Source organism: Streptomyces sp. NPDC001970 (genome assembly GCF_053594115.1).
Window position 1 is genome coordinate 1 of record NZ_JBSFDW010000013.1, and the last position, 56,141, is coordinate 56,141.

Annotated in this window: 48 protein-coding genes and 8 pseudogenes (1 of these 56 running past the window's edge); 25 read left to right on the top strand and 31 right to left on the bottom strand. The window is 70.2% G+C overall.

The features are described 5' to 3' along the window. Positions 1–529 precede the first annotated feature (529 nt). The 4 genes from ACWCP0_RS17645 to ACWCP0_RS17660 form a co-directional block, all read right to left on the bottom strand. Positions 530–982 (bottom strand): VOC family protein, encoded by a 453-nt coding sequence (locus ACWCP0_RS17645; protein WP_451079851.1) that lies wholly within the window; start codon positions 980–982, stop codon positions 530–532. Positions 983–1,435: 453 nt separating this feature from the next. Beyond that, positions 1,436–1,831, bottom strand: coding sequence for a DUF6281 family protein (locus ACWCP0_RS17650; protein WP_451079709.1), 396 nt, complete (start codon positions 1,829–1,831; stop codon positions 1,436–1,438). A 1,676-nt stretch (positions 1,832–3,507) separates the two neighbouring features. Next, positions 3,508–4,386 carry a nitrilase family protein gene (locus ACWCP0_RS17655; protein ID WP_451079710.1) on the bottom strand — a complete coding sequence of 293 codons (879 nt, stop codon included), beginning with the start codon at positions 4,384–4,386 and terminating at the stop codon, positions 3,508–3,510. Between the two features lies 1 nt (position 4,387). Then, positions 4,388–5,842 carry a purine-cytosine permease family protein gene (locus tag ACWCP0_RS17660; RefSeq protein WP_451079711.1) on the bottom strand — a complete coding sequence of 485 codons (1,455 nt, stop codon included), beginning with the start codon at positions 5,840–5,842 and terminating at the stop codon, positions 4,388–4,390. A 112-nt stretch (positions 5,843–5,954) separates the two neighbouring features. On the opposite strand from ACWCP0_RS17660, the gene ACWCP0_RS17665 reads away from it, so the two are divergent. Further along, positions 5,955–7,493: a PucR family transcriptional regulator gene (locus tag ACWCP0_RS17665; protein WP_451079712.1), complete on the top strand. Its 1,539-nt coding sequence runs from the start codon at positions 5,955–5,957 to the stop codon at positions 7,491–7,493. A 185-nt stretch (positions 7,494–7,678) separates the two neighbouring features. Here ACWCP0_RS17665 and ACWCP0_RS17670 read toward each other — a convergent pair. Further along, positions 7,679–7,783, bottom strand: a pseudogene (locus tag ACWCP0_RS17670) (tyrosine-type recombinase/integrase); the annotation flags it as partial. 480 nt (positions 7,784–8,263) lie between these two features. On the opposite strand from ACWCP0_RS17670, the gene ACWCP0_RS17675 reads away from it, so the two are divergent. Together ACWCP0_RS17675 and ACWCP0_RS17680 are read left to right on the top strand one after the other, a co-directional pair. Next, on the top strand, positions 8,264–9,154 hold the full coding sequence (locus ACWCP0_RS17675) for a CorA family divalent cation transporter (RefSeq protein ID WP_451079713.1): 891 nt from the start codon (positions 8,264–8,266) through the stop codon (positions 9,152–9,154). A 767-nt stretch (positions 9,155–9,921) separates the two neighbouring features. Then, positions 9,922–10,922, top strand: a pseudogene (locus ACWCP0_RS17680) (site-specific integrase); the annotation flags it as partial. 429 nt (positions 10,923–11,351) lie between these two features. Here the strand turns inward: ACWCP0_RS17680 and ACWCP0_RS17685 are convergent. From ACWCP0_RS17685 to ACWCP0_RS17700, 4 genes and pseudogenes are all read right to left on the bottom strand, one after another. Next, positions 11,352–12,365, bottom strand: a complete 1,014-nt coding sequence (locus ACWCP0_RS17685; RefSeq protein WP_451079714.1) for a zinc-dependent alcohol dehydrogenase — start codon at positions 12,363–12,365, stop codon at positions 11,352–11,354. A 239-nt stretch (positions 12,366–12,604) separates the two neighbouring features. Next, positions 12,605–12,898 (bottom strand): annotated as a pseudogene (locus ACWCP0_RS17690) (SDR family oxidoreductase); the annotation flags it as partial. A 167-nt stretch (positions 12,899–13,065) separates the two neighbouring features. Next, on the bottom strand, positions 13,066–14,058 hold the full coding sequence (locus ACWCP0_RS17695) for a quinone oxidoreductase family protein (protein WP_451079715.1): 993 nt from the start codon (positions 14,056–14,058) through the stop codon (positions 13,066–13,068). A 51-nt stretch (positions 14,059–14,109) separates the two neighbouring features. Next, positions 14,110–14,415 carry an NAD(P)H-binding protein gene (locus ACWCP0_RS17700; protein ID WP_451079716.1) on the bottom strand — a complete coding sequence of 102 codons (306 nt, stop codon included), beginning with the start codon at positions 14,413–14,415 and terminating at the stop codon, positions 14,110–14,112. Positions 14,416–14,765: 350 nt separating this feature from the next. Here ACWCP0_RS17700 and ACWCP0_RS17705 point away from each other — a divergent pair, with 350 nt between their 5' ends. Next, entirely contained in the window at positions 14,766–15,161 is a 396-nt protein-coding gene (locus tag ACWCP0_RS17705) for a MarR family winged helix-turn-helix transcriptional regulator (RefSeq protein WP_451079852.1), read from the top strand. Positions 15,162–15,261: 100 nt separating this feature from the next. Here the strand turns inward: ACWCP0_RS17705 and ACWCP0_RS17710 are convergent. After that, a pseudogene (locus tag ACWCP0_RS17710) lies at positions 15,262–15,689 on the bottom strand (site-specific integrase); the annotation flags it as partial. A 464-nt stretch (positions 15,690–16,153) separates the two neighbouring features. On the opposite strand from ACWCP0_RS17710, the gene ACWCP0_RS17715 reads away from it, so the two are divergent. The 5 genes from ACWCP0_RS17715 (at position 16,154) to ACWCP0_RS17735 (ending at position 21,931) form a co-directional block, all read left to right on the top strand. After that, complete coding sequence (locus ACWCP0_RS17715; protein ID WP_451079717.1) at positions 16,154–16,624, top strand: GNAT family N-acetyltransferase; 471 nt, start codon at positions 16,154–16,156, stop codon at positions 16,622–16,624. A 182-nt stretch (positions 16,625–16,806) separates the two neighbouring features. Further along, the gene (locus ACWCP0_RS17720) at positions 16,807–17,292 is read left to right on the top strand and encodes a sigma-70 family RNA polymerase sigma factor (RefSeq protein WP_451079718.1); all 486 of its coding nucleotides are present in this window, start codon (positions 16,807–16,809) and stop codon (positions 17,290–17,292) included. Positions 17,293–17,666: 374 nt separating this feature from the next. Continuing rightward, positions 17,667–18,218 carry a tellurite resistance TerB family protein gene (locus ACWCP0_RS17725; protein ID WP_451079719.1) on the top strand — a complete coding sequence of 184 codons (552 nt, stop codon included), beginning with the start codon at positions 17,667–17,669 and terminating at the stop codon, positions 18,216–18,218. 750 nt (positions 18,219–18,968) lie between these two features. Next, entirely contained in the window at positions 18,969–19,895 is a 927-nt protein-coding gene (locus ACWCP0_RS17730; RefSeq protein WP_451079720.1) for a hypothetical protein, read from the top strand. 1,007 nt (positions 19,896–20,902) lie between these two features. After that, on the top strand, positions 20,903–21,931 hold the full coding sequence (locus ACWCP0_RS17735) for a CPBP family intramembrane glutamic endopeptidase (RefSeq protein ID WP_451079721.1): 1,029 nt from the start codon (positions 20,903–20,905) through the stop codon (positions 21,929–21,931). A 68-nt stretch (positions 21,932–21,999) separates the two neighbouring features. On the opposite strand, the gene ACWCP0_RS17740 is transcribed toward ACWCP0_RS17735, so the two are convergent. Further along, positions 22,000–23,301 carry an MFS transporter gene (locus tag ACWCP0_RS17740; protein ID WP_451079722.1) on the bottom strand — a complete coding sequence of 434 codons (1,302 nt, stop codon included), beginning with the start codon at positions 23,299–23,301 and terminating at the stop codon, positions 22,000–22,002. A 349-nt stretch (positions 23,302–23,650) separates the two neighbouring features. Between ACWCP0_RS17740 and ACWCP0_RS17745 the strand changes: the two genes are divergently transcribed. Further along, complete coding sequence (locus tag ACWCP0_RS17745; protein WP_451079723.1) at positions 23,651–24,028, top strand: hypothetical protein; 378 nt, start codon at positions 23,651–23,653, stop codon at positions 24,026–24,028. A gap of 66 nt (positions 24,029–24,094) precedes the next feature. Here ACWCP0_RS17745 and ACWCP0_RS17750 read toward each other — a convergent pair whose 3' ends face one another. The 3 genes from ACWCP0_RS17750 to ACWCP0_RS17760 all read right to left on the bottom strand — a co-directional run bounded on the left by ACWCP0_RS17750 (position 24,095) and on the right by ACWCP0_RS17760 (position 26,003). After that, on the bottom strand, positions 24,095–24,472 hold the full coding sequence (locus ACWCP0_RS17750) for a nuclear transport factor 2 family protein (protein ID WP_451079724.1): 378 nt from the start codon (positions 24,470–24,472) through the stop codon (positions 24,095–24,097). A 366-nt stretch (positions 24,473–24,838) separates the two neighbouring features. Beyond that, positions 24,839–25,291, bottom strand: coding sequence for a protein-tyrosine phosphatase family protein (locus ACWCP0_RS17755; RefSeq protein WP_451079725.1), 453 nt, complete (start codon positions 25,289–25,291; stop codon positions 24,839–24,841). A gap of 73 nt (positions 25,292–25,364) precedes the next feature. After that, the gene (locus ACWCP0_RS17760) at positions 25,365–26,003 is read right to left on the bottom strand and encodes an HAD family hydrolase (RefSeq protein ID WP_451079726.1); all 639 of its coding nucleotides are present in this window, start codon (positions 26,001–26,003) and stop codon (positions 25,365–25,367) included. A gap of 53 nt (positions 26,004–26,056) precedes the next feature. Between ACWCP0_RS17760 and ACWCP0_RS17765 the strand changes: the two genes are divergently transcribed. Continuing rightward, entirely contained in the window at positions 26,057–26,269 is a 213-nt protein-coding gene (locus tag ACWCP0_RS17765) for a hypothetical protein (RefSeq protein WP_451079727.1), read from the top strand. 186 nt (positions 26,270–26,455) lie between these two features. Beyond that, positions 26,456–26,707 (top strand): DUF2277 domain-containing protein, encoded by a 252-nt coding sequence (locus tag ACWCP0_RS17770; protein ID WP_451079728.1) that lies wholly within the window; start codon positions 26,456–26,458, stop codon positions 26,705–26,707. Here ACWCP0_RS17770 and ACWCP0_RS17775 read toward each other — a convergent pair. The 5 genes from ACWCP0_RS17775 to ACWCP0_RS17795 all read right to left on the bottom strand — a co-directional run bounded on the left by ACWCP0_RS17775 (position 26,673) and on the right by ACWCP0_RS17795 (position 33,009). Continuing rightward, positions 26,673–27,329 (bottom strand): DedA family protein, encoded by a 657-nt coding sequence (locus ACWCP0_RS17775; RefSeq protein ID WP_451079729.1) that lies wholly within the window; start codon positions 27,327–27,329, stop codon positions 26,673–26,675. The two genes, ACWCP0_RS17770 and ACWCP0_RS17775, sit on opposite strands and share 35 nt — an antisense overlap. 486 nt (positions 27,330–27,815) lie before the next feature. Then, positions 27,816–28,289, bottom strand: a complete 474-nt coding sequence (locus tag ACWCP0_RS17780; protein WP_451079730.1) for a DoxX family protein — start codon at positions 28,287–28,289, stop codon at positions 27,816–27,818. A gap of 55 nt (positions 28,290–28,344) precedes the next feature. After that, positions 28,345–30,300, bottom strand: coding sequence for an FAD/NAD(P)-binding protein (locus ACWCP0_RS17785; protein ID WP_451079731.1), 1,956 nt, complete (start codon positions 30,298–30,300; stop codon positions 28,345–28,347). 126 nt (positions 30,301–30,426) lie between these two features. Then, entirely contained in the window at positions 30,427–32,265 is a 1,839-nt protein-coding gene (locus ACWCP0_RS17790) for an alkaline phosphatase D family protein (RefSeq protein WP_451079732.1), read from the bottom strand. 90 nt (positions 32,266–32,355) lie between these two features. Next, the gene (locus tag ACWCP0_RS17795; protein WP_451079733.1) at positions 32,356–33,009 is read right to left on the bottom strand and encodes an HNH endonuclease family protein; all 654 of its coding nucleotides are present in this window, start codon (positions 33,007–33,009) and stop codon (positions 32,356–32,358) included. Positions 33,010–33,272: 263 nt separating this feature from the next. Between ACWCP0_RS17795 and ACWCP0_RS17800 the strand changes: the two genes are divergently transcribed. Both ACWCP0_RS17800 and ACWCP0_RS17805 read left to right on the top strand, forming a co-directional pair. After that, positions 33,273–34,013 carry an ABC transporter permease gene (locus ACWCP0_RS17800; RefSeq protein ID WP_451079734.1) on the top strand — a complete coding sequence of 247 codons (741 nt, stop codon included), beginning with the start codon at positions 33,273–33,275 and terminating at the stop codon, positions 34,011–34,013. Between the two features lie 366 nt (positions 34,014–34,379). Then, a complete protein-coding gene (locus tag ACWCP0_RS17805; RefSeq protein ID WP_351232064.1) occupies positions 34,380–34,964 on the top strand; it encodes a TMEM165/GDT1 family protein in 585 nt (194 codons plus the stop codon). Between the two features lie 95 nt (positions 34,965–35,059). On the opposite strand, the gene ACWCP0_RS17810 is transcribed toward ACWCP0_RS17805, so the two are convergent. Both ACWCP0_RS17810 and ACWCP0_RS17815 read right to left on the bottom strand, forming a co-directional pair. Next, positions 35,060–35,731: an HAD-IA family hydrolase gene (locus ACWCP0_RS17810; protein WP_451079735.1), complete on the bottom strand. Its 672-nt coding sequence runs from the start codon at positions 35,729–35,731 to the stop codon at positions 35,060–35,062. Positions 35,732–36,558: 827 nt separating this feature from the next. Beyond that, entirely contained in the window at positions 36,559–37,536 is a 978-nt protein-coding gene (locus tag ACWCP0_RS17815) for a peptidoglycan-binding domain-containing protein (protein ID WP_451079736.1), read from the bottom strand. Between the two features lie 218 nt (positions 37,537–37,754). On the opposite strand from ACWCP0_RS17815, the gene ACWCP0_RS17820 reads away from it, so the two are divergent. Further along, positions 37,755–39,842, top strand: a complete 2,088-nt coding sequence (locus ACWCP0_RS17820; RefSeq protein WP_451079737.1) for a DHA2 family efflux MFS transporter permease subunit — start codon at positions 37,755–37,757, stop codon at positions 39,840–39,842. A 291-nt stretch (positions 39,843–40,133) separates the two neighbouring features. Next, positions 40,134–41,447, top strand: coding sequence for a phytase (locus ACWCP0_RS17825; RefSeq protein ID WP_451079738.1), 1,314 nt, complete (start codon positions 40,134–40,136; stop codon positions 41,445–41,447). Positions 41,448–41,506: 59 nt separating this feature from the next. Here ACWCP0_RS17825 and ACWCP0_RS17830 read toward each other — a convergent pair whose 3' ends face one another. The 3 genes from ACWCP0_RS17830 to ACWCP0_RS17840 all read right to left on the bottom strand — a co-directional run bounded on the left by ACWCP0_RS17830 (position 41,507) and on the right by ACWCP0_RS17840 (position 44,115). After that, on the bottom strand, positions 41,507–41,986 hold the full coding sequence (locus tag ACWCP0_RS17830) for a GNAT family N-acetyltransferase (protein WP_451079739.1): 480 nt from the start codon (positions 41,984–41,986) through the stop codon (positions 41,507–41,509). Between the two features lie 41 nt (positions 41,987–42,027). Beyond that, complete coding sequence (locus tag ACWCP0_RS17835; RefSeq protein ID WP_451079740.1) at positions 42,028–43,407, bottom strand: hypothetical protein; 1,380 nt, start codon at positions 43,405–43,407, stop codon at positions 42,028–42,030. A 378-nt stretch (positions 43,408–43,785) separates the two neighbouring features. After that, positions 43,786–44,115 (bottom strand): antibiotic biosynthesis monooxygenase family protein, encoded by a 330-nt coding sequence (locus ACWCP0_RS17840; RefSeq protein WP_451079741.1) that lies wholly within the window; start codon positions 44,113–44,115, stop codon positions 43,786–43,788. A gap of 26 nt (positions 44,116–44,141) precedes the next feature. Between ACWCP0_RS17840 and ACWCP0_RS17845 the strand changes: the two genes are divergently transcribed. Then, positions 44,142–44,513, top strand: coding sequence for a hypothetical protein (locus tag ACWCP0_RS17845; protein ID WP_451079742.1), 372 nt, complete (start codon positions 44,142–44,144; stop codon positions 44,511–44,513). A gap of 15 nt (positions 44,514–44,528) precedes the next feature. Next, positions 44,529–45,020 (top strand): annotated as a pseudogene (locus ACWCP0_RS17850) (serpin family protein); the annotation flags it as partial. 149 nt (positions 45,021–45,169) lie between these two features. Here ACWCP0_RS17850 and mdlC read toward each other — a convergent pair. Next, a complete protein-coding gene (gene mdlC, locus ACWCP0_RS17855; protein WP_451079743.1) occupies positions 45,170–46,789 on the bottom strand; it encodes a benzoylformate decarboxylase in 1,620 nt (539 codons plus the stop codon). Positions 46,790–47,489: 700 nt separating this feature from the next. Here mdlC and ACWCP0_RS17860 point away from each other — a divergent pair. After that, positions 47,490–47,717 (top strand): hypothetical protein, encoded by a 228-nt coding sequence (locus tag ACWCP0_RS17860; protein WP_451079744.1) that lies wholly within the window; start codon positions 47,490–47,492, stop codon positions 47,715–47,717. 268 nt (positions 47,718–47,985) lie between these two features. On the opposite strand, the gene ACWCP0_RS17865 is transcribed toward ACWCP0_RS17860, so the two are convergent. Together ACWCP0_RS17865 and ACWCP0_RS17870 are read right to left on the bottom strand one after the other, a co-directional pair. Beyond that, positions 47,986–48,303 (bottom strand): antibiotic biosynthesis monooxygenase family protein, encoded by a 318-nt coding sequence (locus ACWCP0_RS17865; protein WP_451079745.1) that lies wholly within the window; start codon positions 48,301–48,303, stop codon positions 47,986–47,988. A 4-nt stretch (positions 48,304–48,307) separates the two neighbouring features. Beyond that, on the bottom strand, positions 48,308–48,505 hold the full coding sequence (locus ACWCP0_RS17870) for an antibiotic biosynthesis monooxygenase family protein (RefSeq protein ID WP_451079746.1): 198 nt from the start codon (positions 48,503–48,505) through the stop codon (positions 48,308–48,310). An 11-nt stretch (positions 48,506–48,516) separates the two neighbouring features. On the opposite strand from ACWCP0_RS17870, the pseudogene ACWCP0_RS17875 reads away from it, so the two are divergent. After that, positions 48,517–49,626, top strand: a pseudogene (locus ACWCP0_RS17875) (serpin family protein); the annotation flags it as partial. 145 nt (positions 49,627–49,771) lie between these two features. On the opposite strand, the gene ACWCP0_RS17880 reads toward ACWCP0_RS17875, so the two are convergent. Continuing rightward, a complete protein-coding gene (locus ACWCP0_RS17880) occupies positions 49,772–50,440 on the bottom strand; it encodes an O-methyltransferase (RefSeq protein ID WP_451079747.1) in 669 nt (222 codons plus the stop codon). A 200-nt stretch (positions 50,441–50,640) separates the two neighbouring features. Next, a pseudogene (locus ACWCP0_RS17885) lies at positions 50,641–50,874 on the bottom strand (DUF2330 domain-containing protein); the annotation flags it as partial. Between the two features lie 737 nt (positions 50,875–51,611). Here ACWCP0_RS17885 and ACWCP0_RS17890 point away from each other — a divergent pair. Beyond that, entirely contained in the window at positions 51,612–52,328 is a 717-nt protein-coding gene (locus tag ACWCP0_RS17890; protein ID WP_451079748.1) for an SDR family oxidoreductase, read from the top strand. Positions 52,329–52,363: 35 nt separating this feature from the next. Here ACWCP0_RS17890 and ACWCP0_RS17895 read toward each other — a convergent pair whose 3' ends face one another. Then, positions 52,364–52,723: an ATP-binding protein gene (locus tag ACWCP0_RS17895; protein WP_451079853.1), complete on the bottom strand. Its 360-nt coding sequence runs from the start codon at positions 52,721–52,723 to the stop codon at positions 52,364–52,366. 129 nt (positions 52,724–52,852) lie between these two features. On the opposite strand from ACWCP0_RS17895, the gene ACWCP0_RS17900 reads away from it, so the two are divergent. The 3 genes and pseudogenes from ACWCP0_RS17900 to ACWCP0_RS17910 form a co-directional block, all read left to right on the top strand. Beyond that, entirely contained in the window at positions 52,853–53,680 is an 828-nt protein-coding gene (locus ACWCP0_RS17900) for a helix-turn-helix domain-containing protein (RefSeq protein ID WP_451079749.1), read from the top strand. Further along, entirely contained in the window at positions 53,661–53,927 is a 267-nt protein-coding gene (locus ACWCP0_RS17905; protein ID WP_451079750.1) for a DUF397 domain-containing protein, read from the top strand. The genes ACWCP0_RS17900 and ACWCP0_RS17905 overlap by 20 nt, the downstream gene beginning before the upstream one ends. Positions 53,928–53,960: 33 nt before the next feature. Continuing rightward, positions 53,961–54,083, top strand: a pseudogene (locus tag ACWCP0_RS17910) (PIN domain-containing protein); the annotation flags it as partial. A gap of 103 nt (positions 54,084–54,186) precedes the next feature. On the opposite strand, the gene ACWCP0_RS17915 reads toward ACWCP0_RS17910, so the two are convergent. After that, positions 54,187–55,434 (bottom strand): cytochrome P450, encoded by a 1,248-nt coding sequence (locus tag ACWCP0_RS17915; protein WP_451079751.1) that lies wholly within the window; start codon positions 55,432–55,434, stop codon positions 54,187–54,189. A 246-nt stretch (positions 55,435–55,680) separates the two neighbouring features. Here ACWCP0_RS17915 and ACWCP0_RS17920 point away from each other — a divergent pair, with 246 nt between their 5' ends. After that, a protein-coding gene (locus ACWCP0_RS17920; protein WP_451079752.1) for a steroid 3-ketoacyl-CoA thiolase crosses the window boundary here: on the top strand, positions 55,681–56,141 show its 5' end (the start). Its footprint extends 709 nt past the window's final position; the window shows 461 of its 1,170 coding nt (coding positions 1–461); it begins with the start codon at positions 55,681–55,683; its stop codon lies off the right edge, out of view.

Sequence of the window (56,141 nt, forward strand, 5' to 3'; positions counted from 1 at the left end):
GAGCGAGCGTGTTGTGGGCGCTGCTGCGTGACGGACGGGTCTTCACCGCCGCCCCACCGGTCACGCAAGCGGCTTGACTTCGTCATTGAGACTCCCGCCCAAAGCCGCTACACCGACCTAGTGGGATCACTGCCAGCCGCCGGTGGTTCAATCACGCCATCACCACGCGAGCAAGTATGCGATCCCGGTGAGGAGCCCAGAACGGAGACCGAAGCAATGCCACAAGATTGTTTGGCGTCCGTTGGACCGACAACGGTCCCGACAAGGAGGATGTGGCTTGCGGAGATGGCGGTGTCTATCGCCGCTTCGGGAGCAGCGTTCGTCGGGTGCTTGGCGCTGGTGGCGCCCCCGAGGGTCCTCGACACCACGGCGACCCTCCTGCTCATCGTCGTCTCGATCGGTGCTGGCAGTCGCGTTGGTCGCCGCTTTCGGGCCTGGGGGCTGAGCCGCCAACCAGGTGACCACCCATAGTCATGTCTTGGGCACAGTCTGCTGGCCGACGCAGCAGGTCGATTATCCGGCCAAGGATCTAGCGCGTACCGGCGGGCGGGTCGGCGTAGACGCCGTTCAGCATGCCGGTGGCCTGCCCGACTTCGATGAGATAGCCGTCCGGGTCGCGCAAGTAGCACCGCAGCTCGGCCTTGCGATCGATGGGTGGCGTGAGGAATTCGGCGCCCTTCGCACTCCACTCTCGGTGACATGCCTCGATGTCGGCGACGCGAAGGTTGAGGAAGCTGCTGACCATGCTCGGGTCGGTGGGCGGGCGCAGGGTGACGTCTGGCTTGTCCGGGGTAGGGCCGCCGCCCGGGTTCATGATGATCCATCCGTTGGCGAGCTTGATGGTGCAGGGGTTCTCCTCGAGCACCACCTCACCGCCGAGAACGTCGGTGTAGAAGGCGCGAGATCGGGCTACGTCGGCCACCGTCAGAAAGTGAGTGAGGAGGAGCCCGGAATCCGGGGCAGGAAAACCATCACGGTGCATGCAAGGCCTCCAGGCAAATCGGATGTTTCCTTCCATAGTGGTGGATGGATGTCCGTGGGCACGAATGAACACGGCCGGGACGGCTAGAGCTACGGATCAGATGTTCTCCGTGCCACGACCGCGCCAGACGGAGCGGGGAGCCACGGGGAACGGCGGTCGTCGACGGTGCCGCGCGCCCGCGTCCCTCGAAATCGACATGCCGCAGGTCAGACCTCAACTCGCCGCACCTCGCTCCTAAAGCGGTGGTTACTCGCCCGCCCGCCGTACGCCAGTGCAGGCCACGAGTTCGCCGCCGTCTGCGGTGAGGAAGCATGAAGATCCATGACCTATCGGCAGCTGTGACCTGCCCAAGGCGCACCGGCTGGTCATGCTGGCCGAGGAGCTGCACCGCTCGTTCCATGCTGGGTGGACCTCAAAGGCCGTCTTCATAACGACCCAGCCCCGCACTTCGCATCAGGAGCCGTCGATCAGTTCCTCTACCTCGGGCGGGAGTTCTGAGCCGGAGTAAGCGGCGAAGAACGTGGCTTCCTCAGGTGTGTCCCCGATGGCGATGGCCACCTTGGGAGAGATGCCGTCCACCTCGTAGGCGGTCCCCGTCGTGGCCGGCTCCTCGTCCTTGTCCTGGCCGCCGGTGTCTTCGCAGGGTGGTTTGGTGGCGGCGCCGAGCTTCTTCCCGACTGTGAAGTCCACGTTCGCCACGTCTCGATACGATCGGTCCTGGTACGTGAACCGGTTGACGCAGGAAGCCGATTCCTCCCCACTGCTACTGCTGCCGGCCGTGCACGCGGCTGCCGACATCGCCATGGCCGCCGCCAGTAGCCCGCCCGCGAATCGCCCGGTCCAGCTCATGCGTGTCCCCCTCAGTAGATGCTGCGAAGAGCGAGGATGTCTCCTCTTGCCGGGTGTCCTTGCCGTCGCTGACTACGGACACGCGATCGTGCACATCGTGAGGCTTTCGTGTCCCGAACCGACATGCCCCAGCCCGGAGATGTGCCCCGCCTCGTGAGCGCTCAGGGTCGGACGTGGCAGCCCTGGTGAGCGCCGCATCCGGTCTGAGTGGTGAGCACCTGCCCAGGCAAGTCGACAACCTTCGCGCCAAGTAGACGTCGGCAACCCGGAGCAGGTTCCCTTGCCGCGCCACCGGCCCGGTCTGCCGCACGTTGCTGGGGTGTGCCGATCGGCACGTCTGGTGGACTTGGTCGGATCGGCCCGGCGACGCATTGGAGCCTTGCCCGTATCCGCAGATGTTCCGCCGGTGACACCCATTGGTGAGTGCCTAACTGCGTGACAACGCCGACTGACAGCGGCGAACAAGCGCGCACGCCTGCGGACCATCGCAGCAGGTGAGCGGCGGGCCGTCCCAAGGTCGCGGGCCCACCCGAGTTGCTTCGGGACGAAGCGGTCGCTCCGTTGGGGTGCGCCGCACGACCGACGAAGCGCCTGCCTGTCCCGAGTGCAGCCAGCCTATGAGGTCCGGCGGCCTCGTGCTCTCCGAGCGGGAGGACGATGGCCGGCGGACCTGCCGGTCGCTGTGGAGGTGCGCCGGTCAGCACGTCTGGTGGGGCTGGGCCGACCGGCCGCACTGGCCATTGGAGGTCTGCCCGGTGCCGGAGCTGTTCCGCTGACATCCAACGCTGACATCAACGACGACGAACAGCGGTGACAACCGGCAGCCGCGTGCGGCGCTCATGCTCTCGGTGGACCGCAGCCACGCCGGGGCGAGATCGAACTTACAAAGCAGATGTCGGCGGTTCGAAACCGTCCGCGCCCACCAGTCAAGACGCCCTCGCAGCGAGCCGCTGCGGGGGCGTTGACGATGAAACGCGACGGCAGTCGTTCGGTATGGTCGCCTTGCGGTGAGCCGTATTCGCTCCTGGGGCAGTGACCTCTTAAGACAGAGCCGGTCCCGTGTGCTGGCCGTCCCCAGCCTTTCCCGGGATCACGCGGCCCGGCGGGCCCGGGCCACGCTCCTGCCTCCGTCCCGCTCGGGCCCGGCCCGCCGGCCACGCGGCTGGAGCGAGCAAGCCAGTGCGCGAGACGGTAGCCCGCTGGGGCTGGGGCGGTCGGCTCCGTTGCGCAGCCACCATGGGGCGAGCCTCGAAGATCGGGCCCCGATCGGGCTATTGCGGACAGTCGAGGAGCCAGCCCGATTCGCGGCCGGCGTAAGGGGCCTTGATCTCTCGCCCCACGGCAGCTCCAGCCCAAAGCCGCTGCACCGACCTACGGGATCGGGCCGCGGTCACTCTCGTGGCACGAGACGCACGCGCACACCGCCGAGAGTCGTCGACCACTCCTGGCCCTGCTCTACAGCCTCACGTCCTTCGTCGAGCATTCGAGCCTTCACGAGATTCGCCGACTCTCCCTCAGCATTTCCCAGTGCAGAGGAGACTCGAAGGCCACCCGTGAACGCGCCACGGAGTCCTCCAGAGCCCTGGCAGCCGCCGCCAGGTCATCGCGCTGTCGCCCTGCGGCTCCCCAGCTCGGGACGGTTGCACCTGCCGGACTGTTCACGCAGGGCGCTTCCACTAGCTCGTCCGAGAATCCGTCCTGTCCACTGACTGCAGAATCGAGCGGTACAGGTCGGGCCGACGGTCGGCGAACACGTCATTGCGGGCGCTGAGGCGCTTGTCCCTGGCGTCACCGAGCTTGCACTTGGCGATCACCATGCCTTCCTCGTAAGTAGGCAGGGGGCCGGCAGCCGGGTGGCCGTCGGGGTCTGCAATCACCGACCCGCCGGTCCAGGACACGCCGCGCTCGACTCCAGTGCGGTCGCATGCGGCGACGAACATGCGGTTGACCGCTGCGTTCGCCTGCACGCGCACCACCTCGGCCGGGCGCTCCCCTTCGGGGCGCGGAAACAGTGGCCAGTTCACCGGGGCGCAGAGCAGGTCGGCGCCGCGCAGGGCGACGGTACGGACCCACTCCGGGAATTCCAAGTCGTAGCAGACCAGCACGCCGATCCGCCCCACTGCCGTGTCGACGACGGGCGGTAGCTCCGCGCCGGGCTCGAAGATGGTCTTCTCGGCATCCCACAGGTGGGCTTTGCGGTAGAGGGCGCGTACGCCGTCGGCGTCGACGAGGACGGCCGAATTACGCAGACGCCCCCCCTCGTCGCGCTCGCAGATCCCCCCGACCACAATCAGGTCGTGCCGACGCGCCATCGCGGTCCAGCCGGTGACGGTGGGACCGTCGAACGGTTCGGCGAGCTCCGACGCCTCCGCCGTGTCGCGGAACACGTAGCCGCTGTTGGCAAGTTCAGGCAGCACTACGACCTTTGCCCCGGACGCGGCAGCGCGTTCGATCGCTTGCTGCGCGGCAGCACGGTTGCCGTCCAGGTCGCCGACGGAGAGAGCGAGCTGGCAGCAGGCGACGGGAGTGACACCACGGGTGGGTACCGCACTCATGTCACACCCCCGCTGGGGCTGCAGGGGCATCGTCGCCATTCAGCTCATGCTCACTGGCGGCTACGGCTGCTTTCTCGGCGCGCATGTCCAGACCACGGCTGAGCACGTAGTACAGCAGGCCTGCCACCGCGAGGCCCACAACGAAGGAGACATCGGCGCCGCCCAGAGCCTTGGTGGCCGGGCCGGTGTAGAAGGAGGTGGCGAAGAAGGGGAGCATCGCGGCCAGGCCGACGGTGTAGGCCGTCAGGCCACGCCAGGACCAGCGCCCGTAGATGCCCCGCGGGTCGAAGATGGCGGTGATGGCGTAGTGACCTCGCCGCACGAAGTAGAAGTCCACGAGGTTGACCGCGGTCCACGGGATCAGGAAGTACAGCATCAGCAGCACGAAGTTGTTGAAGCTGCCGAGATAGTCCGCTGGAAGAGCCAGGGCCACCCCGAAAACAACCAGTTCGATGGCCACAATGCCGGCGACCCGGGCACGGATGGTCGGCTTCACCTTCTTGAAGGCGTCCACCGCGCTGGTGGTGGTAAGCATCGCTCCGTAGGCGTTGACAGCCATGATGGTGATCAGTGCCAGAGACGAGATGACGACCGCGAAGGTGCCGAATCCGGGCAGGATGTCGTTGCCGACTTGACGAATGCCGGCGATCGCGTCCGGGTTGGGAAGTGCCGAGGCGAGCACGGCGCCAAGCGACATCAGCCAAACGGCAGAGCCCGCCGCTCCCGCGTAGGTCCACCAGATGACCTTCTTGGCGGAGACGTTCGCCGGCAGGTAGCGGGAGTAGTCGGAGACATACACCGCGTAGCTGATCTGGTAGCCGGCAGCGGCGGAGAAGACCACCAGGAATGCCGTCCAGGAGCTGCCGCCATTGGCGGCATGCGGCGTATTGGTGTCCAAGTTCACCAGCGCGCCGACCGTCAGGATGCCGAACACCACAATGAGCAGGTAGGTCAGCCAGCGTTGCACCAGGTGCAGGAGGTCGTAGCCGACCACCGCCAGGACGATGGCCAGGCCGATGAGGATTGCATACCACAGCGTCGTGCCACCGGGCAGTACGGTCTGCAGGCCTTGCGTGGCCAGCACGACGTTGAACACGTTGAAGCCGATGTAAACGAACACCACAGCGATGAAGGGCACGATCGCCCCCCGGGTGCCGAACTGTGCCCGGGACTGGATCATCTGCGGCAGACCCATCCGCGGGCCTTGGTTGGCATGGAACGCCATGAAGAAGGTGCCAAAGCCGGCACCGAGGACGACAGCCGCGATCGACCAGCCCAGGCTCAGCCCAAGGGCAGGGCCGATGAAACCGGTGACCATCGTGGTGAGCACGAAGTTGCCCGTGAACCAGAACGGCCCCTGGTGCCACACTCTGCCGTGCCGCTCACGCGCCGGCACGTAGTCGATGGAGCGCACTTCGATGACCCCGGAGCCAGATGCGGACTTTGCGTCGTCCATGGGTCCTCCTCAGAAGGCAGGCGGTCGGAAATGCACTGAACATATGTGGTTGAAAAGTGTATGACGATCGACTGCAGGGCGAATCTGCTGGGAATGGATGGACAATGTGTCCATGCCCTTCCGCATCGTCGACCTGCTCGACGTGCCTGACCTGCGCCTCTCGGTTGTGGCCGCCCGGGATCGCCTGGATCGCCCCATCGAGGCCGCTCACGTCTCAGAACTGCTCCGCCCCGGGGCCTGGCTCCAAGGCGGTGAGCTCCTGATGACCATTGGACTGCTGCTACCGGTGGACCGCAGTGGGTGTCGGGCCTACGTTCATGACGTTGATGCAGGTGGAGCCAGCTGCCTGGTGCTTGGACTCGGACACGAGCTGCCCTACCAAGAGGCCCCGGCGCCGTTGGTCGAAGCCGCCCAGGAGGCAGGGCTTCCGCTGCTCACCGTGCCTCATGAGGTCCCGTTCATCGCGATCACCAAGGCCGTGTTCGCTGCCCGGGCGGCTGAACAGCGTCTCGCCCTGGAGCGCGCATACGAGGCTCAGCGTCGACTGACTGCCGCCGCTGCGTCGGGCCGCGGACTGACGGCCATCTTGGAGGCGTGGGCGCAGGCCACCGGCGTGGGCGCGGCAGTCACCGATCCATTGGGCCGGATCATCGCCTCGGTGGGGCGGGGCACCGAAGCTGCGCTGGAGGCCAGCGGAGACCTGATCCAGCGGGTCGCTGTCCGGGGTCTGCTCGGCAGCGGAACCAGCATCGTCCACAGCGCGCACGTGGAGGTGCAGCCTCTCGGTGCCCAGCGCCTGCGCGGCCTGCTGATGCTGACCGGCGAAATGGACCCGGCCACGCGCCTGCTCGCCTCGGGGCTGGTCTCTCTCCTGTCACTGGAGCTGGAACGGCGGCACCTGGCGGACGAGCCCGGTCGCAGGCGTCGCTCCGCCCTCCTCGGGCGGCTCCTGACCGAAGGTACGACGGCCGAGCAGGTCCGCGATCTCCTCGCTGCGGCCGGCCTCGTCACCGACGCCGTGCGCGGAATCGCCATTGAGCCCACGGCCGACGCGGATGATGTGGTGGCAGATTTGGCGCTCGCCGTGCCGGGTGGCCTGGCCCGGGTCACGGGCGGCGTGGTCGAAGCCGTCGTCGGCGGCGATCTGGACGTACTGGAAGCCCTCAACCGGTTTGCTCCGGGCTTCCCGACAGGTATCGGACCCTCCGTCCCGCCGGAGTCGGCTGCCTCCTCACTTCGACAAGCCCGGGGCCTGCTGGGAATAAGCCGAATCGCGGGGCGTCCGGTGGAAGCGCAGGCGAACAGGTCCGGACAGCTGCTGCTGGAGCTCGGCAACCGCTTTGTGCTCAGCGGATACGCGGACGCCGTGCTCGGGGCACTCGACGATGCCGATCCGTCCGGCGACCTGGTGGCCACGCTTGCGACCTGGTTGGACACCGCCGGCTCCTGGGACGAGACGAGCCGGCGACTTGGTGTCCACCGGCACACCGTCCGCAACCGCCTCGACAAGGTCATGCGAGTCACTGGCCGACGTCTCGACGACGGTGACGACCGTTTCGATCTCTGGCTGGCAATCAGGGGTAGGCAAGCCGCGCAGCACACGCCCACCTCTCCCGGTGCAGCGCCTCAGCAGCCGATGCCGCCCACGTGAGGGCAAAAAGAAAGAAGGGGCGAACACGCAGGTCACTGGTGGCAACAAGCGCCTACACCGGTCACGGTCCTGCTGGACAGCAGCGGAGTACAGCAACCACCGCAACCGCAGCCGACCGGCAATGGCCCCCGGACACCTCATGACCAGCGTCCTGGACCGCAATAATCCTGCAGCCCGTTCGCATCGAGGCGCTCCATCACGACGCGCGGAGCGATCCGGTTCGCGGTGAGCAACGTGGCGCAGCCGTGCCGTGCGTCGTGCAGCCGGATGACGCGGAGGCCGGCATGCCGTGAGCACCTCGACGCCCGACCAGCACGCGCCCGGCGCTGTCCCGGAGGAAACCCGGCCGTCGTCGGCGTCGGACACCCAGGCGCCGTCGATCTCGAGAACAGCGTGGCCCTGCGGCCGCGGGCGCCGCCGACCAGAGGCGAGGGCGCCGACAACCAGTACACCCCTCGCTCCGCGACCGAGGAACGCTGAGGGGGCCGGGCGGACACCCCGGCAGAGGCTCTGCAGACCGGGCCCGGGGCCGGCGGTGTTCCCGCTGGGCCGGGGCCTGCGTCGTCCGCCCGGCGAAGAGCGCCATCCGGCCGTGTGAATGAGTCCCTCCGCGTGCGCGGACGCCGGGGTTTGCGCAGGCTGGAAGGCGTGCTGGTGATCCGCGGTGAGGGGCGATGATCGTATCGGTGGTGTCGATACCGGAAGGGACCGTTGCCCGTGCACCCCTGTCCCACGCACGTGAGCGTCTCTCGGCGTCCCGGTTCCTTCTTGTGGACATCGAGCTGCCCAAGGAAGCGCCGCCCGGTGAGCGCCCGATCGCGCATGAGCTCGGTCTGGAGGCCGAGGACCTGGCATGGCTGGGCAGGGAAGGCGAATCCGCGCGGGCCGAGTTCCTCGGGGACAGCGCCGGGTTTGTCGTGCCTGTGATCGAAGACTGCCAGGTCACCCAGATCCATGCCTTCGTGAACGAGCGGCACCTGGTCACGGTGCACTGGGGGCCGAGCGGACCGATGGGGAATCTCTTCGCCCGGTTGCCGAACGAAAGGCCGTCCGGGACCGTGGCCACGCTGTTCCTGCTGCTGGAGGAGGCCCTGGAGACCTTCCGTCGGTCCGCCGTGGAGGCGTTGCTGGAGGTGGAGGACCTCGAGGACGAGATGTTCCAGGAGCGGCACCCTCAGCAGGTCTACAATCTGGCGCGCCTGCGGCGGCGCGCGGCTCTCCTGCACCATGCGCTCCTGCCGTATCTGGAGGCGACGGACGAGACCTTCACGCGGCGGATGATGAGTGGCAGCTTCCCGGAAGAGCGGCAGCGGCTGGCCCGCTCGTACCAGCGGGCCGCGCGGATGGTGCTCGCGAACATCGAGTCGCTCCAGGATGCCTCCCGGCGGGCCTTCGGTAGCTACTCCAACCTCGTGGCCGGCGAACAGAACGGCGTGATCAACCGGCTGGCGATCGTGTCGACGATCTTCCTGCCGCTGACCTTCCTGACCGGGTTCTTCGGCATGAACTTCACCTACATGACCGACGAGCTGGAGAGCGGCGTCGTTTTCTGGCTGCTCGCTGTGGGGCTGCAGGCGGTCGTTCTGCTCATCGCCCTCTACGCGCTGCACCGCACCCGGATCTGGCGGAAACTGCGCGAGGACGGGCGCGACGACCGATGAATGCCTCGCTACGGGGATGGAGGGCCTATTCCGACTCTGCTCCGGTACAAATTGCGACATCCTGTGTCAAGGGCTCGCTCCGCTTGCCGCGCGAAGAGTGACTTTCAGTCCGTAGTAGGCGGTCTCGCTCTCCCATCGCTGGTGGTAGAGATCGGCCAGTTCGGCTGCGGGTTGGAGGACGGGGTCAAGCAGGGTGGTGATCAGCCGGACGCAGGTGGAATGCCGTTGGCCATCGCCGGTGGTGACGCTGACCTGGCAGGAGACCACGCGCAACGGTCACCTTGGTCAGGTCGGGTAGTGGTGTTCGCCGTCCGCGGCGCTGCCAGGCGGCCAGACGGTCGGCGGATCGGCGATCGAGAACCTGGGAGGGGTGGCTTCCGTCGGGCAGGGGCTGGATCACCGGCAGCAGCCGTCCGGATTGCACTCTCCATAGCAGGTCAGCGCCGGTAGCCGCGGCGTCTCGGATGGCTTCGAAACCGTCGTGACCCCGGTCGGCCGACAGCAGTGTCCCCGGCCCGAGAGCGGGCAGCAGGCGACGGGCTTGCGGCAGTTCCTCCCACCCCGCCCTTGACACGGCACGTCCCCGCCCAACTTCCCGGTCTCCGGTCTTGGCCTGAAGCCGCGGAGCCGACGCCCCAGCTTCAGCGGGGTTCACCCCATCAGGCCCTTCGCCGTTGGTGTGCGACCGGCGGTCGGGCCGGAGCGGGGCGTAGAACAGGAGCGTCGGCCCGGGCCGCGCGATGCCGCGCCGTGCGCGGCGGGAGCGCCTTGACTCGATCGTGAAGCCCAACCTCGCCCCGCCGTCCTACTCGTGAGCGGGATGCGTGCGGCTCTACATCGCCCCGTACCTCGGCGCGAAGCGTCTGGACAAGCTCACAGTGCGGGACGTGCGCGAGTGGCTGACCAAGCTCGCGACCGTCTGCCAGTGCTGCGCTCAGGGCAAGGACGCCAAGCGGGAGCCCAGCCGCCAGAAGTGCTGCGCGGTCGGCGACTGCTGCGAGTCGTGTCCGTCACGCCGGGTGATCCAAGGCTCCCGCGACGCCCTGCGGGCCGCGCTCACCCATGCGGTCGCGGAGGAGGAGATCGGCAAGAACGTCGCGTCCCTCGTGAAGGTGCCCAAGCCGCGCCGCCGTCGGGGCAAAAGCCGTGGTCTGTAGCCGGGGCAGGCCGGTTCCTGGCCGATGCCGCCGCCCGGGATGACCATCTCTTCGCGGCCTGGGTCCTCGTCCTCTTCCTCGGGCTGCGCCGTGGTGAGGTGCTGGGCCTGACGTGGAAGCCGGTCGACTTCGAACCCGGCGAGTTGTACGTGGATCACCAGATCCGGCGTGCCGGACGGGAGATCCTCCACCGCGAGACCAAGACCAAGGACTCCGACGCCTTCCTCCCCCTGCCGGCACCCTGCCTCAAGGCCCTCCGGATGTGCCGCGCCCAGCAACTCGGCGACCGGAAGGCCGCGGGCAAGCTGTGGCAGGACACTCACGGGCTGATCTTCACCACCAAGCACGGCACGCCCATCGAGCCGGGCAATCTGACCCGCATGTTCGCCCTGCGTTCCCGTCGCGCCGGGCTCCGGACGATCCCGCTGCGGAACACCCGGCACACGTGCAGCTCGCTCCTGGTCGCGCTCAAGGTCCACCCGAAGGTGGCCCAGCGCATCCTTCGCCACTCGCAGATCGTCATGACGATGGAGGTCTACGCCGAAGCGAGCGAGGAAGAGGTGCGCGAGGCAATCGGCGAGCTGTCCGACGCGATGGGCGGCACCGGCTGACATCGACCGACACGGTTGCTGTACTTCGCTGCTGTACCGTCCAACGCGAGAGGCCCCGGACTTGTCGTCCGGGGCCTCTGGCCAGTGTGCACTCGGCAGGATTCGAACCTGCAACCTTCTGATCCGTAGCTCTGCAGAGATCGGTCAACGGGACTCACACAAGGCGCTGTGCGGTCCCTCAGAGGGGCTGTCGAGCATGGTCGGTTGCTGATCTTCGTTGCTGTACAGCAACCGCGATGAACATCCTGATGCTCGTTGCGCAGGATGGATCGGTGTGCTGTTCGCGATCAGAGCCAGAGGCTCCGTGTCAGCTCCGAGCCGACCTAGCACCGTTGATCAAGTTGACGACCGCGCAGTCGCCCAGGAGCGCGGGCCGCCCCGCGGCATTCGACGGGGCGGCCGGGATGTGGCCGAACTCGATGACGGAAGTCACCCGTTGGGAGCGATGAGCACCTTCATGACCTCCGCGGAGCGAAGCGTCTCGAATGCCTCCAGCGCCTCCTCGAGCGGCATGATGGCCGTCGTGAGGTCGTCCACCCGAATGTCACCGCGGGTCAGCAGGTCGATCGCATCGTCGAACTCGGATCCATAGACGAAGGAGCCGCGGATGGTGATCTCCTTGAGGAGAATGGTGTCGGGATCGAAGCCGCCGCCGGGCCCCGCCCCCACGTCGACAAGTACGCCATCGTGGACCAGCAGCTGGATGGCCTGCTGTCGTGCCGCCGCGCTTCCCGAGCACTCGATCACCACGTCCACCGCCATCTCGCCGAGTCCGGTGGGGACTTGGTCAGGAGTCAGGGTGATATCGGCATGCGAAGCCGGGCCGAAGCGGCGGCGCTCCGGTGCCGGCTCGACCAGGACGATGCGGGCGGCCTTCCGGTGGGCGGCGATGCGGCAGGCAAGCTGTCCGATCGGTCCGCCACCGTACACCGCCACGGTGCGGCCGGTGAGATCACCGGCCAGTTCCACGGCCCGTAGCGCCGTGGCCGTGGGTTCGACCCAGGCCGCCTCGACCCGACCCATTGCCTCGGGGACAGCCCGCAGCGTTCCGGGGAAGGCGGCCATCCTCCGTGCGAGGGCTCCGTCCCGCTGCAGCCCGAGCGCGGTCTCCATGGTCGCCTGGTGGCAGAAGTTGGGCCGGCCGGCGACGCAGTCCGCGCAGACACCGCACACGTTGCCGTTCGGGTTGATGGCGACGCGCTGGCCCACGTGCCACCCCGTCACCGAGTCCCCGACATGGCTGATCCGTCCCGACGACTCGTGCCCCATGACGAAACCGCCGCGGTAAACCTGCGGCAGATGCGGGGCGTGCAGGTCGCTGCCGCAAATTCCGCACAGGTCAATGTCCACGATCACCTGATCGTGACGGGGCTCGGGCTCGGGCCTTGACTCGAGCACGATCCTCCTGTCCGCAGTGAGAACGACGGCTTGGGCCGCGGTCATGGCTTGCTCCTTCATGGCTTGCTCCTCGTAGCGGAGGCGTCCTACGCGGGTACGGCCCAATCCGGCGGCATGTGCTCAGCGTCGCTGGGAATGGGCTCGCCCACGGCTTATGCGCTCTTGAACTGCGCGGTGATGGTGGCGACGCGCTTGCCCTGGTGGACGGCGGCGGCGCGTGCGGTGTCGTCGACCTGGCGGAACGCATCCAACGCCGCGCGGGCGCAGCGTTCCGGCTCCAGGAATCAGGTGAAGTTGGCCCCGCCGTCGACGAGGAACGACTGGCCGTTGACATAGGCGCCGTCGTCGGAGAAAAGGAACGGCACCGTCCCGGCGAGGTCCTCCGGCACGCCCAGTCGCGACGACCGTACGGAGGCCAGGATCTCCTCGCGGAACTGCTCGTCGGTCGCTGCGAGGGCAGCGGGGGCGAGGATCACGCCGGGCGAGATCAGGTTGGCACGGACTCCATGCTTGCCGCCGACTGTCGGGGTGTGCCGGGTGAGCCCTACCAGACCGCTCTTGGCGGCTTGGTAAGCGGCGTGTACGTCCTCGCCAGTGCTCCCCTCCTTCTACCCGAAGGAGGGCGTGGCTGGCCGGCGTCGTGTGAGGTCGCGCGGCCGGCAGCGCTCCGTGCCGGTCCGTCTGCAGCGATCACTGGCGTGTGCCGCCAGCAGATGTGCGGCAGCGGATCGTGATGCGTACTGGCTCAGGGCTTGAGGACGAGCTTGCCCGTGGTGGCCCCGCTTTCCAGGAGACGGTGCGCCTCGGCGGCCTCGGCGAGGGGAAAGGCGCGCGGAACCGGTACGCGGACTCGTCCTGAGGCGACCCACTCGATGAGCCGGTGCAGGGCTGCGACCGCGGCCGGCAGCCGCAGCTCGAACCACGGGCCGAGGTTGAAGCCCACCACCGACTGGTTGGGGGCCGGGTCGTAGAGCCAAGGCAGGAGGGCGTTCTCGTCCAGCCGGCCGGGTGCGCCGCTCACCGACCCGAATACGACCAGGCGGCCGAAGGGCGCGAGGAGTCCGAGGGTCTGGGCCAGCCGGTCGCCGCCGGACATCTCGAGCGCCACGTCGACGCCCGTGCCGCCGGTGAGATCTCTGACCGTCTTCGCCCAGTTGGGATCGTTGTAGTCGACGGCGTGGTCGGCGCCGAAGCCGAGCGCGATCTTCCGCTTCGCCTCCGTGCTCGCTCCTGCGATGACGTTGCCGGCGCCCAGGAGTTTGGCGATCTGCACCGCGTATCCGCCCACGCCGCCGGCCGCGGCCGGGATGAACACGCTGTGGCCCTCCTCGATGCCGACGGTCTCGGTGAGGATCAGGGTCGCGGCGAGCCCCGCCACCACGACGCCTGCTGCCGCGTCGGGCTTCAGCCCCGGGGGGATGGGGATCACGTTGGGAGCGAAGGCGAGGGCGAGTTCCGCATACCCTCCGGATGCGTCGGCGCCGACCATTGCGAACACGGGCGTACCCACGGCGGGACCGTCGACGTTCTCTCCCAGGGCCACGACGGTGCCGGACACCTCCGCGCCAGGGACGAACGGCGACGGCGTGGGAACGGGGTAGTCGTCGCCGCGCCGGCGCATGACATCGGAGAAGTTCACCGCGGCAGCCTCGACACGGATCAGGATCTGTCCCGGACCCGGTTGCGGATCGGGCAGGTCCACCAGGCGCAGGACCTCCGGGCCGCCTTGTTCGGTCATTTGAATGGCTTTCATCATGTACTCCGGTTGGGGTGGGTGACCGGCGTCCGGCTAGAGGGCCTGGGCACAGGTGGTGGCGACCGGCTCCTTGTCGGGCCGGGTTGGGTCGGCAATCGGGTCGATGCTCGAGTCGGCGAGAACCTTCATGGTCTGGGCCGGTACTGCAACGGGGCGAAGTCGTCGAGCGCGCGAAGGGTTCCGGATGTCGCCGGTGATCGGCTCGGTCCCAGCTCCGTCGGCTTCCGCAGCCGACTCGGCGTTGCGTACGACGGCTACGACCATGTGCCCGTGCTCCAGCAGCACCCGCAGCACGGGGCCGCCCACGAAACCGGTTGCTCGTGTCAGCAGAACACTCATCTCGATCGCTTCCCTGCTTCAGCGGTTTTAGCTGTTCGAGACAGGTAACCAGTCCGGGATCGCCATCCATTCCCATCGGAACAGAAATTTCTCTTCCTGTCTGTCGCAGACAGCGATCCGGACGAATCTCGTGGAAGACTCCGGGAGCCGGTCATGAAAGGGGTGAGGCGAGCGCGAGGCCTCGAGGTTGTCGCAGCGCGGCGCCATCGGGTCGCCTTGTCCCTGTCTGGAACACCTATCATGCGAGCATGACATCGGCGTGGGAGGCCAGAGGGCGCGTAGCGTCGCCCACCGCTGCGGCCAGCGGCCCCATCAGTAACGCCCTCATCCGAGTGACGCAGCTGCATGTGATGCGAGCCCGCCAGTTGTTCCGTGACCTGGGCCTGCACCCGGGTCACGAACTGCTGTTGATGTATTTGTGGGATACGGGTCCGCGGCGGCAGTCCGACCTGGCGGCGGCATTCGATACCGACTCGGCCTCGATGACCCGGACAGTCCAGCGCCTGGAACGAGCCGGCTTCGTCCGCCGCCGGCCCGACCCCAGCGACGGGCGGGCCACCCTCGTCGAGACCACCCCCGCCGGCAGGGCGCTTCGACGCCAGGTCGAGAAGCTCTGGGCCGACCTGGAGGACGTGACCACGGGCGACATGACGCAGGACGAGCGCCGGGTGCTCCTCCGTGGCCTCGAACGGGTGGAGGACAACCTGGCGGCCCGCCAACGGCCCGATCCAGCGAGTGCCGACTAGCCGACTGGCAGGCAGGTGGTGCGCGGGACCAGGGCCGGCGCAGCGATGCGGTCGGGGCCTCCTTGCCGTGACACTGGTAAGTGCCCCGGACGCGGCGTGGCGCCGCCAGTTCGGTCGTCGGCGAGGTGGGGAACGCGACGGTACGGACGCCAGCCGCACTCTTCGGCGACTTGATCAGCAGCCCGTCCGTGCGGGTCTCGGCGAGAGCGCGACGCACAGAGACGGTCCGTCGTTCGAGGTCGACATCTCGCCGCTGTAGTGCGGCCGGCTCACCACAGCGCAGTCCGGTGAAGGCAGCCAGGAGTATGAGCATGCGGAATCTCGCAGGCACGGCGTCGGCGAGCTGGAAGACGTCCGCCACTTCGAGGAACGGGCGTTCGGCGGTCCTCGCGGCGCGGCCCCCTTGATGCGGCGTGGATTGCGCTGGATCAAACCGTCGTCCACGGCCGTGTTCATGATGGCTCGCAGGATCTGATACGCCTTGGCCACGGTCGGCTCACCGACGCCAGAGCTCAGGAGTTCGGCTCGTCAACGCCGGATATCGAACTCCTCGCGCGGTACAGAGCCCTCAAGCGTTGAGTCGTCGTGCCCCATGCGTGCCCGATCAGTCGGGGACGAGCGGGGAACCACGGGGAACCGGGGCGAGGCAACCACTCCGCCGCAGGTCAGCGGCATCCAGCTCAATCTGATCAGCCCAGGGTCACGGCCGCACTCCTCCGAACTGGTGCGGTGTCCCACCTCCGGCAGGGGGCTCTGGGCTCTCAGCATGAGCATCGCCACGTCAGACCGAGTTGCTCTTCACCAGGAGCTGCCTCGGACGCGGTCACAGCCCGGCGCGCCAGTCCCGCTCCAGATCGCCTGCGTCGAATACGCTGCGAAGACGTCCAACCTGGCGTCCTTGACAACGCGTACGCACAAGGGAACGCCGCCCGGTGGCGGTTCTTCACGTCGGCCCGGATGGCGCAGCTGCCGGATGCAGGAAGGGGTGTGGCATGAAATCCCCAGGCGTGCACCTACGGGAGATCACCGACGACAACCGGGATGCCGTTCGTGCCCTCCGCGTCCGACGCGACCAGAAGCAGTTCGTCGCCTCAGTGTCCAAGTCGCTCAAGGAGGCGGCAAAGACGCCGGAGGCCAATCCCTGGTACCGCGCCGTGTACCGCGGCGACGAGCCAGTCGGCTTCGTGATGCTGTCGTGGAAACCGCCGGCTGGTCCTTTCAAAGGGCAGCACTTCCTCTGGCGCCTCCTCGTCGACAAGCGGTACCAGAGGCGAGGGATCGGCCGAGAGGCGCTCACGCAGATCGCCGACCTGGTTCGCGCGGACGGCGCCACCGAGCTCCTGACCAGCTACGAGCCCGGCGACGGCGAACCGTGGCCCTTCTACCAGGAGTTCGGGTTCGAGCCCACCGGAGAGATCGACGACGGCGAGATCGTTCTGCGGCTCACCTTCCCCGCTCGGTGAGCACATACGGGAAGCCGCGGACGGTTTTGACCTCTGGTGGTCACATGACGAAGAAGCTGGTGGGCACCTGGAAGTTGGTGCCCACCAGCTTCATGTCCGCCTTGGAGGCAGCGTCATCGCCTTGACCCCGATCTTGGCACTCCAACCTGAGGCGGTGCCGATCCCCTGGATCTCAGCCGCCTTTGCGGGCACGCGGTTCGAGCGCGAGGCCATGCTGTTCCTCAGCCGCGACACAGATGACCCGTGACCGTGCCGACGCGGGGGACCTGGTTCAGGAGACGTACCTGCGGGCCTTCGATGCGTTCGGTTCGCTCGCCGGGACGACGAGCCACAAGACCTGGCTGGTCCGCTTCCTGGCCGACACGGCGCTCGGCGCCGGCGTCGAGCGGCAACGCCCACCGCGCCCCACGCTCCGTGTTCACCGGACGCTCCCGGTGCGGGCCCTGGAACGGCTGTCCGACCGTGAAGTGAAGGCCGCGCTGAGACAACTTCCGCGGTCGGTTGCGATCGTCGTACACCTCGCCGACGTCGAAGACTTCACCCACAGGGAGATCGCGGAGATCCTCGGCATCCCCCAGAGCACCGTGGCATCCCGGTTGCGCCACGGCCGACGCCGCTTGCTCCTGCTGCTCACCGCCGCCGCACGCCGACACGGCCTTCTCGACTGACGACGGCCTCGGGGCGCCTCTTGTGCTGTTGTCCGTGGGCACTCCCTGTCTCTCACGCGAGGGACGCGGAGGCTGAGCCACATCCGCTCCTTCGCTTCCACGATGGCGGGCCGCGCTCGAACTCGCGGTCCGGTCCCCATGCCTGAAGTACGACGAAGGCCCAGGTCACCGGCGGAGAACCGGGGGTCCGGGCCTTGATCGTTCCTGCGCCATTCCGGTGACTGGCGTCGGGTGTGCTTGACGTCTGTCCCTCGCTCGCCGGGCGCGGACAGCCCGGCTGCGGAACCTCAAAGGGCCGTGAGGCGTTGGTAGGGGAACGCGCGGAGTGTGCGCGAACGACCGGAACGACACGGGCAGAAGCCGAGGTGGCACGAGTGGCGATGTGGGATCGGATCAAGGACCAGGCCAAGAATCTGCAGCAGCAGTCGCAGGGGACGCGGAGCTCGGGCGGACATGCGCGGCCGGGTGCGGGTTCCGCCGCCGGGTCGCGGGCTCAGCTGGTGAACTCGCTCAAGTCCCAGCTCACCTCCCTCAAGGCGGAGCTGAAGAGCGGCGCCTACCGGGACGCCAGCATGGCGATGTGCGCGCTGGTCGCGGCCGCGGACGGGCATGTCGACCCGGCCGAGCGGCAGCATGTGGAGTCGCTGATCCTGAACAACGACGTCCTGCAGAACTTCCCGCCCGACCAGCTCCGGCAGCGGTTCAACAAGCACGTCGACCAGTTGGCGCTCGACTTCCAGCAGGGCAAGGCGGAGGTCATGCAGGAGATCGCCAAGGCGGCGAAGAAGCCGACGGAGGCCAGGGCGGTCGTGCAGACCGGCTTCGTCGTCGCCGGTGCGGACGGATTCGTCGCGCCGGCCGAGGAGCAGGTCCTGCGTGAGGCGTGCTCGGTGCTCGGCCTGTCCCCGCAGGAGTTCGGCATCTGACCACATGCCCCACATGCCCCACCGCGCCACCTGCCGCCGTCGGCGGCGGGGTCCATGAGGTTGCCGCCACCGCTCCCGCTGGGACCGAGGGGCAAGTACGCCATCGTGGCGGCCTCTGCAGACGGACAGCAGGCCACAGGATCGGTGCGGTAGAAGTCCCTGCTCCATCAAGGCGGCTGCTCCCGCCCGCCGCGTACGGCTCCCGCCCGCCGCGTACGGCTCCCGCCCGCCGCGCGCGGCTCCCGCTCGCCGCCGGGCCCGACGCTCCTGTCGTCGTCACCGCTCCGGGCCCGGCTCCGCGAGACGGCAGACCGTCATGGGCGAGACCCGGCCGAGCGAGCCGGACTCACGTCCGCCTCGCCAGGCCTACATCGGTGCCTGGCACCAACACCGGCCTGTGGCTGTCCGTTCCCCTCACGTGCCCGCTCGACCGGAGAGCCGCGCGGAACAACGGGCAGTCACGGTGGCTGGACATGCCGACGGCCCCTCACCGAGTCGGCCGGTCGCGGCCGTTCGACCGCGGTGGGGTGTGGGAGGTGAACCCACGGCGAAATCACCTCCATGACGGATTCCGAGATCGCTCAAGGGGTGGGAGCACCCAGTGAGACTCCGCCGGCCTCCGCTTTCGAGGCCCCGAAATTCCGCCGCCGCCGAGGAACCCGGGCCGGGGTCGACGCGTCACAGGGGTGGTACGGCTTCCACCCCTCACCGCTCACCTCCACTTCGTCACTGCCAGTCCCCGGGGGACCCATGGGTACGTACACCGCACGCGGCGCCGTCAATCTGCTCGTCGTAGTCGCCTTGTGCACCGTCGCAACCGGTGCCGTCGCCGGCTGCGGCAGTGAGAAGGCCGGTGGGCGCGGCACGCAGGTCCGTGGCACCGACCCGGCGTCGGGGTCGAACGTCCGCGCCCGGCAGGTTGCCGATGCCTGGGACGGCTCCAAGGCCGCCGAGGTCTGGGGCAAGGGCTACTACCCGATGGGGGAGGCGGTACTGCTGCCCGAGAACGCCTTCCGCAACGGGGCCGACAAGCTCGCGTACGGGGCCCGGAACCTCGTTCTGAGCGGCGAGCTTCCTGCCACCCCGCAGGAGGACGGGCAGGTGAAGTGGAAGAGCGGAGGCTCGCTCACGTTGCCGCTGATGGATGCTCGGGAGGCGTTCGAGACCCTGGCCGGCGGCAGCAACGACGGACCGCATCTCACCGTGACCGGGGCAAAGCTGGGCGTGATGGCCCTGGCCACCAGCCGTGGCCCGGCGACCGTCCCGGCCTGGCTGTTCACCTTGGAGGGCTACGCCACCCCGCTCAAGCGGGTCGCCCTCAGCCCGTCGGAGTTTCCCCAGCCACCGATCAAGCCGGCCGGCGAGGTGCCCACCGACGAGCTGGCGCCGCTCGGCCGGTTGGTGAGGGTGGCCGGGGACGGCCGGTCCGTCACGGTGGTGGCCACCCATGGAGCCTGCGACGACGGCCCCGCCGTGGACGTGCTGGAGACGGACGGCAGCGTGGTGCTGTCCGCATCCGTCGTCGGGACGAACGACGGTCCCTGTACCGCGGAACTGCGCGGCAAGGAGATGACCGTGAAGCTGGACCGGCCGGTCGGGGTCCGGGTCCTTCTGGACGCGTTTACGGGCCAACCGGTTCCGTACGGGGAGGACGGGGCCGGGTCGAGCCAGGGCTGAACTCGGCGGAGGCGAAGCCGCGCTCTCTGCCCATGGACCTGACGCGGGATGCTCTGTACCGGGCGGAAGAGGCCTTGCATGCGCTCCCGGCTCGGGCGGCGCACCTCGTCCTTCGGTGCGGGGAGGCAGAGGGCCCTTCCGCCGTGGAGTCGGAGCGCAGGTTCGGCCATGGCTTCCTGGCCGGCCAAGCGGGAATCCAGCGGGGCCACTGGGGTGGGATGTGGCTCGCGGGGCAGGGACCGGAATCGCCGGGGTAGTCGTCCAGCGTCCCTTTCCCCTGCGTCGCGAAGAACCACCATGCCGGCAGCACCGTCGCCACGACCGTCGGCAGCAGCGGCGCACAGACCCGCAGGGCCGCGGGCGCGCGAGACGCGAGGCGTCGCCCGGCTGTCCACGCCGTCAGCCCGTCCAGGGCACCACCCGCCACAACGGGCACCAGCGGAGAGTTGAGTGCGAAGCGTCCGCCGGCCTCGTACCCCGCATCGCAGCAGGCGCGCGCCCAGACAGTCAGCTCTCACGCAGTGCAGCCCATCACTGCAGCCCATCAGGGCAGCCCACCAGGGCACCGACAAGCGCCGAGCCTGCCCGGGAGACAGTACGGCCCCGGCTTCACGCTGATCACAAGGGGACGTGACGCCGGGGACGCCGGCCGTCTTTGCAGAAGCCCGTTCGAGGCACCGCTCCGTCCCGTTCCGTTGCCGCCGGCAGCCAGTTGCTTCCACACGGACCGCGCCACGTCGAGTTACCTACTGAGCGGCTGCGATTGCGGAGAGTGAGCATGATCGTAACTCGGCTGTCGTAGCGACCGGTTGAGCTCTCCGCCGTTCGCCCAGCAAAGACACCCCCTCGCGTCAAGTCCCGATTTTTGGGGTCATGACGGTTGCTTCCCGGTTCGTGTCTGCTGATGGCCAGGCCGCAATCACGAGATGGGGCCCCCGCCGAGCCAGTGAAATCGAGGTCGAACCATGAGCACCTTCGTCCGTGCACCGGAAGGTGAAGTGCCCCGCATGACCTATGAGGGTGGCCAAGCACCCCCTGCGAACGCCGACATCACCGCCGCAGAACCGGCCGGAACACCCTATCACCGTCTGGCGCGGACCGGGCTCCACCGCTGGTGGTGTCCGCTGGTGGCCACGCTCGTCGCCCTGGTCTGCTGGTTTCTGTTCCTGACCCCCGCGGTGGACAGACTGATCCAGGTCGCCCTGCTGGCCGGGGTCGAGCCGGGCACGGGCGACACGCTGTTCGCCAATCCTCTGTGGGACAGCGCCGCCGTGCTGCTCATACTCGCGCTGATGCTCCCGGCGGTGGTGATCGCCGCGCGCCTGGTGCAGCGCCGCCCGGCCGGCACCCTGTCCTCCGTGACCGGACGGCTGCGATGGCGCTGGCTGCTCGCCTGCCTGGGGGTGGCCGCAGCAGCGATCGTGCTCCTGTTCGCCCTGGCCATTGCCCTCGACGCCGTATTCGGTGCCGGCGCCGGCGCGTCCGGGTCGACGTCCCCTGTCGTCTGGGCGGGCTGGCCGGCGTTCCTGACCGCTGCCGCGGTGATCGTCCTGCTGGTTCCCTTCCAGGCCGCGGCCGAGGAGTACGTATTCCGCGGCTGGATCCCCCAGGTCTTCGGCTGCTACCTGCGCTCACCCTGGGTCGGGCTCGTCGTGGCTGCCGTGCTGTTCGCCCTGGCCCACGGTCTGGGCACGCCCTGGGGTTTCGCCGACCTGGTCCTGTTCGGTCTCGTCCTGGGCCTGCTGGTGCACCGTACCGGTGGCCTGGAGGCGGCCATCGCCTTCCACGTGGTCAACAACCTCTTCGTCTTCCTCTTCTCCGCCATGTTCGTGGCCGGGCTCGATGACTCCGGTGGTACCAGTGCCGCGGATGCCCCCTGGGTGCTGCTGGCGGCGGAAGTCGTCGTGCTGCCGCTGTACGCGTGGGTGATCCTGCGCCTGAGCCGCCGGTTCCGTATCGCCCGGGTCGCACGCACGGCCTCCGAGCCCGCTCCTCCCCGGGCGGAGCCGCCGGTTGCGGTCGCCACCACGGTCTGAGGATGTACGGAGCAGATGTCGGCGGCGCGGACCCGCCCGCGCCCACCGGCGAGAAGGCCCTCAGCCGATCAAGGCTGAGGGTCTTTGTACGTGGCGACGTCGATTCTCCGCGTCCGGTCGGAGGGCCGGCTACGCACGTCCACCACCTTGGCCGATTGCGCCGGTATGCGGGCAAGACGGCGTATGGGGCGGACGACGACGAGGGCGATGGCGCAGCAGACGCTGATCAGCGCGGCGACCAGCAGGAGTTGGTGTACGCCGAAGAGGTTGCTGGCGGGGCCGGCTGTCGCCTGGCCGAACGGGACGGCGAGGATCGAGCCGGCGACCTCGTAGGCGGCCACCCGGTTGAGGCGGTCCTCGGGGACCTGGGTCTGCACCGTGGTGGCCCACTGGACGCCCCAGAACGCCCAGCCGACTCCGCTCACCGCGTACCCGAGCATGAGCAGCGGCAAGGACGGGACCAGGGCCGCCGCCAGCGGCATCAGCGGGAACAGGAACATCGCGAGCCCGCCGCCCAAGAGCGGGCGGGACGGGCGGACCCGGATCGCGACCAGGCCGCCGAGGACGCAGCCGGCCCCGAAGGCGCCCTCGGCGTAGCCGAACGCCGCCTTGCCGTGCTCGGCGATGATGGAGGCCGCGCCGAGCGGAGTGAGCGGGCCCCAGACGAAGACTCCCAGCACCCACCAGATCAGGATGACCGACCACAGCCAGGAGCGGGAGCGGAACTCGTCCCAGCCGGTACGCAGGTTCGCGAGCGTCGACTCCGACCGGTCGACCTCGAACGGGGGCAGCCGCAGGGCCGCCAGGCAGATCCCGCTGACGGCGAAGGTGGCCGCGTTCACCGCGAACACCCAGGCCGCAGAGGTGGTGGCGACCAGCGTCCCGGCGAGCGCGGGCCCGGCCATCGTGGACATCCCTTGGCTCACCCGCAGCACCCCGTTGGCCTGGTGCGGGTCGGAGGCGATCTGCGGCACCAGGCTGGAGAGGCCCGGGTGGAACATCGCGGTCGCGATCCCGCCGAGCAGCGCCCCGCCGATGATGAACCACAACGGTGGGTGGCCGAGCCCGAGATACACCGCGAGCGAGCCCTGGATCACGCACCGGACCGCGTCCGCACCGATCATGAGCGGCCTGGGATGGAACCGGTCCGCGAACACCCCGCCGAACACGACGAAGAGCGCGAACGCCCCCATCCAGGCGGCGAGCGCGAACCCGACCCCGCTCACCCCGTACCCGAGCGAGAGCATCACGACCGCCATCGCGACCGGGATCATCGCGTCGCCCAGCATCGCCACGATGCGGGCGGTGAAATAGAGGCTGAAGTTCCTGGTCCAGAGGCGGGACGGCGTCGCGGCGACGGACAAGACCATGCGGACATCCTTCTAGGAGCCCGCGTTCCGGACGCCTATGGGGTCTGAGGGGAGCACTTCACGTCAGGGGGGGCGAGCGGCCGGGGAATCCCAGCTCCCGGCTCTTGCAGAACCGTACGTCAGAGCTCCCGACGCGATCATGCTTGGTACCTTTCCGTGACCCGTGACCCGTGACCCGTGACCCGTGACCCGTGACCCGTGACCCGTGATCGCCGTCTGCCGGGTAACGGCTCGTCGCGACGTGGCCCTTGCGCGGAAACCGCGTGGTCGCCGAGCCCGCGGTGCCGGTAACGTCCGGTCTCCCGAACCAGCCGCATCGGCGGCTTCCCATGTGCAGAGAGCGATCCGCATGACCAGCCGGCAAGCGACGACGACCCTGTGGCGCCCCACCGGCCCCAAGGAGCTGGACCTGGTACGAGAGCTGAACTGGCGTGCCTGGCCGCCCCGGTTGCCCGAGCAGCCGATCTTCTACCCGGTTCTCTACGAGGACTACGCGATCAGGATCGCGAGGGACTGGAACGTGAAGCACGACGGTGCCGGGTTCGTCACCCGTTTCCAGGTGGAGTCGGAGTTCTTGAGCCGGTACCCCGTCCAGCAGGCCGGCGGACGGACGATCCTCGAACTGTGGGTGCCGGCCGAAGAGCTGGACGAGTTCAACGCCCACATCGTCGGTGAGATCCAGGTGGTTCACGAGTTCCGCCGAGACGCGGAGGCTTGCTGCCGGTGAGACGCCTTCAAGGGGCCCGAGGTGGTGCCGGAGGTGGCACGGCGGAGAGCGAGCTTCCCGGCCCGTTCACCACCGCTGTACATAGCCCGCCCGCCACTCGGGCGACGGGTCCGAGCCCAGCTCGCTCCAGTACTCTCGGCCGGCGACGATCTTCCCGTCCCGCACGGTCCAGAACGACGCGACGCGGTGCAGCCCCATCGACTCGTGGGGAACCTCCACTTCGGAAACCACGTCCTCGCCGTCCGCGACGATCCGGAGCACCCGGATCGACCACCCCTCCGGGTACTCCGCGTTGATGTTCACGTAGTTGTCCCGGCCCACGATCCGCTCGCCGCTGACCGGCCACTCCACCACCACGTCGTCGGCGAGCAGTTCGCGGACCCCGGTCCAGTCGCGGGCCTGCATGCGATCCCACAAGCGATGAACGATCTTCGAAGGCTCCATGAGGGCATCCTGGCAGAGGCCGTCATCGGTGTCCGGCCCTCTGGTGCGGGGGTGATATGCACCCGTCAAGCGCTGCGGCGGAGTACCGGACAGTGCCGGGCGAGGTACAACAGCGCGGCAGCGGGTGCCCGGCCGGCGCGCCGTGCTGGGAGGGGATCGGCCTGCGCGCCGTGCGGACACGGGGAACACCCGCCGTCCGTGCCCCGCCGGGGCACACCGCACCCGAGAGGAACGGGCAGGGGACCGGGTGCTGTTGCGCACGCCGATTCCGGTGGCGAGGCCTAACGCCCCGCGGGCCCGGCCGGCTTGGGAAGGGGCGCCTGGGCCGGGCCCGTGGGGAGGCTCCGGACGAACTCCTCGCGCGGTTCAGCGGCCCGGGGACGGGGAGTCCGCCTCGAAACGCCGGACGTACCGCCGCTGCCAGGGAGTTTCGACAGCCCGGCGGTCGTAGTGGCGCCGGACGAACGCCACCGCCTCGGTGGCCGGGACCCCGTCCAGGACCGCGAGACAGGCGAGGGCCGTGCCGGTGCGGCCGCGGCCGCCGCCGCAGGCGACCTCGACGCGCTCGGTGGCGGCGCGGGTCCACGCCTCGTGGAGGAGGGTGCGGGCGTCGGCGGGGTCGCTGGGGAGCCGGAAGTCGGGCCAGCGGAGCCAGTTGGCCGCCCATGGGACCTCCGGGGGCTTCCTGCCGAACAGGTGCAGGGCGTACGTCGGCGGGGGACCGGGCGGGAGGGGGCTGCGGAGGGCGCGGCCGCGGACGAGGCGGCCGGAGGGGAGGCGGAGTGTTCCGGGGTCGGCGGGGTTCCAGGGCTCGGTCACCTGCCCCAACCTAGTCGCTCCGCGCCGCCCGCTGGGGCCCGCCGAGGTTCGTGCGGGGAGCCCGACCGCCGTGTCAGTCGACGAGTTCCGCGAGGTCGGTCAGGGAGTCGATGCGCCAGTCCGCCGCCGCGATCACCTCGGGATCGTCGGCCCACAGATGACCCCATGCGCCACGGCGGAGATGCGCGGTGCGCAGCCCCGCCCGTTTGGCGGGGAAGACGTCGTTGACCGGGTGGTCGCCGACGTGAACGGTCTCGTGCGGGGCGGCGCGAGCGACGGTGAGGACGTGGGCGAAGAACTCGGGAGCGGGCTTGGCGACGCCCCATTCGTCCGAGGTGGCCACCAGGTCCGCGGGGATGTCCAGGGAGCGCAGGAGCCGGCCGGCCTTCGCGGTCTGGTTGCCGGCGACGACGACGCGGATACCGCGGGCGCGGATGGCGGTGAGTGCCGGGCGCACGTCCTCGTAGAGGTCGTCCTCGGTGAGCTGCTCGCCGCGGCCGGCGGCCTCGCGTGCGCGGTACTCGGCGCCGATGTCGATACCGGGCCGCAGCAGCCGCAGGGCGTCCGCGCTGTCGCGGCCCTGGGCGGTGACGGCGCCGACGAGCGCGGCGAGGGTGTGCCGGGGGACATCGAGCCAGTCGGCCCAGGAGGCCCAGTAGCGGTCGTCACGGACGAGCGTCCCCCCGATGTCGAAAACTATGGTCTCCGTCACCGCACCCACACTACGGGTGCAGGTTGTCAGTGGGGAGCCGTAGCCTTGTACCCATGTCCCCCAACCCTCGCAAGCCTGGTTCCGTGCGGTCCGCTGCCGTGGTGAATGCGGAGATTCGTGCGCTGTGGGCCCGTTCCGGCGGTCGGCTGTCCGCCGTGGACGAGGCGCGCTACGAGAGGCTGCTGGTGGAGTGGGCCGCGGCGGTCGAGGCCGACGCCGGCGCGGGTGCCAGTGCCTTGGCGCCCGCCGTCGCGGACGCGGCCTGACGGCGTTCCGTATACGACCCGGCCGGCCCCCCGGCCGATCCGTGGATCGGGCGGGTGCCGTCGTCAACGCCACGCCCGGGACGGGGTCGCTGAATGTGCTGGAGGCCGTGGCCCGGGGTGCCGGCGAGTGGAATGGGTGCCGTCGAAGCCGGGTGCGTTGTCAGTGGCGTGGCCCACACTGGAGTCATGTGCCGCAGTATCAAGACCCTCCGCCCGCCCCTCCTCCCGCACGAGGCCACCGAGGACGACGTCAGGGCCGCCGCCCTGCAGTACGTACGGAAGGTGTCCGGCTTCAGGGCGCCCGCCGCGCACAACAGGGAGGTGTTCGAGCGCGCCGTCGAGGAGATAGCGGAGGCCACCCGCGCGCTGCTCGACGGGCTGGAGGTGCGCGGAGCCGGCGCGGCTAAGCGCGTTCCGGAGCCCGCGGACGCCGGATGATGTACGCGGCGAGCGAGCCCGCCGCGAAAAGGGCGAGGACCGACACCGCCACGCCCACCCAGGTCGCGCCCAGCCACTGGCCGCCGAAGTAGCCGAGGCCGACGCTGTAGCCCGCCCACGCCACGGCCGCGAGCGCGGACCAGGGCAGGAATTCCTGCACCCTGCGGTGCGCGGCGCCCGCGCCCAGCGAGACGACCGAGCGGCCTCCCGGCGCGAAGCGGGCGATGACCACGAGCAGGCCGCCGCATCGGTGGCCCAGTGCGGCGCCGAGACGTTCCTGCGCGGTGGTCAGCCGTCGCGACCGGGCGATCGCGCGGTCCAGCCGGGCGCCGCCGCGCCAGGCGAGGTGGTACGCGACGAGGTCGCCCAGCACGGAAGCGGTGGTCGCGCAGAGCAGCAGTGCCAGGAGCGAGGGCACTTCCTGCGGTGGCATCTGTTCCGCGACCGCGACCGCGGTCGCCGACCCGGCGGCGGCTGTCGATCCGGCCGCGGCGGCCGTGGCCGCCGTGATCACCAGCACGCCGCTCGGCAGCACCGGCAGAAAGACGTCGAGGAGTACGAAGAGGGCCACCACGGCGTAGATCCAGGGACTACCGGTCAGCATCCCCACGCTGTCGAGCACCTGGACTCCCCGATTCCGCGAAAGAACGCCGCGACGTCGCAGGGGAGCGGCAGGGGCGGCATGACAGCCATCCAGCGTACGCCTGTGCCCGGCGACCGGACCGGCAGGGTGGGGGCAAGTCGGGCGTATACAGGGAAGACGCCCGCGAGCCCGGGCAGGACAGCGCCGGACCGGGCCCACGGCGACGCAGACGCGAGGTGCTCGCGAGCCGGCCGCTCACGAGCCAGTTCCTCAGGCCGAACCCGGGCCCCGTGGCCGGACGAGCCTGGAGTCCCGGGCCGGCGGAGGGTGATTTGGTGCGGCCGGCCGGCGGAGGGTGACCCGGTGCGGCCGGCCGGCGGAGGGTGACCCGGTGCGGCCGGCCCGGTGCGGGCGCCCCGTGGGACGGACGACCCCGCGGACCGTCGTTCCGGCGTGGATGACGCGGCGCAGGCCCCGCCAGGGCCCGTCAGGCCTCGTCAGGGTCCGGAGCCCCGGCGCCCGGCGTCACGCAGCGACAGCCGCCGCGGACTTCTCGTCCTGCCGCTGCTCCTCGGCCGTCGCACCGCGCGGCGCGAACAGGCCGTCGAGCGCCGCCGCGCCCGGTCCGGTGAAGACCAGCAGCAGGAAGGCCCAGCAGAAGATCGCGGACGCCTCGCCGCCGTTCTGCAGCGGGAACAGCGCCTCGGGCTGGTGCACCGTGAAGTACGCGTACGCCATCGAGCCGGAGGCGATGAACGCCGCCGTGCGCGTGCCGAGGCCGACCAGCACCAGGCCGCCGCCGACGAGCTGGATCACAGCCGCGTACCAGCCGGGCCAGGTGCCGGTGGGGACGGTGCCGCCGCCCATGGCGCCGCCGAGGACACCGAAGAGCGAGGCGGCGCCGTGGGAGGCGAAGAGCAGGCCGACGACGATGCGGAAGAGGCCGAGCGCGTACGGCTGTGCCTGGTCGAGACGTGAGGAAAGGCCACGAGGGGCCATGGGGGACTCCTTCGGTCTGGGGACGTGAACCGACGAGCCCTCAAGTTAGGCAGGCCTAATCAATGCTTGCGAGTTCAACATTTGACCGGTGGCTGCTTTTCATGCGGATTTCACACCGAGGAGACGTGGTCCGGAGCACCGCCCTCGCCACCGCGTCCGCGTCCGACAGCGTCACCGAGTCCACCCCCGGCCGCGCCCCGGCCGCGGTCACCCAGTGCACCCCCTCCGTGGGCACGCCGAGCGCGAACCGGCGCGGATGCGCCCGTCCCTGACGGTCCATGAGGCGGTACGGCCGCTCCGTCACGTCCACGCCCCCGGTCTCGTAGCCGCCGACCGCGTGCGGCCGGCACTGGCCTGTCCGCAGCAGCCGCGCGAGCAACTCGTCGCGGCTGCGCCGCAGGTCGGTCTCCGGAAGCCGGGCCTCGACCAGCGCCGTCGCCGACACCTCCGACCCGGGCACTTCGGGGGAGCCGGCCGTGAAGAGCCCGCCCTCCGTCCGTACGGTCATCCGCGGGCCGACCACCTCCAGCACCCCGGCGTCGATCAGCGCGGCCATCTCCTCGATGCGGCGGCGCGGCGGGCCGATGGAGAGGAACGCGTTCAGCGGCGTGTACCAGCGGTCCAGGTGGTCGCGCCGCGAGGTCCCGGACAGCCCGGCGTGGTCCACGATCTGCCGCACCTCGTTGCGCACGTCGCGCAGGACGTCGAGCGCCGCCTTGACCGGGCCCGCCACATTGCCGAGCGCCGCGTTCTCGGCGTCCTGCCGCAGATGGTCGAGGAGCCAGGCGCGGAACTCCGCGGGGCCGGCGAAGCTCCGACCCCTGTGCGGATACGACACCCGCTCCCAGGACCAGCGGTCGGCCTCCGCGCAGCCGTACGCGTCCAGGACCGCCGCCTCCTCGGGGCTGCCGTGCGGGGCGCCCAGGAAGCGCGCCCGGAAGCCCGGCAGCGGTGATCCCGGCAGCGGTGAGGCGGCCGGCGGTGAGCCCGGCAGCCGCTCGCCCGGCCCGGGTCGCGGCGAGAGCAGCGCCTCGTAGTAGACCGTCTCCACCTCCTTGGCGACCAGCGGCCATATCTCGCCCAGGAAGTCCGGCGGATCGCCCGCGTCCGCGCGCTTGCGGAAGACCGCGATCAGGTCCGGCGTGAGCACCAGGGGGTGGTGGCGGCCCGACGCGCCCTTCGCGTTGTCCCCGCGCGCCTGGTACGGGATCCCGCGCCGCGAGCCCGCGTACAGGCGCGGCTCCCGCCCCGACGGCCGGTACGCCACGCGCTCCCCGTCCCGTACGAACGCACCGCCGCGGCCGGTGGTCAGCAGCGCCATGTGGTCGAAGAAGTTCAGGCCGAGTCCGCGCAGCAGGACCTTCTCGCCCGGGGCGATCGCGGAGAGGTCCAGGTCCGCCGGGTTGGCGGGCGGGAAGTACCGCAGCCCGTGCCGGTCCGCGTACGCGCCGAGCCGGGCGGACGTGGCCCCGGGCGCGACCGGAAGATGCCCCTGCGCCAGCACCACCGCGCTCAGGCCGGCCAGGACCGTGCCGTCGTCGAGCGTCACGCGCTGCGAGCCGTCCTCGGTCTCGTCGAGCCGTACCGCCCGTGCCCGGTGCACCTCGACCCGGACCGTCGGCGGCGCCTGCTCGACGGTCCTGCGGAACGCCCACTCCAGGTAGCGGCCGTATCGGGCCCGCGTCGGGTAGTCGTCAGGACCGAGCCGCTCCTCGCCCTCCCGCGTCGCGGCCCACTCGTACAGGCTCGGCCCCGGGCGTATCGGGCCCTCGCAGCCGACGCTTTCGTCGGTGAAGAGGGTCACCTGGGACGCGACCGTGTTCATCAGCAGCTCGGAGGGCTGGTCCGTGCGCCACACCTGGCCGGGACCGGCGGGCGCCGGGTCGACGACATGAACGGTCAGCGGGGTGTCCGGGGCCAGTTCGGGCACGGAGGCGCAGAGTCTTTCGAGGACCGAGGTGCCACGAGGACCAGCGCCGACCAGGGCTATCGCATGCCGAACTGCGGACAAGACAGTGACTCCCGGGACAATGTGGGGGGTGTGAGGTGCGGGAAGTGGATCGTCCGCATCATCATGCCGTTGCCCCGGCGGGAGCCGAAGAGCCGGAGTGGGGATCAGGTCCCGGTGTGGGCAGAGTCACGGACCATTCGTCAGGTTCCGCTCGTCCACGGTCACGAGGCGCGTATGGGCATGATCCGCCCGCATCCCGTCCGCCCGCGTCCCGTCCATCCGCGCAGAGTCTCCCCGCGTCCCGTCCGTCCGCGCGGAGTCTCCCCGCGTCCCGTCCGTCCGCGCGGAGTCTCCCCGCGTCCCGTCCGTCCGCGCGGAGTCTCCCCGCGTCTCGCCCGTCCGCTTGCGGCCCGCCCGCCCGCCGTCCTCCCGCGCCTGGTCGAGCCGGAGCTCCGCCGAACGCCCGCGCAGGGCCAGCGTCATCAGCTGGTTCCCGAACCACGGCCCACCGGTCCGCCGCCAGTCGATCACCGGTCGCCCCGCCCGCCCGTGCCGGGCCAGGGCGTGGCCGAGCCGCCGCCCCGCCCTGCTCCAGCCGAAGCGGAAACCGAGCCGCACCGAGGAGTGGATCGCGTTGTGGACGGGGGAGCAGGTCAGTTGCAGCACCCGCGCGTCGGGGGCCCCGTCGGGCCACTCGGGCTCCGCCACGTACGCGTGGTGGACGTCCCCGGACAGGACGCACACCGTCGCCGGCGCCGCCGGGCCGCTGCCTGCTTCCGTGATCAGCCGGGTCAGCTTCTCGAACGATCCCGGGAACGCCGCCCAGTGCTCCAGATCCGCCCGTCTGCGCACGTCTTCGCCGAACCGCGCCCACCGCGGGCCCCGCTCGCCCCGGCACAGGGCCGCGTTCCAGCTTTCCGCGTCGTGGATGAGGGGCGGCAGCAGCCAGGGCAGCGAGCTGCCGATGAGGAGGTGGTCGTACGCACCGGGCGACTGCAGGGCCTGGTCGCGGAGCCAGCGCGCCTCGTCCTGGTCGAGCATCGCCCGCTTGTTCTCGTCCAGGACGCGCCCGGCGCGGGTGTCGACCATGACCAGCCGGGTCCTGCCGAAGTCGCGCCGATAACTCCATCGGACGGCGGTCGGGTCGGCGTCGGCCCCCGCGGCGAAGCGCCGCAGCACGTCGGTCCCGTCCGGTGTGTCCCGTACGGCCGCGTAGACCGGGTCCGCGTCCAGCTCCGACGGGGAGAGATTGCCCAGGTGCTGGTAGACCCAGTACGACATCAGGCCGCTGAGCACCCGCTCCTGCCACCAGGCCGTGGCCCGCATCTCGGCCTGCCAGGACGCGCTGGTGTTCCAGTCGTCGATCACATCGTGATCGTCGAAGATCATGCAGCTGGGGACGGTGGACAGCAGCCAGCGGACCTCGGGGTCCAGCCAGGACTCGTCGTACAGCCGGGTGTACTCCTCGTAGTCCGCGACCTCCGCGCCGGGCGGCTCGCGCAGATCGCGCCGGGCGGCCAGCCAGCGCTGGGTGGCCTTGGACGTGGCGTCCGCGTACACCTGGTCGCCGAGCAGAAGCAGCACGTCGGGGCGCTCCGCGGCCGGGTCGGCGGCCAGCCGGGCGGAGAGGGCGTCCAGTGCGTCGGGGCCGATCGGGTCGTGCTCGTCGGCCGGCGGCGCCGCCCAGCGGCAGGAGCCGAAGGTGATCCGCACCGCTTCGGCGGGCACCGAGGGGGTGCGGATCGTGCTCTCGGGGAAGCCGGAGTCCTCGAGCGGCCAGACGCGGCGGCCGTCCAGCAGGACCTCGTACACCGTCGACGAGCCCGGGGTCAGGCCGGTCACGGGGATCAGGGCGTAGTGATGGCCCTCGATCTGGAACGTACGCACCGAGCCGCCGGCCCCGCGCGTGGCGCAGCGCACCTCGGCCGTGCAGGGCCGGTCGGCCTCGATCCATACGGTCGCGCGGTCGCCGGTTTCCCAGTCGACGTACCGCAGCAGTGGTCCCAGGCGCAGCCCGGCTGCCATGTGCCCTCCTCCGTCGCCCCCGTACGGGTCGCCCCCGTACGGTACGGAACGACGGGGGAGGGTAGCGCGGTTCCTGACGGAATTAACAGGTCAGCAGCCGTTGAGGACGGACTGCAGCGCGGACTTCTCGGCGGAGTCCACCGACAGGTTCCAGTAGTACTTCGTGTGCACCCACATGCGGGCGTAGTAGCAGCGGTAGGAGGTGACCGACGGCATCCACTCCGCCGGGTCCTGGTCGCCCTTGGACTGGTTCACGTTGTCCGTGACGGCGATCAGCTGCGGACGCGTCAGGTCGTTGGCGAAGGCCTGGCGCGAGGAGGTGGACCAGGAGTTGGCGCCGGAGCGCCAGGCCTCGGCGAGCGGGACGATGTGGTCGATGTCGACGTCGGAGGCGGCGGTCCAGGTGGCGCCGTCGTACGGGGAGTACCAACTGCCGCTCACGGCCGCGCAGCTGGAGTCCTGGACCACGTTCGAGCCGTCGCGCTTGAGGACGACCTCACGGGTGTTGCAGGAGCCCGACTGGGTGATCCAGTGGGGGAACAGGTCGCGGTTGTAGCCGGTGGAGGAACCTTCCGCCTTGACGGTGAGCGAGCTCAGGTAGGTACGGGCGGTGGAGGCACTGACCGGGGTGGGCGGGGCGGCGCTGGCGGCGGGGGCGCTGAGCAGAGTGGTGGCGCAGGCGAGCGCGGCGGATGCGGCGAGCACGGCGGTGCGGGGCACTCGACGCGCGTAGACACCTGACATGCGAACTCCCGTGGGGGTGGGTGGGGTTGGCCGGTTGCAGGCCCTGGCGGCAGGGCCCGCGTCATCGTGGCGGCGCCAGGTTTCCTGGGGATGGGCGCCAGGTAACAGAGTGGCGACATGAACACGTCACATCAAGGGTTCTGACGCCCTGGTCGAAATCCGCACCACGACCCGCATCGCGACCCGTGCTCCGATCCGCACCGCGACCAGTCCTGGGGTTCTGACGCCCCGGCACATCGGTTCGCACCGCTTAGGGTTGGCGCGTGCTGCTGCCGGTCAATGTCACGTTCGGGGTCGTCCTCGCCGTACTGCTGGCCGTCGCGGCCACCGTCGCGGCCGTCGCCCACCTCGGCCCGGGGCGCGCCCGCGACATCGCCGTGGCGGGGGTGCGCGCCGCGGTCCAACTCGCCGCGGTCTCCCTCGTCATCGGCTGGGTGGTGCACTCCGTACCGCTGCTGCTCGCCTTCCTGCTGCTGATGTACGCCGTCGCCGTACGTACCGCGGGGCGCCGCATCACCCCGAACGGCACCTGGTGGCGCACGGCGCTCCCGATCGGCGCGGGCGTCGCCCCGGTCGTCGGCGCGCTGCTGCTCACCGGGCTCGTACCGGTCAAGGGCATCGCGCTCATCCCGGTCACCGGGATCCTCATCGGCGGGGCGCTCACCGCAACGGTCCTCGGCGGGCGGCGCGCGCTCGACGAGCTCGCCACGCGGCACGGCGAGGTGGAGGCGGGGATGGCGCTGGGCCTCCCCGACCGGGACGCACGGATGGAGGTGGCGCGGGAGGCGGCGTCCGACGCACTGCTGCCGGGCCTCGACCAGACCAGGACGGTGGGCCTCGTCACGCTCCCGGGCGCGTTCGTGGGGATGCTGCTGGGTGGGGCGTCACCGCTGGAGGCGGGGGCGGTGCAGCTGTTCGTGCTGGTGGGGCTGATGGCGGTGCAGGCGGTCGCGGTGGCGCTGGTGCTGGAGCTGGTGGCGCGGGGACGGCTGCACCGGGACTGACGGTGGCGGTGCCGGTCCCGGTGTCGGGCTGTCTTCGTGGTGGGCGGTCTCGGGTCGTGCCGTGCCGGTCCCGGAGCGTGCCGTGCCGGTCTCGGGACCAAGGTCCCTGACGGGGTGGTGTGGGCGTGGCGTACTCTTGTGGACGCAGAAGGGGAGTAGCTCTTCGCCGGAACGTCGACATACTGCCGAGCTCGTCTCGGCCGGCGCCCGGAGGCGGCCGTCATCACCGATGGCCCGCCAGCGAGACCTTCGGCCAGCAGTGACCATGTCCATTCATGGTGCTGCCGAGCCGAAGCGACCCCGGAAACGCGAATCGGTCAGGTCTCTCGGTGCGGCGGCGCCCCACCGATTGAGGAAACCTCACCCGTGCTGAGCTTCACGATCATGGCGATCACCTTCGGCGTCGTCTTTCTCGCCGAACTCCCCGACAAGACGGCTCTGGCCGGGCTGATGCTCGGAACGCGCTACCGGGCCTCGTACGTCTTCGCCGGGGTCGCGGCGGCCTTCGCCGTGCACGTCGCGCTCGCGATCGCGGCGGGCAGCGTGCTGACGCTGCTGCCCCACCGGCTGGTGCAGGCGGTCGTCGGTGTTCTCTTCCTCGCGGGCGCGGCGATGCTGCTGCTGAAGAAGGACGACGATGACGAGGAGTCGATCAAGGCGCCGGCCGACCAGTCCTTCTGGAAGGTCTCCGGCGCGGGCTTCATGCTGATCCTCGTCGCGGAGTTCGGCGACCTGACGCAGATCATGACCGCGAACCTGGCCGCCCGCTACGACAACCCGCTGTCGGTGGGCCTCGGTGCCGTGCTGGCGCTGTGGGCAGTGGCCGGGCTCGGCATCGTGGGCGGCAGGACGCTGATGAAGTACGTGCCGCTGCGGCTGATCACGAAGGTGGCGGCGGCGCTGATGCTGGCGCTGGCAGGGTTCAGCCTGTACGAGGCGATCGCGGGCTGACCTGGACCCTGACGGGCCGCGATGTAGGCCCGTCCGGCGTTCGAGGACGGACAGGCGGGGCGCCCGGCACCGTGGGGCGCCCCGCGGTGCCGGCGTCAGGCTCGAACGTGGAGGCGGATCGAGCCGTCCTCCGCCGCCTCCACCCGTATCCCGGTCAGGTCCTGGACGTGCACGTCCGGCCCGAACGCCGCCGCGCGCGGCCCGACACCGACGACCCGCATGCCGGCGGCGCGGGCCGCCGTGATGCCCGCCTCCGAGTCCTCGAACGCCACGCAGTCCGCCGGGTCGAAGCCCAGCTCCGCGGCACCCTTCAGAAAGCCCTCCGGGTCCGGCTTGCTGGCCCCGACCCGCTCCGCGGTCACCCGCGTCCCGGGAATGGGCAGCCCCGCGGCGCCCATCCGGGCCTGGGCGAGGGCCTCGTCGGCCGAGGTGACGAGCGCGTGCGGGAGTGCGGCGATGGCAGCCATGAACGCGGGCGCGCCCGCGATCGGGACGACGCCGTCGACGTCGGCGGTCTCCTGGGCGAGCAGCTCGCGGTTCTCGGCGTGGTTCTCCGCCGTCGGGCGGTCCGGCAGCAGGAGGGCCATCGTGGCGTGGCCCTGGCGGCCGTGGACGACCTTGAGCGTCTCGTCGGGGTCGAACCCGTGCCGCACGGCCCAGCCGCGCCAGACGCGCTCCACGACGGCGTCCGAATTGACGAGGGTGCCGTCCATGTCGAGCAGGAGGGCGCGGGTGGTCAGTACGGACGGGGTGGGGGTGGCCGGCATCGGCGTTGCTCCAGCTGCGGGGGCGTGGTGGACCAGAGTGGTCCCCGCCCGCCGGTCAGGGAGTGCGAGCGGGAACCACTTTGTTTTCGTACGATACAAAACAAAGTGGTCGGGGCGCCAGTCGCGGCGGTGCGGAGGCGGGTGTGCGGGCCGCTGCGCGGGGCTCTTTCCCCTCCCCGCCCCTTCCCGAACTGGGGGCGAGCCCCCAGGCCCCTGGGCTGGCTGTGCCCGGTGCCGTGTGGGTGGCCGGGTGTCCGTCCTCCGTCCTCAAGCGCCGGACGGGCTTGGTGTGTGGCCAGGATGGTCCGGTGGGCCCGGACGGGCTGGATGAGTGCGGCCGGGATGGTCCGGTGGGGCTGGATGGGCGTGCGCGGTGCCGTGTGGGTGGCCGGGGTGTCCGTCCTCAAGCGCCGGACGGGCTGGATGAGTGCGGCCGGGATTGGTCCGGTGGGCCCGGACGGGCTGGATGAGTGGGGCCGGGACGGTTCGGTGGGCCCGGACGGGCTGGATGAGTGGGGCCGGGACGGTTCGGTGGGCCCGGACGGGCTGGATGAGTGGGGCCCGGACGGTTCGGTGGGCCCGGTGGGGCTGGATGGCTGTGCGGTGCCGTGTGGGTGGCCGGGGTGGTCGTCCTGAAGCGCCGGACGGGCTGGATGAGTGCGGCCGGGGATGGTCCGGTGGGCCCGGACGGGCTGGATGAGTGCGGCCGGGACGATTCGCTGGGCCCCGGACGGGCTGGATGGACGGTCCGGCGGGCTCGGGGCGGGCCTCGTGTGTGGCCGGGGCGGGGCTGGAGATGCGCCCGGTACCGGGCGCATCTCCAGGCGTCAGTCGCCGCGGCCGCCGCGGCCGCCGCCGTTGTTCCAGTCGTCGTCGTCGTTCCAGCCGTCGCCGTCGTACGGGTACTCCGTGTCCGCCTCCAGGGCACGGCGCGTGGCCGGGCCGTAGACGCCTTCGGGGTCGCTGTCGATGCCTCGGTACTGCTGGTACGTGGCGACGGCGTTCTCGACGCGGCCGTCGTAGTGGCCGTGCGGCGGGCCGTCGTAGAGCCGGATCTGGTCGAGGCGCTCCTGGAGCTCGACGACCTCCGCGCCGTTGTCGCCCGGGCGGAGCGTGAGCGGCGCGGCGGAGGTGGCGGGGCTCTGCGACACCTGACCGGTCGCGCGGGTCGTGGTGGACGGGGAGCCGGGTGCGGCGGCGACCGCGGTCCCCGATGCCGAGGCCGTTGCCGAAGGCGATGCCGAGACAGACGCCGACGCCGAGGTCGATGCGGACGGCGACGCACTCGCCTTCTTCGACGCCGAGGGGTCCACGGACGCGTCCGGTACGCCGCTCAGGAACGGCTCCATCGTCTCGATGTCGGGCAGCGCCCTCTCCCCGTCCTCGCCGGCGCCGAGCAGCCCGCCCGCGAACGCGGCGGTCCCGAGCACGGCCACCACGGCCACGGCCGCGACGAGCATGCCGGGGCCGCGCCGTCGCACAGGACCGTCGGGCACAGGACCGTCGGGCACGGGGCCGGCGGCCGGCGCGGAGAGCTCGTACTCGTACACGATCTCCTGCGTGGCCGGGCCGTCCATGGACGCGTCCGGACCCGGACCCGAGTGCCCCACCGCAAACGACTCGGGCGGCGGGCCCGACGCCTCCGGCGGCGACCCCAGCGTCACGTACGGCCTGATGCGCAGCGGATCGAAGTCCTCCGCCTCCGCGATCTCCGCGGAGCGGCCGGCCGAGCGCTCGGCCCGCACCGCGCAGCCGCACACCTCCGTCGGCGGCGTACCGCATTCAGGACATGCCCGTCCCGTCATGGTGGCTTCCCTCCCCTTGCGCTGCCGCCGATTATGCAGCCCCTGTCCAGCCGGGCGACGCCGCGTCCCCGTCCCGAGCCTCGCTTCGGCAGGCCATTACGGGACGGAAAGTTCAGGATGGGAGGACATGGGATGACATGCGAGGGGGGCAAAAGGGACCTGGCGTACGACGAACCCGGTGTACGACGAACCCGGCCGACCGGACCCGAGGAGTGCACATGGCTCAGGTTGGGGGCAACACGGACGTGAACCCCGCCCCGATACCCGGACCCGGCACAGGACGCAGCCGGAGGGCCGTCCTCGTCGCCATCGGCGCACTGCTGCTCGGCCTGCTGCTCGCGGCGCTCGACCAGACCATCGTCTCCACCGCCCTGCCGACCATCGTCAGCGAACTCGGCGGCCTGGAGCATCTGTCCTGGGTCGTCACCGCCTACATACTGGCCTCCACCGCCGCCACGCCGCTCTGGGGCAAGCTCGGCGACCAGTACGGCCGCAAGAAACTCTTCCAGGCCGCGATCGTCATCTTCCTCATCGGCTCCGCCCTCTGCGGAATCGCGCAGGACATGCTTCAGCTCATCGCCTTCCGCGCCCTCCAGGGCCTCGGCGGCGGCGGACTCATCGTGCTGTCCATGGCGATCGTCGGCGACATCGTCACGCCGCGCGAGCGCGGCCGGTACCAAGGGCTGTTCGGCGCGGTCTTCGGCGCGTCGAGCGTGCTCGGACCGGTGCTCGGCGGGCTGTTCACCCAGCACCTCAGCTGGCGCTGGGTGTTCTACATCAACATCCCCATCGGCGTCGTCGCCCTCTTCGTCATCGCCACCGTGCTGCACATCCCGGTGCGCGGGACCCGGCACACCATCGACTACCTCGGAACGTTCCTCATCGCGTCGGTCGCCACCTGCCTGGTCCTCGTCGCCTCCCTCGGCGGCACCACCTGGGCCTGGGGCTCCGCGCAGATCATCGGCCTCGCCGTCCTCGGGGCCGTGCTGCTCGTCGCGTTCGTGCACGCGGAGCGACGCGCGGCCGAGCCCGTGCTGCCGCTGAAGCTCTTCCGGGTCCGCACCTTCACGCTCGTCGCCGTCATCAGCTTCGTCGTCGGCTTCGCGATGTTCGGCGCGATGACCTATCTGCCGACCTTCCTGCAGGTCGTCCAGGGCGTGTCCCCGACCCTGTCCGGTGTGCACTTGCTGCCGATGGTGTTCGGGATGCTGCTCACCTCCACCGCGTCCGGCCAGATCGTCAGCCGTACGGGACGGTGGAAGGTCTTCCCGATCGCCGGTACCGCCGTCACCGCGATCGGGCTGCTCCTGCTGCACCAGCTGCAGGTGAACACGCCGGTCTGGGAGATGGGCCTCTACTTCTTCGTCTTCGGCGCCGGGCTCGGCCTGGTGATGCAGGTGCTCGTGCTGGTCGTGCAGAACGCCGTGCGTTACGAGGACCTCGGCGTCGCGACCTCCGGGGCGACCTTCTTCCGTTCCATCGGGGCGTCGTTCGGTGTCGCGCTCTTCGGCACCCTCTTCACCAGCCGGCTGAGGGACAACCTCGCCGACGTCTTCGCCGGACGGCCGATCCCGCCCGGCACCGGTCCCGATCAGCTCGCCGCCGATCCGCGGGCCCTCACCGAGCTCCCGCCCGGCCTGCGGGCGAGCGTCCTGCAGGCGTTCTCCACGTCCATCACGGATGTCTTCCTGTACGCGGCCGCGGTCGTCCTCGTCGCGTTCATCACCGCCTGGTACCTGAAGGAGGACAAGCTGCGCGGCTCCGTCACCGCGCCCGAGGTCAGCGAGATGCTCGCCTCCAACCCCGTCCAGCGCTCCTCGTACGACGAGTGCGCCCGCGCGCTGTCGGTGCTGGGGTCGCGCGAGGGCCGCAAGGAGATCTACGTGAAGCTCACCGCGAAGGCCGGTCTCGACCTGATCCCGGCGGCGAGCTGGCTGCTGCTGCGCATCAGACGGCAAGGCAAGGTCGAGCCGTCCCGGCTCGCCGATGTCACCCCCGTACCGCTGAAGACGATCACGCAGGCGTCCCGGCAGGTGGAGGAGCGAGGTCTGGCCCGGCGCGAAGGACTGTCGCTGATCCTCACCGACAAGGGCGACGAGGCGGCGGGGAGACTGGCGACGGCCCGGGAGGAGTCGCTGGCCGAGCTGCTCGGCGACTGGTGGGGCCCGGACCGGCCCACGGACCTGGTCCAGCTGGTGAAGGAGCTCACCGCCGAACTGTGCGGTTCGGACGGCGAACGCCCGTACAGCGGCGAGCCGCACCGCGACCACCAGGCGTGGCACCAGGAGCACCCGCTGAGGAGGTGAGGGGACACGAAGGACGTGTGGGAACACGAACGACGTGTGGGAACACGAACGACGTGTGGGAATACGAACGACGTGCGGGAACACGTTGTGGGAACACGGACGACGTGAGCGAGACGCATTCCGAACTGCCCTGACATAACGGCGCATTGCAGCCGCGCGGTCCGTTCATCAACGGCACATGTGTCCATCCATCGCCGTACGCCGCGCCGCCATTCCGCCGTTCGACGCTCACGCTCGGCAATCGCCATGTTCCCGACAGTGTTCCACTGTTCCCGACCGTGAGGAGACTTCATGAGACGGCATCGCCCCGTCCGGTCCGCCGCGCTCGTGCTCGGTACGGCGCTCGCCGCACTCACCACCGCTGCCGTGCCCGCAGGAGCGCAGGCCGACTCCTCCCGTGCGCTTCCGGCGGTGACGCCCCGGGCGGAGGCGCCCACGCTCTACGACGACCCGGCGGGCGGCAACGCCAACGCGGACGACCCGGCGATCTGGCGCAACGCCGCCGACCCCGACCGGAGTCTGGTGATCGCCACGGCGAAGGAGGGCGGACTGCGGGTCTACGACCTCGACGCCCGGCCGGTGCAGTCGATCGCGGCGCCTCCCGCCCCCGGACCGGACGATGCCCCAGGGCGTTTCAACAACGTCGACCTCGTCCACGGGCTGAAGCTGTCGGGCGGGCGCGCCGATCTGGCCGTCGTCACCGACCGCGGGCACGACCGGCTGCGGGTGTACCGCATCGCCGCCCCGGGCCGTCGCGGCGCCCCCCTCACCGAGATCACCGACCCGTCCGCCCCGCCGGTCTTCTCCGCGGACCAGGACGAGATCAACGAGCAGACCACGGCCTACGGCCTCGCCACCTGGACCGACCCGGCGACCGGCCGTGCGTACGCCCTCGCAAGCCGCCGCAACCGCACCGGCGTCGCGCTCCTCGAACTTGTCCCGACGCCCGCCGGCACGGTCACGTACCGCAAGATCCGCACCATTGAACTGCCGTCCGCCTTCCGCCTCCCCAACGGCACCTCCTGGACCCCGTGCGCGGAGCCGGGCGAATTGCCGCAGGTCGAGGGCATGGTGGTCGACCCGGCCAACGGCGTGCTCTACGCGGGCCAGGAGGACGTCGGCATCTGGCGCATCCGGGCCGACCTCACGGGCACGCCGAAGCTCCTCGACAAGGTCCGCGAGTTCGGCGTCCCCGGGACGTACGACGAGGAGACCGAGGAGTGCACCCCGGGCGCCGACCCCGGCTACGGCGGCAAGCGCCTCGCGGCCGACGTCGAAGGACTGGCCCTGCTCACCGAACCCGACGGCGACGGCTACGTGCTGGCCTCCAGCCAGGGTGACGACACCTTCGCCCTCTACGACCGCGAGCTCTCGGACGGCAACGAGTACGAGGGCGGCTTCCGCGTGACCGCCGCGTCGGCGAGCCTGGACGGCTCCGAGGAGTGCGACGGCGCCGCCGTCCTCAACGCCCCGCTCGGCAGGCGCTACCCGCACGGTCTCCTCGTGGTCCAGGACGGCCACGACACCCCGGGGGACGGCGAACGCGAGGCCACCGGCTTCAAGTTCGTGGACCTGGGTGAGGTCATGGACCGCATCGACGACTGACCCGCACGGACGGGGCCGCACACCGCCGGGGTAGGGGTGTGCGGCCCCATGCGTCCGACCTACAGGTCCTTGCCGTACCAGATCTCCATGTACGGACCTTCGCAGTACGCCGGGATCTCCGCGTAGCCGTTCCGCACGTACAGCGTGCGCGCCTCGACGAGATCGAGCCGGGTGTTGAGCACCATCCGCCGCGCCCCGAGCCCCCGCGCCGCCTCTTCGAGCGCGCCGAGCAGCACACCCCCGCCGCCCGTGCCGCGGAAACCAGGCCGCACGAACACGCGCGTCAGCTCCGCGGTCCCCGCGTCCAGCATGAGCACCCCGCCGCAGGCCCCGGCCTTCCCGTCGTAACGCCCGACGACGAACTCCCCGGTGGGGGCGGAGAGTTTCTCCACCCCGTCACCGGCGAGTCCGTCGTCGATCTCCGCCCGGGTCGCGGGCCGCTTCCAGTAGCGGCTCGCGACCTCGTCGTAGTAGTCACGGCGCAGGGCGGTGGCGGCGGGGGTGTCGAAGCGCTCGGGGCGTACGGACCAGGTCGTCATACGACTCTCTGTACCTGATCCGTACGCCGTCGGGCGAACGATTACCGGCTTTCTGAAACCTGCAGGCCCGCGGAGGCCATGGCGTCCTGGACCAGGTCGTGGACGTCGCTCGGGTCGATCAGTCCTGACGAGGGGTGGGGCTTGTGGTTGTCGTCCTTCTTGCAGACGGTGACGGTGGAGGGCTGGTAGGTGTCGTCACCGGCGAAGGTGGCGGTGTAGCAGGTCTCCTTGTCCTTCTTGCCGTCGGCCTTGCAGGTGGCCTTGCCCTTGCTGTCGGTCGTGTCGGTGCACAGCGGGGTGGAGTCGGTGGTGAACTCGATCTCCTTGCCTTCCAGGGGCTGGCTCTCGGCGGTCAGCTTGGCCTTCAGGGTGAGGCCGTCCTTGCCCAGGGCGTCCAGGTCGTCCTTCCCCTTCCCCTTCTTCTTCTGCACCTTCAGGGTCAGGGTGGTCGGGGTCCGCTCCGTAGTGGGGACGTTCCCGATCGCGATGCCCTGTGGACCGTCGCCGACGGGGATGGGGTCCCCGATGACGGTGTTGGTGGCCGTGTCGATCGCCAACACGCTGGCCGAGAAGGTGCTGCTGACGTAGGCACGGGCACTGTCCGGGGTGATCGCCACGCGCTGGTCGCCCCCAGGGAGGGGTACGGTGTCGACGATGGCGTTGGTGGCCGTGTCGATCACCGTAAGCGTGCCCGAGGGGCTGACGACGTAGACGCGGGTGCCGTCCGGGGTCACTGCCAACCCAAGGGGGCTGACGACGGAGATGGTGTCGATGACCGTGTTGGTGGCGGTGTCGATCACGGACACCCGGTTGCCCGTGTTCGGCTCGCTGCTGGTGACGTAGACGCGGGTGCCGTCCGGGGACACCGCGACGTCATCGGTATCCACGCCGATGGGGACGGTGTCGACGACGGTGTTGGTGGCCGTATCGATCACCGTCACGTCGTTCGTTTGGAAGTTGGCTACGTAGACGCGGGTGCCGTCCGGGGTCACCGCCAAGCCCTGCGGGTTGCCGGCGAGGGGGATGGTGGCGATGACGGTGTTGGTCGCGGTGTCGATCACCGCGCCTCCGTTGGTGTAGACGCGGGTGCCGTCCGGGGTCACCACCAAGTACTGGGCGCCGGCGTTCGGGATGGTGGTGGTGACGGTGTTGGTGGCCGTGTCGATCACCGGCACGTCCCCCGCCGCGACGTAGACGCGGGTGCCGTCCGGGGTCAGCGCCACGTCACTGGGGCCTTCGCCGGCGGGGATGGTGGCGATGACGGTGTTGGTCGCGGTGTCGATCACCGACACGGTGGACGACTCTAGGTTGGCGACGTAGGCGAGGGTTCTGGTCTGCGCGGCGGCCGGGGTGGCCATGGCGAGCGGGACGGCCAGGCCGGCCAGGACCGCCACTCCCGCCACCCAGGCCCGTAGCGCCACCCACCACGAACCGCCGCCCCCGGGACTTCGCCGCGTACTCCTCCGCCCCGGCGCCCCCGATATTGCGATACCCGACATCAATACCTCCTGCTGTGCACGCACCGATGCGTTCCAGTGCTCCGGATGGAGGCGGCGATCGATGCCCTGTCGTGGACGTCCGGGATCGCCGCGGCGATGATGATCGCCGCAGCCGACGCTAAGTGCCGTGATCAGTCCGTGCCTGCTCAAAGCCCGTGAATGAGGCCGTACGGACGAGTCGAATACCCCATCGGCCCCATCGGCCCCATCGGCCCTCGTGGTCACCCGTCCGCGGGCGGACAGCAACGCGCCCCCGGCGCTGATGGCCGGAGGCGCGTCATCACCGCATCACCGCGAACGTCAGGCCTGCTTGGGCGCCGCCTGCTGCACGACCTCGAAGGACCACAGGGTGGAGTCGGCGGCCGCGGGCTTCGGGCGTTCGCCGCCCTCGCCGCCGCCTCCTTGGTGGGCCGCCTTCATCGGGCCCTCCATCCAGGCATGGAAGGATTCCTCGTCGCGCCAGCGCGTGTAGACGAGGTAGTTGTCCGTGCCTTCGACGGGGCGAAGCAGCTCGAACCACTCGAAGCCGTCCGAGGACTCCACGGCGCCCGCGCGGGAGGCGAAGCGCTTTTCCAGGACCTCGCGGCGGTCGGCGGGGACCGTCAGTACATTGATCTTCACGATGCTCATCGGGGCAGGATATGGGGGTGGTTGGGGTGGAGAGAGCAGGACTGGTCGGACACGCACCGGCGGTGCGCGGACTGGGGGAACGGTGGTTCCGGCTGCTGGAGCGGGGTGGCGACGAGGACTTCGTCAGTTCGCCCGCCGGGCTGTGGCTGGCGCTCGGGGCCGTCGCCGCCGGGGCTCGGGGCGGGACCGCGGCCGAGCTGCGGGAGCTGCTCGGGGTCGCGGAGGAGGAGGCCGCCGGGGCCGTGACCGGGGTCGCGCGGGCGATCGCCGGGACCGACTCGGTGGCGGTGGCGACGCGGGTGTGGAGCCGGGTGCCGGTGTACCGGGCTTACCGGGAGGCGCTGCCGGACATCGGGTTCGGGCATCTGGACCAGGACGAGATCGACGCCTGGGTGTAGGAGGCAACGGGCGGGCAGATCGAGAAGCTGCCCGTACGGATCCAGGCCGACACCCTGCTCGCGCTCGTCAACGCCTTGGCTCTGAAGGCCCGTTGGGCGACTCCCTTCGAGTCGCACAGCACCCGCCTCGCGCCCTTCACCGACGCCGCGGGCGCCCTGCACCGAGTGCCGACCATGCACCGCAGCCTGCGGCCGGGCGAGGCATGGACGGCGGGGACGGTCACGGTCGTCGAGTTGTCCTGCGCCCCCGCGCCGGGCGGCGGGGCACCGGCGAGGGTGCGCTTGTGGCGGCAGCACCATCCGGGCGTTCCGCGGTCGTGGATCCGCCGCGCGAGCACTGGCAACAGCAGGTGTCGTCCAGCTGGTGATCACCGCAGGGGCGCTGGCGACCTCCATGACTCCGCCGGCCGCAGTGGGAGCGCTGGTGCTGGTGACGATCGTGGTCGGATACGCGAGGGAGCGGCGTTCGCCGGAAATGCCCGTGAGCCGGTAGGTCGAACGCCGTGAGCGGTCGGCAACGCGCCCCGGCGACGGATGTTCGGCCGGGGCGCGTTGTCGTGAGGTCAGCCCTGCTTGGGCGCGGCCTGCTGGACGACCTCGAAGGACCACGCAGGGTGGAGTCGCCTGCCGCGGGCTTCGGGCCGGGTCGGGCGGGCTCAGGTCAGGCGGGGGGCGATCTTCTTGACCTTGTTCGTCCGGACGTTGATGAGGGTCGGGTGTTCCCGGTCGCCGACTCCGTCGTGGAGCATCTTGGCGACCTGGTCGGTGTCGGTGGCTTCGTGAGCGTCGATGCCGTAACTCGCGGCGGTGGCCACGATGTTCAGCCCGGGCAGGTCCAGCCCGGGGACGCCGGCGGCGCTCTCGATGTCGGCGAACTGCTTGAGGACGCCGTATTCCTCGTTGGAGGAGACGACGATCGTCAGCGGGATCTTGTACTGGGCCGCGGTCCAGAGGGACGTGATCGCGTACTGCATCGACCCGTCGCCCATGAGGGCGATCACCGGGCGGTCCGGGGCGCCGAGTTGGGCGCCGACAGCGGCGGGCAGCCCGAATCCGAGGCCCGCGCCGACAGCGGACATGTGGGAGAGGGCGGCGCCGGGCCGTACGTATTCCGTGATCGGCACCTCGTTGGAACCGGCTTCGCTCACGAACAGTGCGTCCGCCGGGGCGGCGTGGCCGACGGTCGCCCACAGGTCCGCGGCCTCCATCGGGGCTTCGGCCCGTTCCGGACGCGGTACGTCGGGCCGGGCCTGGGGGGCCGTGCGCGACGATTCGGAGATCTCGCCCAGCAGAGCCTCCACCGCGGCCCGGACGTCCGCCACGTAGGCGTCGCCGATGGGTGCGCGGGCGGCTTCGTCCGGGTCGCTCGTGATGTGGATGAGGGATGTGCCCTCGGGCAGATACGGGCCGGGGATGTAGGGGTAGTAGCGGAAGGCCGGGCCGCCCAGGACCACGACGAGGTCGTGGCCCTTCAGCGATTCGGAGATCCAGCCGGTGCCGGGCGGGAGCAGGCCCTGGTACAGGGGGTGGTTCTCCGGGAACCCGGACAGGCCCGGGAGCGGTGCCGTCCACACGGCAGCTTTGCTGCGCTCGGCCAGCTTCACGAACGGGTCCCAGGCTCCGGCGTGCTCCAGGTCGCCGTGGACGACGAAGGCGGGCGACTTCGCGGCGGAGAGCCGGCCGGCGATCTTCTTCGCCAGGTCCTTGCGGAACCCTCCGGCGTGGGTGACCTCGCGGTCCCGGATCACCTCGATCTCCGAGGCCTGGGCGCCGTTGAGTTCGTAGGGCATGTCGTCCATCGGCAGGGAGACGAAGACCGGTCCGGTGGGCGGGGACATCGCGATGTGGATGGCGCGGGCAAGGACCGCGGGTACCTCGCTCGCGATGGCCGGCTCGGCGGACCATTTGACGAACGGACGCGGGACCAGGACGGCGTCCTCGTTGGTCAGGAGCCACTTCTGATTCTGCATGGCACGACGCTGGTTGCCCGCGATGACGATGAGCGGCGTCTTGTTCAGGTAGGCGTTGTACAGGGCGCCCACGGCGTTGCCGAGGCCGGGCGCGGTGTGCACGTTGACCAGCGCAGGCCGCCCGGTGACCTGCGAGAAGCCGTCGGCCATGCCGACCGGCACCATTTCCTGCAGACCCAGGAGGTAGCGGAAGTCGCTGGGGAATTCCTCCAGCAGGGTCAGTTCGGAGGAGCCGGGATTGCCGAACCATGTGGTCAGCCCGTGATGCCTGAGCAGATCGATGGTGGCTTGACGGACAGTCGGCACAGCATGTCCTTTCGTCGCGCACTTGCGTCGTCGTTCCGATGACCTGTCGGGGATGCCCTGAGTTCCGGATCCGGCCGCCGGTCCGAATACAGAGCCGGTAGGGGCCATTGATGCCAGCCTCCAGACACTGGTCGCGAATTTAGCAGTGCGAGAGAGAAATCCGGCGTACCGCTCACCTGTTGTCCGGTACGCGGGTGGTCGGGAATGGTCGGCGGGCCGGCTCGCCCGGGCCCGAGCGATCGCACTGCCATCCGCGTCCAGGCGTAAGCGTCCACGTCCCGCCGTATCCGGTTTCCCCTGTCGCCGGTTGTGCTGACCGCAGGCATCGCGGGCGAGGGTCGCGTGAAGACGGCGCGCCGGAAAGGCCACCCGTACGGCCGATTGTGGGCGGCCGTTCATGACGCCGGTTGCGAACCCCGGCTATGAGAGAAACGTGCTGTATGAATTCTGATGCGTCACCACCCGCGTCAGGCCACCCGGCTCACGGCGCGGTCGATCCTGCACGTGATCGAGCGGGACGTGCTCTTCTTCACCGGCAACGAGGCCGTGGGGGGACGCGGCGCCCACTGCGACGAAGCTCTGCTGAAGGCGTGCGGTCGGCCCGTGACTTGCATAGGACCCGAACTGATCTCCGACCCGACCCGTAGGCACCCGCGCGATGCGATACACGCGTGGGCGGGAGCCCGCAGGACCCTGCACCATGAATGCCGAACCGACCCGCCGCGGAGGGATTAAAGGGCCGCAGTTCGGCAACTCCCGGCTGTGGGAGCGGTGGGAATCTCTACCGCCGAACCTGCGCGTCGCTGTTGCTCCGGGCATCTTGGCTGCGGCGCTGGGCATCGGTACGTCACTTGCCGATGCATTCGACGAGCCGAACCCACCCTCTGCGGGACACTGCTCTCACCACCCGTTCACCGAAGGGTGTTGACCGGGCTGGCAATTTCACGGAATGAAAACAGGTTCTTTTTGAAGCCGTATTCATGCCGATCGTCGAGCCTGGCGGAACAAGGATCCTGATCGGATTATCTCGGATGGGTTCATGCATGAGGACAGCGCCTCGTGGCACCCGACAAGAAGCAACCCGACGTCCCAACGCTGCCTCCCCAAGCGGACTTCACTCGGGGCGAGCATCTGGACCAGGGTGAGTCGTCCGCCGAGGAGCCGGTTCGGACGGGCCGGCGAGAGGGCTTCGGCCGTCAGCCTTTCTTCGGCGCGGCCTGCTGGACCACCTCGAAGGACCACACGGTCGAGCCCGTCGCGGCCGGCTTCGGGCGCTCACCCTCGCCGCGGTGGGCGGTCTGCATGGGGCCGGACATCCAGGCCTGGAACGAGGCTTCGTCACGCCAACGCGTGTACACCAGGTAGTTGTCAGTGCCTTCAACGGGCCGGAGGAGCTCGAACCACTCGAAGCCGTCCGAGTTCTCCACTGCGTGCGCGCGGGAGGCGAACCGCTTCTCCAAGGTCTCACGCTGCTCGGCGGGGACGGTCAGTACGTTGATCTTGACGACGCTCATGCCCTCATCCTGCCGCATGGTTGGGCGCCAACGGCGGAGCGGCGTAGTGGTACATCAGAGCACCTGTTGTGGGCGCAGGAGCTCGAACCCACTCGAAGCCGTCGGAGGAGTCCACTGCGTGCGCGCGGGAGGCGAAGCGCTTCTCCAGGACCTCGCGCTGTTCGGCGGGGAGGGTCAGTACATTGATCTTCACGACACTCATGGGGGCACGAGATGGGGCGGGACGTGGCGCTGGTCGGACATGCGCGGACGGTGCGAGGGCTCGGGGAGCGGTGGATACGCGAACTGGGCGCCGGGGACGAGGGCGGGAACGGGGGCGACTTCGTCTGTTCGCCGGCCGGGCTGTGGCTGGCGCTCGGGGCCGTGGCGGCCGGGGCGCGCGGGGAGACCGCGGAGGAGCTGCGGGGGCTGCTCGGGGTCGCCGGTGACGAGGCCGCCTCGGCCGTGACAACCGTCGCCCGGGACCTCGCGGTGAGCGAGGCGCTGGGCGTGGCCACGCGGGTGTGGAGCCAGGTGCCGGTGTACCGGGCGTACCGGGAGGCGCTGCCGGACATCGGGTTCGGGCACCTCGCCGAGGACGGCCGGGACAGCCAGGACGAGATCGACGCCTGGGTGAAGGAGGCGACGGGCGGTCAGATCGAGAAGCTGCCCGTGCAGATCCGGCAGGACGCTCTCCTCGCGCTCGTCAACGCCCTCGCTCTGAAGGCGCGTTGGCAGACGCCCTTCGAGGCACGCGTCACCCGCGCCGCGCCCTTCACCGATGCGACGGGCGCCGTGCACCAGGTGCCGACGATGCATCAGAGGCTCTCGCCCCATGAGGCGTGGACGGTGGGTGCGGCCACGGTCGTCGAGCTGCGCTGCGCCGCAGACGCGGCCCGCGTGCGCTTCGTGCTCGGCGAGCCCGGCGCGGGCGCGGCCGACGTGCTGCCCGCCGCCTGGGCGCCGCGCGTGCGATGCGCACCCGTCGACGCCGAGGTCGTCAGCCTCGCCCTGCCGCGCCTCACGCTCCGTACGACCGTCGACGTCACACCCCAGCTGCCCGCGCTCGGCATCCACCGGGCCGCGTCCCCCGCCGCCGACTTCTCCGGCCTGTCGCCCGAGCCGCTGGCCGTCTCGCAGGTCGTCCAGGAAGCCGTGATCAAGGTCGCCGAGCTGGGCGTCGAAGCGGCCGCCGTGACCGCGGTGGTCATGCGCGCGGGGAGTGCGCCCCGCCCGCAGCGGGTGGTACGCATCGCCTACGACAGGCCCTTCGGGATCGTCGTCCTCGACCGGACCGGGGAGATCCCGCTGTTCGCTGCCTGGCAGGCGACCGCCCCGGCCGGTGAGCGCACCCCGCCCGGAGCGGCCGGGTACGAGGGCCCGTTCCCGCCGCCTCCGCCGCTCCCGCCGTCTCTTCCGCCCATGCCCCCGCTGCCGACCGTGGAGGGCATGCCGCCCACGCTGCCCCGGCCGGTTCCACCGGGGGGCCTCAGTCCAGCACCCGCGCCAGAAGGAACCCGTCGTACCCCCTTGCCCCCACCGTCTGCACCGCCGTCGCGGTGAGCCTCGGGTGCTGCCCGACCAGCTCGACCATGCGGCGCGTGGCCCGGACGGCCTGGTCGTCGCTCGACGCGTCGGCGACCGCACCCTCGCGGACGACGTTGTCGACGACGATGAGGCTGCCCGGGCGGGACAACTTCACCGCCCACTCGACGTAGTTGGGGTTGTTCACCTTGTCCGCGTCGATGAAGAAGAAGTCGAACGGGCCCGCGCCCTCCGCCTCCAGCTGCTCCAGGGAGTCGAGCGCCGCGCCCACCCGGACCTCGACGGTCTTGTCGAGGCCTGCGCGGGCGAGGTTCGCGCGGGCCACCTCGGCGTGGGCCGGGCTGTACTCGAGGGAGACCAGCCGGCCGTCGGCGGGCAGTGCGCGGCCCAGCCAGATGGTGCTGTACGCGCCGAGCGTGCCGATCTCCAGGATGCTCCTGGCACCCTGGGTGAGGGCGAGCAGGTGCAGCAGCTTGCCCTGGTTGGCGGCGACGGCGATCTGCGGCAGCCCGGCCGCGTCACTCGCGGCGACCGCGGCGTCCAGGGCATCGTCACCCGGAGCGAGATGCTCGATGAAGTAGTCGTCCACGGCGTTCCATTGATCGTTGGCCATACCGGAAACGTACCGCGATCGCCGCTGCGACGAGCCCTCCTCCGACCGTCATCAGCCATACCGGCCGGTACGCCACCTGCCACCGTCAGCAGCTCGTCGTCCCACACGATCCGCCGGTACGGTCCGTCGCCGCCCGCCTGCCGCAGCTCATGGTCCCCGCCGATGCGCGAAGGCAGGGGAAACTCCTGCTCGATCGCGGTCAGGAACGCCGGGGTGCCACCCGTCGGTTCCCCGACCGCGCCCTGCCCCGGCATCCTCCCCGCGTATGTCACCTCGGGCCCCGCACCGCCGATCGCGCCGTGCGGCTCCCTCCGGTGCTCGGCGAGTACGTACAGGGCCGGCGACCGCGGAGTACGCGCGAGGCGGCCGCGGCGCGCGGGGCGTTCCGGCCCACCGTGAAGCGCATGACGATCTGTTCCGTCCGGCCGTCCCAGTGGAGAGGAGGGCCGACGTCTCCCGCTCGACGGCCATCCGGGACGTCCCGTCCGGGATCATCGCCCCGCAGCCGCGCGCCTAGGCCGGCGCGATCAGCGACCCGGGCTGCAGCGCGAACAGCGCGCACACGACCAGCCACAGCCTGTGCATCCCCCGCATGCCTCTTCGGAGGGCAGCGGTGGAGCGTTCGGTTCCAGGTCCGACGGGGCCTCGCCAAGCCCGGCCTGGCCCGGCCCGAGGGAACACCTGGCGGGCGCTCCCTCGGGTGGATCGCCGCGTCCAGCCAGGATCCGCCCGCTGAGGCGGTTCCGCCACTTGATCAGGGCCCGGCCGGCAGTCCGAAGCCGACGAGGGTGCGACGCAATCCCTTGTGCGGCCGGTCGGCCTGGTCACCGCCGTAAGTCCGACAGACCGGGGCGAGCGCCGTTCCCGCCATCACGACCACCCCCCGTGCCGCAGAGTTCTCGACGCCCTGGAAACGGGAGCCGGGCGCACCTGACGGCGGCGACGCAGCGCCCGCGACCCCCTCACACCGACTCGGGCGTCCCGGGGCGGAGGGAACGGCCGCCGGCATCCGGACGGCATCCAGAGGGCATCCCGGTGGCACCCGGACGGCCGAGTCGTGCCGTGTCACGCGCTCGTGGAGAGGCCGCCCGCGGCGTGTGACGCGGCGTGGAGATCCGCGGGAGGCGAAACTGCGCGGGTACGGCGCCCCACACCCTGGTCGGAGGGCTTCATGACGAAACCGCTCATCGTGGTCACGGGGGCGAGCCACGGCATCGGCAGGGCCGTGGCGGAGGCCTTCGCGGCGGAGGGGCATCCCCTGCTCCTCGTGTCGCGGCACCCCACAGCACTCGAGGGGCTGCCCCCGGAACAGCTCGTCCGCGCGGCGGTCGACGTCGCGGATTACGCGGCGCTCGAAGCGGCGATCCGTGCGGCGGAGGACCTGTACGGACCGACCGAATGCCTCGTCAACTGTGCGGGATTCCTCAGGATCGGCGGCCTGGAGACCCGGGACCCGGCCGACATGTCCTACGAGGTCGACGTGCTGCTCAAGGGCGTGCTCAACGGCATCCGCGCGGTCCTGGGCGACATGAAGGCCCGCAACAGCGGCACGATCATCAACGTGAGCTCGGTCGGCGACCGCGCGCCGGGTCCCGACGGAGAGGTCTACCACGCCTGCAAGGCCGCGCTGCGTTCGCTGGCGGGCTCCCTGCAGAAGAGCCAGGCCAAGAGCAACATCCGCGTCGTCAACGTCGCACCGGGCTTCGTCAGGACCAACATCCACGCCGAGATGGGGATCAGCTTCGAGGAGTACGTCGAGCGCCTCGGCCACCCGGACTTCATCAGCGCCGAGGAACTCGCCGACATCGTCCTGTTCTGCTGGAAGCAGCCGCAGCGCATCTGCGTGCGCGACATCGTGGTGATGCCGACGAGCTCGGACTTCGGCTGAGCCGACCCCTCGGTGCACGATCACGCAGTGCACGATCACACCTGACACTCGAACCAGATCGTCTTGCCGGACGAACCGCTCTGCTCCACACCCCACTTGTGGACCACCGCATCCACCAGCGCCAGCCCTCGGCCTCTCTCGTCGTCGGAAGCCGCCCGGCGCAGGGACGGCAGGCCGGGGGAGCCGTCGCGGACCTCCACACGGAGGCCGGACGGGCTGCGTTCGATGAGGAGAGCGCAGCGCCGGTCGGGCACGTGGTGATGGACGTTGGCGAGGAGCTCGGTGAGCGCCAGCCCGGCGTCGTCGGCCAGATCCGGCATGCCCCACTGGACGAGGTAGTGGCGGAGGATGCGGCGCACATGGCGGGCGGAGTGGTCTCCGACTGTGAAGCGCATGGCGTACTGGGCGGCGGGGGCGATGTCTTCGTTCACGGTACGAGCGTGACGGCGGGCGGCTACTCTCGGCTACGGAACGAATACAACCCGTCCTGGAGTGGACGGAGTTGAGTACGAGGGGATAGCGGCGTGACCCACATCAACGTCCTGGACCCGAGCGCATCGCCGCTCGACTACTACGGCTACGAGCTCCGTCGCTACCGCGAAGCCGCCGGGCTCACGCAGAAGCAGCTGGGCGCGATCATCAACTACACGGGGTCGTTGGTCGGCCAGATCGAGACGGCCCGGAAGCTGCCGACGGAGGCGTTCAGCGAGCGGACGGACGCGGCGCTCGGGACGGGCGGGTTGCTGACGCGGTTGCTGGGGTTGGTGCTGCGGAGCCAACTGCCCGCGTGGTTCCAACAGGTGGCGGAGTTGGAGGCGCGGGCGACGGAGATCTGCACCTTTCACACGCACTTGGTGCACGGGCTCTTGCAGACGCAGGCGTACGCGCGGGCCGTACTCGGCGCCATGGACCGCAGCAATCTCGACGATCGGACCACGGTCCGGCTCGCGCGGCAGCGCATCCTCAAGAAGGAGGATCCGCCCGTGTTCTGGGCGATCATCGGGGAGTCGGCGCTGCGTCAGGAGATCGGTGGACCGGAGGTCGTGCGCGAACAACTGGCCCGTCTGTTGTCGTACGAGGACGACCCCCGGGTGAACATCCAGGTGCTGCCGTTCGAGGCTGGGGCCCACGCCGGACTGCAGGGCTCGTTTGACCTCTTCCGCTTCGCGAGTGACCCCGCCATTGTCTACACCGAGGGCTACGGGACTGGGCATCCAACGGCCAACCCGGACACGGTCAAGGACTGTTCGCTCCGTTACGATCACCTCCAGGCCGCTGCCCTGTCCCTCAAGGACTCGGCCGCGCTGATCCGGCGCATGATGGAGGAACGCTATGGGGAGCAACAACTCTGATCCGACGGGCGCCCGTTGGCGTAAGTCCAGCTACAGCGGCGACCAGGGTGGTTCCTGCGTCGAGTGCGCCCCTCTCGGCGGCGCCGCCTGGCGTAAGTCAAGCTACAGCAGCGACCAGGGCGGCGATTGCGTCGAGATCGCCGAAGCCCTCCACCTCGTCGCCGTCCGCGACTCCAAGGTCCCCGACGGCCCGCAGCTCCGCCTCACCCCGACCGCCTTCAGCGCCTTCGTCGACTCGCTGCGCTGATGCGCTGATGGGCTGATGCGCTGACGCCCCCGGCAGCATCGTTCAGCGGGCCCGGTCGACCTGCTGCTCTGCGCGACTGCCGTGCACCACGACCTGACCGTCCTGCATGTGGACGACGACTTCGCGGCGGTCGCCCGCGTACTCGGCGACGTGCGGAGCGTGACATCCGGGACGTGTGAGCGCCAAGGCCGGCGGGAGGCGGGGGCGGGGCGTAGGGGGGATGCCCCCGCCTCCCATGGCCGGGTGCTGCGCCCGGCTCTCAGGTGCCGACGGCGACCTGGAGTTCCTTGATGCCGTTGAGCCAGGCCGCGCGCAGCCGGCGTGGTTCGCCCGCGAGGTGCAGGTCGGGCAGGACGTCGGCGATCGCGTTGAAGATCAGGTCGATCTCGTGGATGGCGAGGGACTTGCCGAGGCAGAAGTGCGGGCCGCCGCCGCCGAAGCCGAGGTGGGGGTTCGGGTCGCGGGTGATGTCGAAGACCCCGGGGTTGTCGAAGACCTCGGGGTCGTTGTTGGCGGAGGAGTAGAACATCCCCACCCGGTCGCCCTTCTTGATCTTCTGGCCGCCCAGCTCGGTCTCCTGGGTCGCGGTGCGCTGGAAGGAGATCACGGGCGTCGCCCAGCGGACGATCTCCTCGGCGGTGGTCGCCGGGCGCTCCCGCTTGTAGAGCTCCCACTGGTCGGGGTGGGTGAGAAAGGCGTGCATGCCGTGGCTGATCGCGTTGCGGGTCGTCTCGTTGCCCGCGACCGCGAGCAGCAGCACGAAGAAGCCGAACTCGTCGGACGACAGGTTGCCTTCGCCCTCCGCCGCGACGAGCTGCGTGACGATGTCCTTCGCCGGGCACTGCTTGCGGTCGGCGGCCATGTTCATGGAGTAGCCGATCAGCTCCATGGCGGCGTCGGCGCCGATCTCCTCGGTGATGGCGTACTCGGGGTCGTCGTACGCGACCATCTTGTTCGACCAGTCGAAGATCCGGGCCCGGTCCTCCTGGGGGACGCCGATGAGTTCGGCGATCGCCTGGAGGGGCAGCTCCACGGCGATGTTGGTGACGAAGTCGAAGGTGCCGTCCGCGGCGGCGTTGCGCCTCGCCTCCTCGACGACCTTCCGGGCGCGCTCGCGGAGTGCCGTCTCCAGACTGCGTATCGCCCGCGGGGTGAAGCCGCGTTGGACGATCCCGCGGACCCGGGTGTGCTCGGGCGGGTCCATGTTGAGCATGATCAGCCGCTGGACGTCGATCTGTTCGCGGTTGATGTGCTCGTTGAAGCGGATGACCGCCGTGTTCTCGAAGGACGAGAACAGCTCCGGGTGCGTGGAGACGTACTTGACGTCCGCGTGCCGGGTGACGACCCAGTAGCCCTCGTCGTCGAAGCCGGTGATGCCACGGGACTGCGGGCACCACCAGACCGGTGCGGTCTGCCGCAGCTGAGCGAACTCCGGGAGGGGTATGCGGCTCTGGAGGAGGTCGGGGTCGGTGGCGTCGAACCCTTCGGGCAGCGCTGGACAGGGCATGGGGCAACTCCATTGTCTGACGGCCCATCAGAATTGCCCGCAAGGTAGTAACGGGTTCTACAACTGGCAAGGGTCATGGCGGGATCTGTTGCGTGCAAGGTGCGTGCACGACCCTTGCGTACCGGGGGTAAGCCTCATAAGACTGCTCTGAGAACTAGAACGCGTACTAGTTCTTCGCCGTACGCCGCGCGGGGCGCCGGGACGCCCCGTCGATGTACGCCGGCTGTGCGAGGAGAGGACGAGCTCATGGCCGCGGAACCCGTCATCGTCGAAGCCGTACGCACCCCCATCGGCAAGCGCGGCGGCGCGCTCGCCAATCTGCATCCCGCCTATCTGCTGGGCGAGACCTACCGTGAACTCCTCGGCCGCACCGGCATCCACGCCGACTGCGTCGAACAGATCGTCGGCGGCACGGTGACCCATGCCGGCGAGCAGTCCATGAACCCCGCGCGCAACGCCTGGCTCGCGATGGGGCTTCCGTACGAGACCGCCGCGACGACGGTCGACTGCCAGTGCGGTTCGTCGCAGCAGGCGAGCCATATGACCGCGAACATGATCGCGGCCGGGGTCATCGACGTCGGCATCAGCTGCGGGGTCGAGTCCATGTCGCGCGTGCCGCTGGGCAGCGGGTCCAAACACGGGCCGGGCAAACCCTGGCCGGACGAATGGAACGTCGATCTCCCGAACCAGTTCGAGGCGGCCGAGCG

Excerpts from the sequence above, each read along its gene's own strand:
- ACWCP0_RS17645 (WP_451079851.1), bottom strand. The coding sequence starts at position 982 with ATGCACCGTGATGGTTTTCCTGCCCCGGATTCCGGGCTCCTCCTCACT.
- ACWCP0_RS17650 (WP_451079709.1), bottom strand. The coding sequence starts at position 1,831 with ATGAGCTGGACCGGGCGATTCGCGGGCGGGCTACTGGCGGCGGCCATG.
- ACWCP0_RS17655 (WP_451079710.1), bottom strand. The coding sequence starts at position 4,386 with ATGAGTGCGGTACCCACCCGTGGTGTCACTCCCGTCGCCTGCTGCCAG.
- ACWCP0_RS17660 (WP_451079711.1), bottom strand. The coding sequence starts at position 5,842 with ATGGACGACGCAAAGTCCGCATCTGGCTCCGGGGTCATCGAAGTGCGC.
- ACWCP0_RS17665 (WP_451079712.1), top strand. The coding sequence starts at position 5,955 with ATGCCCTTCCGCATCGTCGACCTGCTCGACGTGCCTGACCTGCGCCTC.
- ACWCP0_RS17685 (WP_451079714.1), bottom strand. The coding sequence starts at position 12,365 with ATGACCGCGGCCCAAGCCGTCGTTCTCACTGCGGACAGGAGGATCGTG.
- ACWCP0_RS17695 (WP_451079715.1), bottom strand. The coding sequence starts at position 14,058 with ATGACCGAACAAGGCGGCCCGGAGGTCCTGCGCCTGGTGGACCTGCCC.
- ACWCP0_RS17700 (WP_451079716.1), bottom strand. The coding sequence starts at position 14,415 with ATGAGTGTTCTGCTGACACGAGCAACCGGTTTCGTGGGCGGCCCCGTG.
- ACWCP0_RS17705 (WP_451079852.1), top strand. The coding sequence starts at position 14,766 with ATGCGAGCCCGCCAGTTGTTCCGTGACCTGGGCCTGCACCCGGGTCAC.
- ACWCP0_RS17715 (WP_451079717.1), top strand. The coding sequence starts at position 16,154 with ATGAAATCCCCAGGCGTGCACCTACGGGAGATCACCGACGACAACCGG.
- ACWCP0_RS17730 (WP_451079720.1), top strand. The coding sequence starts at position 18,969 with ATGGGTACGTACACCGCACGCGGCGCCGTCAATCTGCTCGTCGTAGTC.
- ACWCP0_RS17735 (WP_451079721.1), top strand. The coding sequence starts at position 20,903 with ATGACCTATGAGGGTGGCCAAGCACCCCCTGCGAACGCCGACATCACC.
- ACWCP0_RS17740 (WP_451079722.1), bottom strand. The coding sequence starts at position 23,301 with ATGGTCTTGTCCGTCGCCGCGACGCCGTCCCGCCTCTGGACCAGGAAC.
- ACWCP0_RS17745 (WP_451079723.1), top strand. The coding sequence starts at position 23,651 with ATGACCAGCCGGCAAGCGACGACGACCCTGTGGCGCCCCACCGGCCCC.
- ACWCP0_RS17750 (WP_451079724.1), bottom strand. The coding sequence starts at position 24,472 with ATGGAGCCTTCGAAGATCGTTCATCGCTTGTGGGATCGCATGCAGGCC.
- ACWCP0_RS17765 (WP_451079727.1), top strand. The coding sequence starts at position 26,057 with ATGTCCCCCAACCCTCGCAAGCCTGGTTCCGTGCGGTCCGCTGCCGTG.
- ACWCP0_RS17770 (WP_451079728.1), top strand. The coding sequence starts at position 26,456 with ATGTGCCGCAGTATCAAGACCCTCCGCCCGCCCCTCCTCCCGCACGAG.
- ACWCP0_RS17780 (WP_451079730.1), bottom strand. The coding sequence starts at position 28,289 with ATGGCCCCTCGTGGCCTTTCCTCACGTCTCGACCAGGCACAGCCGTAC.
- ACWCP0_RS17790 (WP_451079732.1), bottom strand. The coding sequence starts at position 32,265 with ATGGCAGCCGGGCTGCGCCTGGGACCACTGCTGCGGTACGTCGACTGG.
- ACWCP0_RS17795 (WP_451079733.1), bottom strand. The coding sequence starts at position 33,009 with ATGTCAGGTGTCTACGCGCGTCGAGTGCCCCGCACCGCCGTGCTCGCC.
- ACWCP0_RS17810 (WP_451079735.1), bottom strand. The coding sequence starts at position 35,731 with ATGCCGGCCACCCCCACCCCGTCCGTACTGACCACCCGCGCCCTCCTG.
- ACWCP0_RS17815 (WP_451079736.1), bottom strand. The coding sequence starts at position 37,536 with ATGACGGGACGGGCATGTCCTGAATGCGGTACGCCGCCGACGGAGGTG.
- ACWCP0_RS17820 (WP_451079737.1), top strand. The coding sequence starts at position 37,755 with ATGGCTCAGGTTGGGGGCAACACGGACGTGAACCCCGCCCCGATACCC.
- ACWCP0_RS17825 (WP_451079738.1), top strand. The coding sequence starts at position 40,134 with ATGAGACGGCATCGCCCCGTCCGGTCCGCCGCGCTCGTGCTCGGTACG.
- ACWCP0_RS17830 (WP_451079739.1), bottom strand. The coding sequence starts at position 41,986 with ATGACGACCTGGTCCGTACGCCCCGAGCGCTTCGACACCCCCGCCGCC.
- ACWCP0_RS17840 (WP_451079741.1), bottom strand. The coding sequence starts at position 44,115 with ATGAGCATCGTGAAGATCAATGTACTGACGGTCCCCGCCGACCGCCGC.
- ACWCP0_RS17860 (WP_451079744.1), top strand. The coding sequence starts at position 47,490 with ATGAATGCCGAACCGACCCGCCGCGGAGGGATTAAAGGGCCGCAGTTC.
- ACWCP0_RS17865 (WP_451079745.1), bottom strand. The coding sequence starts at position 48,303 with ATGAGCGTCGTCAAGATCAACGTACTGACCGTCCCCGCCGAGCAGCGT.
- ACWCP0_RS17870 (WP_451079746.1), bottom strand. The coding sequence starts at position 48,505 with ATGAGTGTCGTGAAGATCAATGTACTGACCCTCCCCGCCGAACAGCGC.
- ACWCP0_RS17880 (WP_451079747.1), bottom strand. The coding sequence starts at position 50,440 with ATGGCCAACGATCAATGGAACGCCGTGGACGACTACTTCATCGAGCAT.
- ACWCP0_RS17890 (WP_451079748.1), top strand. The coding sequence starts at position 51,612 with ATGACGAAACCGCTCATCGTGGTCACGGGGGCGAGCCACGGCATCGGC.
- ACWCP0_RS17895 (WP_451079853.1), bottom strand. The coding sequence starts at position 52,723 with ATGCGCTTCACAGTCGGAGACCACTCCGCCCGCCATGTGCGCCGCATC.
- ACWCP0_RS17905 (WP_451079750.1), top strand. The coding sequence starts at position 53,661 with ATGGGGAGCAACAACTCTGATCCGACGGGCGCCCGTTGGCGTAAGTCC.
- ACWCP0_RS17915 (WP_451079751.1), bottom strand. The coding sequence starts at position 55,434 with ATGCCCTGTCCAGCGCTGCCCGAAGGGTTCGACGCCACCGACCCCGAC.